Source organism: Mycobacterium szulgai, assembly GCF_002116635.1.
In the GTDB taxonomy this organism is placed as follows: domain Bacteria; phylum Actinomycetota; class Actinomycetes; order Mycobacteriales; family Mycobacteriaceae; genus Mycobacterium; species Mycobacterium szulgai.
In genome coordinates, this window is record NZ_LQPW01000013.1 from 55,681 (window position 1) to 113,351 (window position 57,671).

General features: G+C 66.1%; 50 protein-coding genes, 1 pseudogene and 1 riboswitch (2 of these 52 only partly in view). Of the genes and pseudogenes, 31 read left to right on the forward strand and 20 right to left on the reverse strand.

Features of this window, described 5'->3' with window-relative positions:
* Positions 1-58: the 3' portion of an alpha-amylase family glycosyl hydrolase gene (locus tag AWC27_RS03290; protein WP_085669175.1), read on the forward strand. Its footprint begins 1,190 nt before the window's first position; 58 of the gene's 1,248 nt are visible here — the last part of the coding sequence; the start codon falls outside the window, past its left edge; it ends in the stop codon at positions 56-58.
* On the opposite strand, the gene AWC27_RS03295 is transcribed toward AWC27_RS03290, so the two are convergent.
* Positions 51-488, reverse strand: a complete 438-nt coding sequence (locus tag AWC27_RS03295; protein WP_085669176.1) for a DUF1810 domain-containing protein — start codon at positions 486-488, stop codon at positions 51-53. The genes AWC27_RS03290 and AWC27_RS03295 overlap by 8 nt on opposite strands.
* Positions 489-521: 33 nt before the next feature.
* Between AWC27_RS03295 and AWC27_RS03300 the strand changes: the two genes are divergently transcribed.
* Positions 522-1,763: an alpha-hydroxy acid oxidase gene (locus tag AWC27_RS03300; protein ID WP_085669177.1), complete on the forward strand. Its 1,242-nt coding sequence runs from the start codon at positions 522-524 to the stop codon at positions 1,761-1,763.
* Here AWC27_RS03300 and AWC27_RS03305 read toward each other — a convergent pair.
* Positions 1,741-2,469 (reverse strand): hypothetical protein, encoded by a 729-nt coding sequence (locus tag AWC27_RS03305; protein WP_085669178.1) that lies wholly within the window; start codon positions 2,467-2,469, stop codon positions 1,741-1,743. The genes AWC27_RS03300 and AWC27_RS03305 overlap by 23 nt on opposite strands.
* Before the next feature lie 219 nt (positions 2,470-2,688).
* Here AWC27_RS03305 and lon point away from each other — a divergent pair, with 219 nt between their 5' ends.
* The 7 genes and pseudogenes from lon (at position 2,689) to AWC27_RS03340 (ending at position 8,927) form a co-directional block, all read left to right on the forward strand.
* Positions 2,689-5,022 carry an endopeptidase La gene (gene lon / locus AWC27_RS03310; protein ID WP_085669179.1) on the forward strand — a complete coding sequence of 778 codons (2,334 nt, stop codon included), beginning with the start codon at positions 2,689-2,691 and terminating at the stop codon, positions 5,020-5,022.
* Positions 5,023-5,079: 57 nt separating this feature from the next.
* A pseudogene (locus AWC27_RS32580) lies at positions 5,080-5,238 on the forward strand (hypothetical protein); the annotation flags it as partial.
* A gap of 292 nt (positions 5,239-5,530) precedes the next feature.
* Positions 5,531-5,920 (forward strand): nitroreductase family deazaflavin-dependent oxidoreductase, encoded by a 390-nt coding sequence (locus tag AWC27_RS03320; protein ID WP_085669180.1) that lies wholly within the window; start codon positions 5,531-5,533, stop codon positions 5,918-5,920.
* A 6-nt stretch (positions 5,921-5,926) separates the two neighbouring features.
* Complete coding sequence (locus AWC27_RS03325) at positions 5,927-6,271, forward strand: TfoX/Sxy family protein (protein ID WP_085669181.1); 345 nt, start codon at positions 5,927-5,929, stop codon at positions 6,269-6,271.
* A gap of 42 nt (positions 6,272-6,313) precedes the next feature.
* A complete protein-coding gene (locus tag AWC27_RS03330; RefSeq protein ID WP_085669182.1) occupies positions 6,314-6,949 on the forward strand; it encodes an HhH-GDP family DNA glycosylase in 636 nt (211 codons plus the stop codon).
* A gap of 6 nt (positions 6,950-6,955) precedes the next feature.
* On the forward strand, positions 6,956-7,681 hold the full coding sequence (locus tag AWC27_RS03335) for a DUF72 domain-containing protein (protein ID WP_085669183.1): 726 nt from the start codon (positions 6,956-6,958) through the stop codon (positions 7,679-7,681).
* Between the two features lie 13 nt (positions 7,682-7,694).
* A complete protein-coding gene (locus tag AWC27_RS03340) occupies positions 7,695-8,927 on the forward strand; it encodes an NAD(P)/FAD-dependent oxidoreductase (RefSeq protein ID WP_085669184.1) in 1,233 nt (410 codons plus the stop codon).
* 3 nt (positions 8,928-8,930) lie between these two features.
* Here the strand turns inward: AWC27_RS03340 and AWC27_RS03345 are convergent, their stop codons facing one another.
* From AWC27_RS03345 to AWC27_RS03355, 3 genes are all read right to left on the reverse strand, one after another.
* Entirely contained in the window at positions 8,931-11,030 is a 2,100-nt protein-coding gene (locus AWC27_RS03345; RefSeq protein WP_085669237.1) for an NAD-dependent epimerase/dehydratase family protein, read from the reverse strand.
* A gap of 121 nt (positions 11,031-11,151) precedes the next feature.
* On the reverse strand, positions 11,152-12,642 hold the full coding sequence (locus AWC27_RS03350; RefSeq protein WP_085669185.1) for an acetyl-CoA acetyltransferase: 1,491 nt from the start codon (positions 12,640-12,642) through the stop codon (positions 11,152-11,154).
* Positions 12,643-12,723: 81 nt separating this feature from the next.
* Positions 12,724-15,132, reverse strand: coding sequence for a CaiB/BaiF CoA transferase family protein (locus tag AWC27_RS03355; RefSeq protein WP_085669186.1), 2,409 nt, complete (start codon positions 15,130-15,132; stop codon positions 12,724-12,726).
* Between the two features lie 54 nt (positions 15,133-15,186).
* On the opposite strand from AWC27_RS03355, the gene AWC27_RS03360 reads away from it, so the two are divergent.
* Positions 15,187-15,594, forward strand: coding sequence for a VOC family protein (locus tag AWC27_RS03360; protein WP_245846812.1), 408 nt, complete (start codon positions 15,187-15,189; stop codon positions 15,592-15,594).
* On the opposite strand, the gene AWC27_RS03365 is transcribed toward AWC27_RS03360, so the two are convergent.
* Positions 15,591-16,097 carry a GNAT family N-acetyltransferase gene (locus AWC27_RS03365; RefSeq protein WP_085669187.1) on the reverse strand — a complete coding sequence of 169 codons (507 nt, stop codon included), beginning with the start codon at positions 16,095-16,097 and terminating at the stop codon, positions 15,591-15,593. The two genes, AWC27_RS03360 and AWC27_RS03365, sit on opposite strands and share 4 nt — an antisense overlap.
* 58 nt (positions 16,098-16,155) lie before the next feature.
* Here AWC27_RS03365 and AWC27_RS03370 point away from each other — a divergent pair, with 58 nt between their 5' ends.
* The 4 genes from AWC27_RS03370 to AWC27_RS03385 all read left to right on the forward strand — a co-directional run bounded on the left by AWC27_RS03370 (position 16,156) and on the right by AWC27_RS03385 (position 21,058).
* A complete protein-coding gene (locus tag AWC27_RS03370) occupies positions 16,156-17,007 on the forward strand; it encodes an SDR family oxidoreductase (protein ID WP_085669188.1) in 852 nt (283 codons plus the stop codon).
* A gap of 12 nt (positions 17,008-17,019) precedes the next feature.
* Complete coding sequence (locus tag AWC27_RS03375; protein WP_085669189.1) at positions 17,020-19,428, forward strand: phosphoketolase family protein; 2,409 nt, start codon at positions 17,020-17,022, stop codon at positions 19,426-19,428.
* A 147-nt stretch (positions 19,429-19,575) separates the two neighbouring features.
* Positions 19,576-20,238, forward strand: a complete 663-nt coding sequence (locus tag AWC27_RS03380; protein WP_085669190.1) for an MOSC domain-containing protein — start codon at positions 19,576-19,578, stop codon at positions 20,236-20,238.
* A 58-nt stretch (positions 20,239-20,296) separates the two neighbouring features.
* Positions 20,297-21,058: a CPBP family intramembrane glutamic endopeptidase gene (locus AWC27_RS03385; RefSeq protein WP_211281546.1), complete on the forward strand. Its 762-nt coding sequence runs from the start codon at positions 20,297-20,299 to the stop codon at positions 21,056-21,058.
* 6 nt (positions 21,059-21,064) lie between these two features.
* On the opposite strand, the gene AWC27_RS03390 is transcribed toward AWC27_RS03385, so the two are convergent.
* The 6 genes from AWC27_RS03390 to modA all read right to left on the reverse strand — a co-directional run bounded on the left by AWC27_RS03390 (position 21,065) and on the right by modA (position 26,293).
* Positions 21,065-22,093: a zinc-binding alcohol dehydrogenase family protein gene (locus AWC27_RS03390; protein ID WP_085669239.1), complete on the reverse strand. Its 1,029-nt coding sequence runs from the start codon at positions 22,091-22,093 to the stop codon at positions 21,065-21,067.
* A gap of 51 nt (positions 22,094-22,144) precedes the next feature.
* Positions 22,145-22,444 (reverse strand): GlsB/YeaQ/YmgE family stress response membrane protein, encoded by a 300-nt coding sequence (locus tag AWC27_RS03395; protein ID WP_085669191.1) that lies wholly within the window; start codon positions 22,442-22,444, stop codon positions 22,145-22,147.
* A gap of 114 nt (positions 22,445-22,558) precedes the next feature.
* Positions 22,559-23,569 carry an alanine and proline-rich secreted protein Apa gene (locus tag AWC27_RS03400; RefSeq protein WP_085669192.1) on the reverse strand — a complete coding sequence of 337 codons (1,011 nt, stop codon included), beginning with the start codon at positions 23,567-23,569 and terminating at the stop codon, positions 22,559-22,561.
* Between the two features lie 48 nt (positions 23,570-23,617).
* The gene (locus tag AWC27_RS03405; protein ID WP_085669193.1) at positions 23,618-24,736 is read right to left on the reverse strand and encodes a sulfate/molybdate ABC transporter ATP-binding protein; all 1,119 of its coding nucleotides are present in this window, start codon (positions 24,734-24,736) and stop codon (positions 23,618-23,620) included.
* A gap of 7 nt (positions 24,737-24,743) precedes the next feature.
* Positions 24,744-25,532 carry an ABC transporter permease gene (locus AWC27_RS03410; RefSeq protein WP_085669194.1) on the reverse strand — a complete coding sequence of 263 codons (789 nt, stop codon included), beginning with the start codon at positions 25,530-25,532 and terminating at the stop codon, positions 24,744-24,746.
* A gap of 5 nt (positions 25,533-25,537) precedes the next feature.
* A complete protein-coding gene (gene modA, locus AWC27_RS03415) occupies positions 25,538-26,293 on the reverse strand; it encodes a molybdate ABC transporter substrate-binding protein (RefSeq protein WP_085669195.1) in 756 nt (251 codons plus the stop codon).
* Between the two features lie 254 nt (positions 26,294-26,547).
* Here modA and AWC27_RS03420 point away from each other — a divergent pair, with 254 nt between their 5' ends.
* From AWC27_RS03420 to AWC27_RS03430, 3 genes are all read left to right on the forward strand, one after another.
* On the forward strand, positions 26,548-27,225 hold the full coding sequence (locus AWC27_RS03420) for an SDR family oxidoreductase (RefSeq protein WP_085669196.1): 678 nt from the start codon (positions 26,548-26,550) through the stop codon (positions 27,223-27,225).
* Between the two features lie 40 nt (positions 27,226-27,265).
* Positions 27,266-28,189: an LLM class F420-dependent oxidoreductase gene (locus tag AWC27_RS03425; RefSeq protein WP_085669241.1), complete on the forward strand. Its 924-nt coding sequence runs from the start codon at positions 27,266-27,268 to the stop codon at positions 28,187-28,189.
* A 163-nt stretch (positions 28,190-28,352) separates the two neighbouring features.
* Complete coding sequence (locus AWC27_RS03430; protein WP_085669197.1) at positions 28,353-29,744, forward strand: NAD(P)/FAD-dependent oxidoreductase; 1,392 nt, start codon at positions 28,353-28,355, stop codon at positions 29,742-29,744.
* Here the strand turns inward: AWC27_RS03430 and AWC27_RS03435 are convergent.
* Genes AWC27_RS03435 through AWC27_RS03460 form a run of 6 tightly spaced genes read right to left on the reverse strand, consistent with a single transcriptional unit; the run spans position 29,741 to position 34,027 of the window.
* Entirely contained in the window at positions 29,741-30,385 is a 645-nt protein-coding gene (locus tag AWC27_RS03435) for an urease accessory protein UreD (protein ID WP_085669198.1), read from the reverse strand. The genes AWC27_RS03430 and AWC27_RS03435 overlap by 4 nt on opposite strands.
* Positions 30,385-31,050, reverse strand: coding sequence for an urease accessory protein UreG (gene ureG / locus AWC27_RS03440; RefSeq protein WP_085669199.1), 666 nt, complete (start codon positions 31,048-31,050; stop codon positions 30,385-30,387). Before ureG ends, AWC27_RS03435 begins: the two co-directional genes overlap by 1 nt.
* A gap of 10 nt (positions 31,051-31,060) precedes the next feature.
* Entirely contained in the window at positions 31,061-31,696 is a 636-nt protein-coding gene (locus AWC27_RS03445) for an urease accessory protein UreF (protein WP_085669200.1), read from the reverse strand.
* Positions 31,696-33,417 carry an urease subunit alpha gene (locus tag AWC27_RS03450; protein ID WP_085669201.1) on the reverse strand — a complete coding sequence of 574 codons (1,722 nt, stop codon included), beginning with the start codon at positions 33,415-33,417 and terminating at the stop codon, positions 31,696-31,698. Before AWC27_RS03450 ends, AWC27_RS03445 begins: the two co-directional genes overlap by 1 nt.
* A complete protein-coding gene (locus AWC27_RS03455; protein WP_085669202.1) occupies positions 33,417-33,728 on the reverse strand; it encodes an urease subunit beta in 312 nt (103 codons plus the stop codon). The genes AWC27_RS03450 and AWC27_RS03455 overlap by 1 nt, the downstream gene beginning before the upstream one ends.
* A complete protein-coding gene (locus tag AWC27_RS03460) occupies positions 33,725-34,027 on the reverse strand; it encodes an urease subunit gamma (protein ID WP_085669242.1) in 303 nt (100 codons plus the stop codon). Before AWC27_RS03460 ends, AWC27_RS03455 begins: the two co-directional genes overlap by 4 nt.
* A 161-nt stretch (positions 34,028-34,188) precedes the next feature.
* Positions 34,189-34,250: riboswitch (guanidine-III (ykkC-III) riboswitch) on the forward strand.
* A gap of 116 nt (positions 34,251-34,366) precedes the next feature.
* Between AWC27_RS03460 and AWC27_RS03465 the strand changes: the two genes are divergently transcribed.
* From AWC27_RS03465 to AWC27_RS03480, 4 genes are all read left to right on the forward strand, one after another.
* The gene (locus AWC27_RS03465; protein ID WP_085669203.1) at positions 34,367-35,530 is read left to right on the forward strand and encodes an agmatinase family protein; all 1,164 of its coding nucleotides are present in this window, start codon (positions 34,367-34,369) and stop codon (positions 35,528-35,530) included.
* A gap of 749 nt (positions 35,531-36,279) precedes the next feature.
* Positions 36,280-37,632 (forward strand): PPE family protein, encoded by a 1,353-nt coding sequence (locus AWC27_RS32585; protein WP_085669204.1) that lies wholly within the window; start codon positions 36,280-36,282, stop codon positions 37,630-37,632.
* 2 nt (positions 37,633-37,634) lie between these two features.
* The gene (locus AWC27_RS03475; RefSeq protein WP_085669243.1) at positions 37,635-38,996 is read left to right on the forward strand and encodes a PPE family protein; all 1,362 of its coding nucleotides are present in this window, start codon (positions 37,635-37,637) and stop codon (positions 38,994-38,996) included.
* 88 nt (positions 38,997-39,084) lie between these two features.
* Entirely contained in the window at positions 39,085-40,665 is a 1,581-nt protein-coding gene (locus AWC27_RS03480) for an APC family permease (protein WP_245846817.1), read from the forward strand.
* A 13-nt stretch (positions 40,666-40,678) separates the two neighbouring features.
* Here the strand turns inward: AWC27_RS03480 and AWC27_RS03485 are convergent, their stop codons facing one another.
* Positions 40,679-41,113, reverse strand: coding sequence for a PaaI family thioesterase (locus tag AWC27_RS03485; RefSeq protein ID WP_085669205.1), 435 nt, complete (start codon positions 41,111-41,113; stop codon positions 40,679-40,681).
* A gap of 294 nt (positions 41,114-41,407) precedes the next feature.
* Between AWC27_RS03485 and AWC27_RS03490 the strand changes: the two genes are divergently transcribed.
* The 10 genes from AWC27_RS03490 (at position 41,408) to AWC27_RS03535 (ending at position 55,822) form a co-directional block, all read left to right on the forward strand.
* Positions 41,408-41,824, forward strand: a complete 417-nt coding sequence (locus AWC27_RS03490; protein ID WP_085669206.1) for a BlaI/MecI/CopY family transcriptional regulator — start codon at positions 41,408-41,410, stop codon at positions 41,822-41,824.
* 14 nt (positions 41,825-41,838) lie between these two features.
* Complete coding sequence (locus AWC27_RS03495) at positions 41,839-42,789, forward strand: M56 family metallopeptidase (RefSeq protein WP_085669207.1); 951 nt, start codon at positions 41,839-41,841, stop codon at positions 42,787-42,789.
* A 106-nt stretch (positions 42,790-42,895) separates the two neighbouring features.
* Positions 42,896-44,362: an NADP-dependent phosphogluconate dehydrogenase gene (gene gndA, locus AWC27_RS03500; protein WP_085669208.1), complete on the forward strand. Its 1,467-nt coding sequence runs from the start codon at positions 42,896-42,898 to the stop codon at positions 44,360-44,362.
* A gap of 8 nt (positions 44,363-44,370) precedes the next feature.
* The gene (locus AWC27_RS03505) at positions 44,371-45,807 is read left to right on the forward strand and encodes a GuaB1 family IMP dehydrogenase-related protein (RefSeq protein ID WP_085669209.1); all 1,437 of its coding nucleotides are present in this window, start codon (positions 44,371-44,373) and stop codon (positions 45,805-45,807) included.
* A gap of 196 nt (positions 45,808-46,003) precedes the next feature.
* Complete coding sequence (locus tag AWC27_RS03510) at positions 46,004-47,368, forward strand: hemolysin family protein (RefSeq protein ID WP_085669210.1); 1,365 nt, start codon at positions 46,004-46,006, stop codon at positions 47,366-47,368.
* Positions 47,365-48,426 (forward strand): hemolysin family protein, encoded by a 1,062-nt coding sequence (locus tag AWC27_RS03515; RefSeq protein ID WP_085669211.1) that lies wholly within the window; start codon positions 47,365-47,367, stop codon positions 48,424-48,426. Before AWC27_RS03510 ends, AWC27_RS03515 begins: the two co-directional genes overlap by 4 nt.
* Before the next feature lie 221 nt (positions 48,427-48,647).
* Positions 48,648-50,843: a malate synthase G gene (locus tag AWC27_RS03520; protein ID WP_085669212.1), complete on the forward strand. Its 2,196-nt coding sequence runs from the start codon at positions 48,648-48,650 to the stop codon at positions 50,841-50,843.
* 59 nt (positions 50,844-50,902) lie between these two features.
* Entirely contained in the window at positions 50,903-53,053 is a 2,151-nt protein-coding gene (locus AWC27_RS03525) for a substrate-binding domain-containing protein (RefSeq protein ID WP_085669213.1), read from the forward strand.
* A gap of 16 nt (positions 53,054-53,069) precedes the next feature.
* The gene (locus tag AWC27_RS03530) at positions 53,070-54,947 is read left to right on the forward strand and encodes a CocE/NonD family hydrolase (RefSeq protein ID WP_085669214.1); all 1,878 of its coding nucleotides are present in this window, start codon (positions 53,070-53,072) and stop codon (positions 54,945-54,947) included.
* A 2-nt stretch (positions 54,948-54,949) separates the two neighbouring features.
* On the forward strand, positions 54,950-55,822 hold the full coding sequence (locus AWC27_RS03535) for a haloalkane dehalogenase (protein WP_085669215.1): 873 nt from the start codon (positions 54,950-54,952) through the stop codon (positions 55,820-55,822).
* Between the two features lie 13 nt (positions 55,823-55,835).
* Here AWC27_RS03535 and gcvP read toward each other — a convergent pair whose 3' ends face one another.
* Positions 55,836-57,671, reverse strand: the 3' portion of a protein-coding gene (gene gcvP / locus AWC27_RS03540; protein ID WP_085669216.1) for an aminomethyl-transferring glycine dehydrogenase. The gene runs 1,005 nt beyond the window's last position; the window shows 1,836 of its 2,841 coding nt (coding positions 1,006-2,841); its start codon lies beyond the right edge, outside the window; its stop codon occupies positions 55,836-55,838.

A 57,671-nucleotide genomic window follows, 5' to 3' on the forward strand; every position in this document is an offset into this window, starting at 1 on the left:
GGTCGTCGACGCGGTGGTCGTCGAACCACACGGCTGGCGGATTCTGCGACCTATTTGATGGCCAGCCGGGCCACGGTCCGGCGGTCCTCGCCGCCCCCGTAGTACTTGTCCAGCAGCGCCACAAAATCTTCGTTGTCGTCGGTGGCCCGGGCGAACAGTGTCATCGACGAGCACAGCTTCAGATCGTCGGGCGCGCCGAAGATCTCGTCGATCGAACGGCCCTGCACCTGGTTGACCAGCTGGGCGCACTCGTGCAGTCGCGGCCCCAGCACCTGATGGGCAAGGTAGGCGCGGGCCTCCTCCAGGGAGGAGATGCCGTATCGGGCCGCCATCGGGCTGCTGCCCAGCCCGCGCAGTTGGGGGAAAACGAACCACATCCAGTGACTGCGTTTCCGTCCCGCGCGCAACTCGTCGACCACGGTGCGGTAGACCGGTGCCTGCGCGTCGACGAAGCGGCGCAGTCCGAAGGGGTCGGTTGCCGAGGTCATGGAACCACATTCGCACACTGGTTAGATGAATTGGTGACTATTGAACGGCGCGTGCCCAGAATCGGTGACCTCGCGCCGCTGATCCGGTTCAAGCGGCCAGAGTTCGACCGCGTCAAACGCCGCCTGGACGCCGCGCTGACCATCGAGGATCTGCGGCGCATCGCCAAACGGCGCACCCCCAGGGCGGCCTTCGACTACACCGACGGCGCCGCCGAGTACGAATTGTCCCTCGAGCGGGCCCGACAAGCCTTCCGCGACATCGAGTTTCACCCGACGATCCTGCGTGATGTCACAAATGTGTGCGCGGGATGGAATGTGCTCGGCCAGCCGGTGGTGTTGCCGTTCGGTATCGCGCCGACGGGATTCACCCGCTTGATGCATACCGAGGGAGAGATCGCCGGTGCCCGCGCGGCCGCCGCGGCCGGCATTCCGTTCTCGCTATCCACCCTGGGCACCTGCGCGATCGAAGACGTCGCCACGGCTGTTCCACAGGGACGCAAATGGTTTCAGCTCTACATGTGGCGTGACCGCGACCGCTCGATGGCATTGGTTCAGCGCGCCGCCGACGCCGGATTCGACACCATGCTGGTAACCGTGGACGTCCCGGTTGCCGGGTCGCGGTTGCGCGATGTCCGCAACGGGATGTCGATCCCGCCGGCGCTCACCCTGCGGACTGTGCTCGACGTGTTGCCGCACCCGCAGTGGTGGTTCGATCTGCTGACCACTGAGCCGCTGTCGTTCGCTTCGCTGGATCGCTGGTCGGGCACCGTCGGTGAGTACTTGGACACCATGTTCGACCCCAGCGTCACCTTCGACGATCTGGCCTGGATCAAGTCGCGCTGGCCGGGCAAGCTCGTCGTCAAGGGCATCCAGACACTCGACGACGCGCGCGCCGTGGTGGACCGCGGTGTCGATGGGATCGTGTTGTCCAATCATGGTGGCCGCCAATTGGATCGGGCTCCGGTGCCTTTCCATCTGCTGCCGGCCGTTGCGCGGCAACTGGGCCGCGACACTGAAATTCTGCTCGACACCGGCATCATGTCGGGCGCCGACATCGTCGCGGCGATCGCGCTGGGCGCACGCTGCACGCTGATCGGGCGGGCCTACCTCTACGGGCTGATGGCCGGCGGAGAACTGGGTGTCAAGCGTGCCATTGAGATCTTGGAGAGCGGCGTCGTCCGGACCATGGCCCTGCTCGGGGTGACCTGTCTGGAGGAGCTTTCACCCAAGCATGTGACGCAGTTGCACCGGCTCACGCCGCTACAGCAGCAGTGAGCGCGCGGTCTTGAGGCGCGGGGTCCCCGTCCTTCAGGCCGGCCAGCGCACGCCACGCACCGATGGCGTGACCACTGACCTCCACTATCCGGCGGATCGGGGCGTTCTCGGCAGCTATCGCGTGGGCGTTCAGGGCGTGGCCGATCACCTCATCCAGCCGCAGCATCAGGTCGGCGCCCACCACCGCAGCCGAATCGTAGGCGGTCCGGATTGCGTACAGTCCGGCGCAATTGCGGGCCGGATTCATCGCGTCAACGGCGCGTGCGGCAGCGTCCCAGGCTGGGGCCGCGGGCACCGCGCCGAACGCGGTGGCGCGGTGCAACTCGGCGATGTCGATGACGGCCTTGATCGCCGTGAGTGGGGCATAGCCCAGCACTCCCCACGCCGGGCTGGTCAGCAGCTCGGCTATCCACGCATGCACGACCGCGTCGGGAACGTCGGCGGTTCCCACCGTCTGCCACGCGAGTTCCAGTGCAAGCAGACTGCTTTCGGGCGAGAGGTAACCGTCGCAACCGGCCAATAGGTCGTTGCAGGTCTGCACCAACAGGCTCAGCGGGCGGGCCGAACAAGCCGGAAAATCGGTGACCTGAGCATCGCCGTTGATGAAGGAGATCACGTTCATCGCGCACCCCCGGCCTGATCCCGGTTGGTGAGATCCCTTGGCCAACCTCAGCGGGTGGGTGATGCGGTAGACCTCCATCTCCATCCGTGTTGGCTCCTTTCGCTTTTCCGTCGTTCAGTAAGACGTTCGCGATGCGGGTCGGGTTCACCGTTCAGCAAGTCCCGCGACAGTGACGGCTGCGTCACGTTCGGCGCCGAGTGTGACGACAGCGTCACGTTCGCCGAGGGCATAGCGGCATCGGAAGCGGGAACAAACCGGCCCTGCGCTGGGTTGAGCGCAACAGACTTAACTTTGGGAGGATTGATGGCTCAAGCCATGTCATTGCCGGTGTTGTTCGCGACCGACACGATCGTGCTGCCTGAAATGGTGGTGCCCATCGAGCTAGACGACGCCGCGCGCGCTGCGGTCGACGCCGCTCAGGCCAGCGAGTCACGCCAATTGCTCATCGCCCCGCGGCTCGCGGACCGCTACCCCACCCACGGGGTGGTGGCGAAAATTCTGCAGGTCGGCCGGATCGCCGGCGGCGGTAGCGCCGCCGTCGTTCGCGGTGAGCGCCGGGTGCAGATCGGCGCGGACGCGACGGGCCCGGGTCCGGCGCTGTGGGTCGAAGTGACCGAAATTCCTACGGCCGAGGTGACCGATGAAATCAAAGCACTGGCAGCCGAATACAAGAAGTTGCTGCTGGCGATGCTGCAACGGCGTGAGGCCTGGCAGATCATCGACTACGTCAATCAGCTGACCGACCCGTCGGCGCTGGCAGACACATCGGGGTATGCCTCTTACCTGTCCGATATGCAGAAGCGGCAGCTGCTGGAGACCGATGACGTTGCCGAGCGGCTGCGCGTGCTGATCGACTGGACCGGCGAGCATCTGGCCGAAGTCGAGGTCAATGACAAGATCGCCGAGGATGTGCGCGAAGGCATGGAAAAGACGCAGAAGGAATTCCTGCTGCGTCAACAACTGGCCGCCATCCGTAAGGAACTGGGCGAGGGTGAGCCCGACGGTTCTGACGATTACCGGGCACGCGTCGAGGCCGCCGAGTTGCCCGAGAAAGTCCGTGAGGCCGCGCTGCGCGAGGTCGGCAAGCTGGAACGGGCCAGCGACCAGAGCCCGGAAAGCGGCTGGATTCGTACCTGGCTGGATACCGTGCTCGACCTGCCCTGGAACGAGCGGACCGAGGATTCGACGGACCTGACGGCTGCGCGGGCGATCCTGGATGCCGACCACCACGGGCTGGACGACGTCAAGGACCGCATCGTCGAATACCTGGCGGTACGCACCCGGCGCGCTCAGCGCGGGCTGCAGGTCGTCGGCGGCCGCGGCTCCGGCGCCGTAATGGTGCTGGCCGGTCCGCCCGGCGTCGGCAAGACGTCACTGGGTGAGAGCGTGGCCAGGGCGCTGGGCCGCAAGTTCGTGCGCGTCGCGCTGGGCGGTGTGCGTGACGAGGCTGAGATCCGTGGGCACCGGCGCACCTATGTCGGTGCGCTGCCGGGCCGCATCGTGCGCGCGATCGGTGAAGCGGGATCGATGAATCCCGTTGTGCTGCTCGATGAGATCGACAAGGTTGGTTCGGACTATCGGGGCGACCCGAGCGCTGCGCTGCTCGAGGTGCTTGACCCCGCGCAGAACCACACCTTCCGCGATCACTATCTGGATCTGGACCTGGATCTGTCCGATGTGGTGTTTCTGGCCACGGCCAACGTGATCGAGAACATCCCGTCGGCGTTGCTGGATCGCATGGAGCTGGTCCAGATCGACGGCTACACCGAGGACGACAAGGTCGCCATCGCCCGTGACTACCTGCTGCCGCGGCAGCGAGAACGGGCGGCGCTGACCGAAGCGGAGGTCACGGTCACCGACGCGGCGCTGCGCAAGATCGCCGCCGACTACACCCGCGAACCGGGCGTGCGACAGTTCGAGCGGTTGCTGGCCAAGGCGATGCGCAAGGTGACCACCAAGCTGGCCCCCGAATCGGACGGGGCCGCGGGTCCCCTCGTTATCGACGAGCCCGATCTGGTTGGCTATCTGGGCCGTCCGCGGTTTACCCCGGAGTCCGCCGAACGAACTGCGGTGCCCGGTGTGGCAACGGGCCTGGCAGTTACCGGCTTGGGCGGCGACGTGCTCTACATCGAAGCCGGGGGCACCGACGGCGAGCCCGGTTTGCAGCTGACCGGTCAGTTGGGCGACGTGATGAAGGAGTCCGCGCAGATCGCGCTTTCCTACGTGCGTTCCCACGCCGCGGAGCTGGGTGTGGCCCCGGCGGTGCTGGACCGGCGGATCCACGTGCACGTGCCGGCAGGAGCCGTTCCCAAGGACGGCCCGTCGGCCGGTGTCACGATGGTGACCGCGCTGGTCTCGATGGCCACTGGACGCCAGGTTCGCTCCGACGTCGGCATGACCGGCGAGGTCACGCTGAACGGCCGGGTATTGCCGATCGGTGGCGTGAAGCAGAAGCTGCTGGCCGCTCAGCGTGCTGGATTGTCAACGGTTTTCATTCCGGCCCGCAATGAGCCGGATCTGGATGACGTACCCGCCGAAGTGCTGGACACGCTCACGGTGAAGCCGATGACCGACGTCGCCGAGATCGTCGCGCAGGCGCTCGAACCTGTGGCTGCCACGGCAACCGCAGCTGCCTGACAGGGCGGCAGTGCAGCGCCATAACGCCGTGGAACGTCGCTCCAAACGCGCTACGCTGTGCGCCCACAGATCCGTTCGGCTGACCGCGCCACGGCTTTGTCGCGCCGGCGGATCGTAAGGGTTGCACATGTCGGTTGTCCGTGCGGTGCCCCCATATCTGGCCGAGCCGCTTCCGATTTGGCCGGTTTCGGTTCGGCGGTTAATGCCGCAAACGCAGCGGCTGCGCTGCCGACGGCGGGAGTGATCGCGGCGGCCGAGGATGAGGGGCGCGGCGCTCCCCCGCCGGGGCATTGCAACGACCCCCGTCGGCTATGGGCTGCCGGCTACCTGGATGCCACCCAATTCGGTAGTGGCCTACCCGGTCGTCTGGAACCCACAGGCATCAGCCTGGGGTGTCTTCGTGCCCGGCGGTCCGTTCGTCCCGTACGCGACCTAGCAGGTAGCCGGATAGGCGCCGTCACCCGTGGCGGCGCCTATCTTTGTCGGGTTCGAGAGGCAGAATCGGGATATGACCGATCTTCAAGACCTGAAACGAGCATTCGTCCATCGCGTCCAACGGCTGGTGGTCAATCCGCTCGGACGGCAATTGCCGGGGACCCTGCTGGAAACCACTGGGCGCAAGTCAGGTCAACCGCGGCGCACCACGGTCGGCGGCAAGGTCATCGACAACCAGTTCTGGATGGTTTCCGAACACGGCGATCATTCGGATTACGTCTACAACATCAAGGCCAACCCGGCGGTACGCGTGCGCATCGGCGGCACCTGGCGCAGCGGAACCGCCCACTTGTTACCCGACGACGACCCATGGCAGCGGTTGCGCAGCCTGCCCCGTCTCAACGGCGTCGGAGTTCGGACCATGGGTACCGACCTGCTCACCATCCGCGTCGATCTGGACTGACGCCGGATGGCCTACGACACCGATCTGGTCGAGCGGATCCGCGAGCTGCTGGCGTCGCAGTCCGGCTCTGGGTCCCGGGTTGACGAAAAGCGGATGTTCGGCGGGCTCGCGTTCCTGATCGGCGGGCACCTGGCCGTGGCTGCCAGCGGCCAGGGCGGACTTCTGGTGCGGGTGCCGCCCGAGGACACCGACAGGCTGCTGGGCAGGGCCCATGTCAGCCCGATGGTGATGGCCGGCAGGGAAACGCGCGGATGGTTGCGCATCGCCGCCGACGGGGTGAGAACCAAACGCCAGCTTCAGGGTTGGGTGACGTGCGCCGCGAACTATGTCGCCAGCCTGCCGGCCAAATGAGTCATCCGGTTTGTGTCCGGGCGTTGCGGGTACGCCGCGCTCATGGACACGCCCGAGCAACGAGTGGGACGACTGCTCGATATCGCCGGCACTACGTACTCCGCTGAGGCGGGGATCCGGCTAAAGGACACGCCCATGCCGTTGTTCCAGCTGTTGGTGCTGTGCATGCTGGCCAGCAAACCCATCGACGCCGCGATCGCCACCCGCGCGGCACGAGAACTGTTCCAGGCGGGCCTGCGCACACCCAAAGCCGTGCTGGAATCCGACCGGCGCACCACGATCGATGCATTCGGCCGCGCTCACTACGTGCGCTACGACGAAAGCTCGGCCACCCGGCTCACCGACATCGCCGCTTCGGTGCGCGACGAGTTCGGTGCAGACCTGCGCGAAGTCGCTCGGCGCAGCGACGGGGACTCTGCGCAGGCGGCTCGAATCCTCAAAAAATTTAAGGGAATTGGCGATACCGGTGCCGATATATTTCTGCGCGAAGTGCAGGACGTGTGGCCCTGGGTGCGGCCGCATTTCGACGACCGGGCCCTCGCTGCGGCGAAGAAGTTGGGCCTGCCGACCGACCCGGTCAAGCTTTCTGCCCTGGCGCCGCGAACCAATGCACGCCTGGCCGCTGCGCTGGTGCGCGCGTCGCTGGACGGCGACGTGCGCCACCAGCTGACCGGTTGAGCGACGATGGCAGTTCGGATCGGTACGTCGGGGTGGTCATATAACCACTGGGCCGGCGTTCTGTACCCGCAGGGGCTGCCGGCCGCACGCCGACTGCTTCGCTACACCGAGGTGTTCGACACCGTCGAGTTGAATGCGAGCTTCTATCGCTGGCCCCGGGATTCGACCTTCGTCGGCTGGCGTAACCAGTTGCCAGACGGGTTCACCATGTCGGTCAAGGCGCATCGCGGACTCACCCATTACCGGCGGTTGGCGTCGCCGGAACCGTGGATCGAACGCTTCGCGCACTGCTGGCAACTGTTGGGTGATCGGCACGGCATGTTGCTGGTGCAGCTACATCCCGAACAGCAGCGCGATGATGCCCGGCTGGATTCTTTCCTGCAAGGCGTACCGGCTGACATCCGGGTGGCCGTTGAACTTCGGCACCCGTCCTGGAATGACCCCGCGGTATACACGCTGCTGGAAAGTCGCCGGGCCGCATACGTCGTGATGAGCGGCACAGGTCTGGTGTGTGTGCCGCGCGCCACCACCGACCAGGTGTATGTGCGCATGCACGGTCCCGAGCCGGCGACGATGTACACCGGTTCGTACACGTCCGATGACCTGCGCTGGTGGGCCGAACGCATCACCGAATGGGACAGCGAAAGCCGCGATGTATGGGTGTACTTCAACAACGACCTCGGCGGCCATGCTGTCCGTAATGCGTTGTCATTGCGGGAACTTCTGAGCTAAGTAGGGTGGGATTATGAGTAGCTCCACAACATTCGTCATCGTCGGCGGCGGACTGGCCGGTGCTAAAGCCGTAGAAGCGCTGCAGGACAACAACTTCGACGGTCAGGTGATTCTGATCGCCGACGAGGAGCAGCTGCCTTACGAGCGCCCGCCGCTGTCCAAGGAATATCTGGCCGGCAAGAAGACCCTGGCCGATTTCACCGTGCACGACTCCGGCTGGTATCGCGACCACGATGTCGACCTGAGGTTGAGTATGGGCGCGACGACTGTGGATCCCGCGGCCCACACCGTCGGACTGGCCGACGACAGCACGGTGCGCTACGACAAGCTTCTGCTGGCCACCGGGTCGGCCTCGCGGCGCCCCTCGATCCTCGGATCCGACGCGGCGGGTGTTCATTACCTGCGCAACTATGACGACGCGGCGGCACTGAATTCCGTTTTGGCCGAAGGTTCTTCGCTGGCAGTGGTGGGCGCCGGCTGGATCGGTCTAGAGGTGGCCGCCGGTGCCCGTCAGCGGGGCGTCAATGTGACCGTCGTGGAGGCCGCGCCACAACCGCTTCAGGCTGCGCTCGGTGAGCAGGTCGGCGAAATCTTCGCCACGCTGCATCGCGAGCACGGTGTGGACCTGCGGCTGGGGGCCCAGGTGGAGAAAATCTCTACGCAGAGCGGCAAGGCAACCGGGCTGCGGCTAGCCGACGGCTCGGAGGTCGGTGCTGATGCGGTGCTGGTGGCCGTCGGCGCCAAGCCGAATGTCGAACTCGCCGAACGCGCCGGCCTGTCGTTGGGGGACGGCGGTGTCCTTGTCGATGCGTCGTTGCGTACCAGCGACCCGGATATCTACGCGGTCGGCGACATCGCAGCCGCCCAGCATCCGCTGTTCGGCACCCGGATCCGTACCGAACACTGGGCCAATGCGCTCAAGCAACCGGCGGTGGCGGTGGCCGGGATGCTCGGCAGGCCAGGCGAATACGCCGAACTTCCCTACTTCTTCACCGACCAGTACGACCTCGGGATGGAATATGTGGGGTATGCGCCCAGCTTCGACCGGGTGGTATTCCGCGGTGACGTTGCCAAGCGCGAGTTCGTCGCCTTCTGGCTCGATGGCGATAGCCGGGTATTGGCTGGGATGAACGTGAACATCTGGGACGTTCTCGACGACGTCAAAGCCCTGATCCGGTCGAGGGCTTCCGTCGACGTCGAGCGGTTGGCGGACCCGCAGTCGCCACTCTCGGAATTGGTGGACTGACCGCTAGGCGGTGGGATCCCAGGTGTGGTCGATTATGTCGGGCGGGTGTTGAGCCTGCAGGCGCTCCCGCTCGGTGCGACGGCGCTTGATCCGCAGCCGCGCGTCGGCCGGTACCGTGACGAGTTCATCGCAGGTCAGATAGTACACATCGTCGACCGCGTCGATCAGGTCTGCCGCAACATGTCGAGAACCTAACTCGCGCAACGTCATTCGGAGCTCATGGGTGAACCGGATGGTGGTGTCGTGGGCCAGCTCCCGGGAATTTCGGGCGTTGGTGGCCAGTCGCTGAGACAACTTGACCGGCGGCACCGGCGCCGCCGGTGCGGCTGCGGCTTCGGCGGCCGTCATCAGTAGCAGCGCCGGGTCGTCGCCGAAAGTCGGATTCGCCAGCTCGGCTTCACCGCGGCCACGGTGTCCAAGCTGGGCAACGGCGGCATCGAGTGCCGCCGCGGCGGCCGGTGACAACGCCCGGATGCTGGCGACGTTGCCCTCTCTGCCCAAGGTGCACAACAGCGGGTCGGCGCGCAACGCCGCTGCCAGCGCCGCGGTCTGGGCCGCGATGCGGCCGCTTTCCATGATCACACCGACTCCGGATACACCGGCTGCGGCGCGGGTGTGCTCCAGCGTCGCGGCCGTGACGCCGGTGTCGATTACCCACAGCGCCGTCAGGATCCAGCCCTGGTGAATCCGGTCGCGCAGCAGTCGTATTCGCACTTCGAGGCTGGCGTTGGGTAGTGCGGTCAGCTGTTCGGCGTCGAGATGCTCGGCCGTGGCCGCGGCAACGTAATCCTGGGTATCAGAGCGCAGATGGCGCAGCAGCGCCAGCGACCGGGCTGTCACGACGACCTTGGCGACCGATCCGAGGGCCCCGTCCGCCAAATGCGGTCGACCCAGCGGCAACAGATCCGTGGTTTGTGGTTGCGTGCCCAGGGAGCGCTGCGTGACGGCCTGCTCGTCCCAGCCGGGCAGCTGGGCCGCCGCGACGATATTGGCCGACACCCCGACGTAAGGGCGGTGACCGAACACCGCGATGGCTCGGCTGGCCCACTCTTCGGCAACCACGTCGCCAAGGGCAAGCACCTGACCCATGGCCCGGCCGGCCGCACGCAGTCCGCCCAATTGGACGTCCAGTGTGATGGGGGTCAGTGGTCCCGGTAGCGCTTCGGCCAGGCTGGCCGCACTGAAGACCGGGAACCGCGGATCGATCCGGTCGTCGAATTCGCCCTCGAGTCCGTCGGGTGCCGCACTGCTCAGTGGCGCCCCGTCGGACGGCTCGAAGCGCGGAACAGCTTCCACTGGAAGCGCCAGCTGACCTGACCCGGCGATCGCACCCGCCGGTTCGAGCTTGCGACCGACCAGTCCCCGCCCGGTGTCGATAATGGCGTCCAACGCCTGCCAGCCGTACTCAAAGCCCCAAACCTCTTGTGCGGCAGTGATATCCAGCTGAGGAATCAACTTCGTCCAGCCGCGCGCGCCGTGCAGCCGCAGGCGCGGGTCCACCGATCGGAGCAGCCGCCACGCGGTTACCACATTCGTGGTGTCCGGGGTCGCCAGATCCACTACCCCGGTGCGGTCGGTGCTCACCGCCAAAACCAGGAAGCGGACCAGGTCATCGAGGTGCAACACGCGCATGGGCTGTGCTGAGACTTTGTTGCGCATCAGCGTGGCCACCGTACGGCACACCATCCAATCGAGTTGGCGGCCGACCGGCGGCGCGATGCGCACGATCAATCCGGGCGCCCAACCGGTGGACACCAGCGTTTCGGCCTGCCGATACAGATCCGGCCGCCCCGCGGCCTGCGATACGAACAGCAGACGGGCGCCGGCCCGGGCAGCAGCGTTGGCCACATGGGCTACGCCATTGATGCCGGCGCCGCCCGGTGCGTTGCCGTCGAGCGGCGCCAGATGGATTACCGCATCGGCTTCGGCGGCTAACTCAAGCAGCACCGGGTCGCGCAGCGACGCGCAAACAAAATCGACCCCTGCGTCTAGGTTGTCATGCCTGCGCTGGGCTATCCCGCTGACCGTATGTCCGGCCGCGATCAATTGGCGTGTGACCAACCGCCCGACGGTGCCCGTGGCGTCGGTAACCAGGACCTGCAGTTGGCTCACCTCCCCCAACGTCCTATTACGACAATAGGCACGTCGGTGTTGCTCCGCGACTGTTGACGCTTGAACGTGACCTTAACCGTGATCTTGCCGCAGGGTTTCCCCGCGGCCGTGGTTACTGCAGCACCGCAGTGCCGTCGGCGGCGACGGCAACCTTCGTACCTGCGATGTCGTCGGTGACGGTGGCCGCGGCCGAGGCAGGGTCGGTGATCACCGCCAGCGCGCGGGAACCGTCCGGCGTGCGGACGGCCAGGAACGCCTTCTCCGGCTGGCCGTCCCGGTTGAACGGTGTCGTCCAGGCTTCGACAGTGCCCACGCCCTCCCAATCGAGGACGCCCTGCGTTGTGGGCTCACGGTCGACCGCCGGTTGGACGTCTTCCCAGCGGAATTCGCAGTCCTTGGCCGGTTCGGTGCCGTAGACGCCGAAGCTGTGTTTGGTCAGGTAGCCGCCGTTAGCGGTGATCAGCCCCCGCCGCCCGGGGTTGGCAGCCAGCAACTCGGCCATGGTGGCGATGGAATGCGTGACGTAGTTGCTCCACGGGCCGCCGGCGAAAGTCAGCCCGCCGGTGACCGTCAATGGCCGGTGGGGATCGTCGGTGGCCAGGCCGAGCTCGGCGGCGGCAACCTGCACCGCCGACGGGAAGCACGAGTACAGATCGACGTAGTCGACGTCGTCGATGCCCAGGCCGACCAATGCCAGCGCGCGGGCACCGCCGATGCGAATTGCCGCGGAACGATGCAGCTCGGCCCGCTCCGCGATGGCAGGGGTGTCGCGCGCGTCGGCACCGGCCAGCGGATACACCCATCGCTGCGCGGGGACCTTCAAACGCGTGGCCTGCTCGACGGAAGTCAGGATCAGCGCGGCGCCCTGGTCAACCATGTTGTTGGAGTTCATCAGCTTGGTGTACGGCCAGCTGATCATCCGGTTCTGCGGGCCCGGCTGCCAGATCTCCGCGGCCGTCAGCGGCTTGCGGATCCACGCGTTCGGGTTGTTGACTGCCACGGCGTTGAAGCGCGCCCACAGCTCGCCCACGCGCTTGCCGTGGTCCTCGATCGCCTCGCCACTGGCGATCCGCAGCGCCTGCTCGAACAGCGGATACACGTAGGCCGGGCGGTCCAGTTTTATCTTCATTTCGGCGTCACCGGCCATCGGCACGTCGTCACCGGCAACCTCGGGCAGCGGCACGGAATCGTCTTGCTCGGTCCAGACCAGCCGGGCGCCCATCTTCTTCAGCCCGGTCCGGGTGCGCCAGGTTTCAGCACCCGAGATCAGCACCACACCGGCTCGCCCCTGCTGGATGTCCAGGCAGGCCTGGTTGAGCAGCGACTGTGGCGTGTTGCCGCCGACACTGCTGTAGCTGGCGACAAAACTCTTGACGTTGAGGCGCTGGCCGAGCAGGTGTCCGGGGTTCCGGTAATGCGCCGAGAGCATGTGCACCACGCGGATGGAGTCCACCGCCTCGAGCACCTCGGGCCCGGCGGCTTGCTGAGCTGCGGCGACCATGAGGTCGACCGGTTCGATGGACGCGGTTCCCGGGTCGATCTCGTCGCGATGGTTGACCTGGCCGTAGCCGATCAGTACCGGTGTCCTGGGGTCTACGGGCATGGCTTTAACATAGCGTGCCTATGGATTGGGCCGGGTGCTGCCCGCCGAGGGTCACGCTAGCGTGACCGTCCGCGCCGAGTGTCACCCCAGGTTGACGTTCGGTGACGGTGAGCTGAACAGCACCCGGCTGCTGATCAGCCGCTCGATTTCCTCGGCGCTCATCCCCAGTAGCGCTCGGCAGATCTCGCGGGTGTCCTGACCGGGTAGCGGCGCCGGGCGCACGGGTGCCGGCGGGATATGGCGAAACGGGGCCGGCCCCGTCTCGGCCGGCAGCGCGTGGTCTATCAGCGGATGCGCCATGTCGCGCAACACTTTTCGTGTGGTCAGCTGTGGGTCGGCGAGGATGTCTGGTGGACGGTTCATTGGTCCGGCAGGTACGCCGGACGCCTGCATTGCCTCGGAGACCTGGACCGGGGTGCGGGTGCGGCTCCACGCCGACAGTAGCGCTACCAACTGTCCACGGTTGGCCACCCGCGATTCACCGCTGCTGAAACGCGGGTCGTCGGCCAGCTCGGAGCGATTGAGAACCGCTGTCGCGCAACGCCAGTCGTCGTCGGACCGGATGGAGATGACGCACCATTCATCGTCGCCGGCGCACGGGTAAACGGCGTGCAGGCTGGTGTCGTCGCGAACTTCGGCGACGCCGGCCGCCACCGCGGCCTCGGTGACGAACAGGGTGTCCAGCTGATTGACGACGACCTCGGCCTGTGACACGTGCACGTTGGCCCCGGCGCCGGTTCGGTGGCGGTGGATCAGTGCGGCCAGTGCGCCGATAGAGGTGATCCGGCCGACGACGTGATCGGGAAAGATCGTGGTGGCGTCGTAGAAGGCGTGCCTGGCGTGCTCCGGCGGCGCTTGCTCGGAGGTCCAGCGCCGGGTGACGCCGGTGGTGGCGCGGACCAACGGACCGTAGCCCAATCGGTTGGTCCACGGACCGCGGTGTCCGAACGCGCTGCTGCCCGCCAGTACGATCCGCGGATTGAGGGTATGCAGCGCGTCGTAGGAAAACCCAAGTTTGGCAAGGGTTCCCGGCTTGAAATTGATCAATACTGCGTCGGCCTCGGCGACCAGCCGGCCGAAGATCTCCTTGCCCTGATCGCTGCGCAGATCCAAACCCAACCCGAGGTGATTGCGGTGGGTACGGGCGAATGAGTCGCTCATCGCGTCGCCGATGCGGGCCTGGCGTAATCCGTCGGGGTAGTCGGCGCTTTCGATCTTGATGATCTCGGCGCCCATGTCGCCGAACAGCCGGCCCACCTCCCCTCCGGCGATGATGATGCCCAGGTCCAGGATTCGCAGCCCGGCAAACGGATAGCCGCCGACGCTGCCCGTGGGTGCAGGCACCGGCGCCGGACCGGCACGCCAGCGCGGGTCGTCGTGCCCGGCCGCGGGGGCTGGTGTGCGGAAGCCCGAGTGCCGTCCGTCGACGACGAAATACCCTGTCGGCACCGTGGTGTGTACGCCCGGCGCCAGTTCGGCGTCGGTGATGGCGCCCACCGCCTGGAAGTGCTCGGAAGCCAGAATCCGCGCGGGTGTCAGCACCGCGGCGATCGGGACTCCGTGGGCCTGCCCGGCGGCCACCAACTCCTTCATCGTCTGGTCGGCGAACAACGCCTCGACCAGCACACTGATCCGCGGCCACCCGGCCAGCCGTGCGCCGATCAAATCGTATTCAGGGTCTTGGAATTGTTCTGGCTCCCCCAGCCAGCGACGCAGGCCGCGCCACTGGCGCGGTGCCATCACGCATAACCGGACGTAGCCGTCCCGGCAGGCGTATATGGGGTACGCGTCCTGATTCTGCGGACGTCCACGCCACGGCGTGGTGGTGGTGACGCCGGCCGCGACCTGCCCGTGCGACCCGAACGGCGGGTCCAGCGCCATCACCACCGCGTCGAAACGCGCAAAATCAATGTAATCGCCAGTGCCGCAACGCAGTCTGTTGTAGTAGGCGACCAGCGCCGCCCAGGTGGCCTGGGTGGCCGCGGTTGCCGAGGCGATTCCGTCGGGCGGCAGCACCGGGGTGCCGCTGGTGGGACCCGAGCGCGCCAGTGAGCCAGACATCGCGTACAGGACGGAGTCGGTGGCGCGCCACGAGGATCGCGGACCGGTTGTGCCGAAATCGGTGACCGACAGCGCCACGAGATGGTCATAGCGATCGGCCAACGCGGCACACGATGTTCCATATGCCGCAGCTTGTCCCGGAAGTCCGCTGTCGACAACGATATCCGCAGTTTGAGCCAGGCTGAGGAACCGGCGGCGGTCTTCTTCGTCGCGCGGGTCGAGCACCGCGCTGCGCTTATTAGCGTTGTGCACGGCGAACGAGACGCTCGCTCCGGCCAGCGTCGGCGCCGCCGCACGTGCCGCACTGCCCCCGGGGGGTTCTACCTTGAGAACGTCAGCGCCCAGGTCGGCAAGCAGGCGCGTTGTCGCTGCGGCATCGCCGTCAGCCAAGTCCAGCACGCGCACCCCGTCGAGCAACCTGTCGGTCACCTTGCATACCGTAGGCTGCGACGAGCAGGTCTTGGCAGTCACCCGGGGGTCCTATTGGCAACGCTGCAGAAAATCACGACCTTTTTGATGTTCGAGGGCAAAGCCGAAGCGGCAATGCGGTTTTACACATCGCTGTTCGCCGACTCCGGGATTCAGACGATGACGAGATACGGCCCGGGTGAGGCGGGGCGGGAGGGGACCGTCCAGCACGCTACGTTCGTACTGGCGGGCCAGCAGTTCATGTGCATCGACAGCCCTGCCTCGCACGCCTTCACCTTCACTCCGTCGATGTCGCTATACGTGCAATGCGATTCAGACGATGAGATCGACCGGCTGTATCAGGCTCTGGGTGAGGGCGGCCAGGTCTTGATGCCATTGAGTGCCTATGACTTCAGTCCCAAATTCGGTTGGGTCAACGACACCTTCGGCGTCTCTTGGCAGTTGACCTTGGCCAAAAGTTAGACAGGCGTCACCCGATAACGCACCTCGCCCACCGCGACATTGCCGTACGTCGCCGTGCGGTACGTCCCGTCGAACGCCCAGCCGTCGCGTTCATAGAACTGCCGAGCGCGCACGTTTCCCTCCAGCACCCACAGTGACGCGTCCGTGACGACGCGGCGCAGCCGATCGCGAGCCGCCGTCATGAGCAGCCGGCCAACTCCGGTGCCCGCATATGTGGGATCGACGTAAAAGGCAAGCAGCTCACCGAAATTCGTCAAGTCGTCGTCTCGGCACAGGCCGGTGGTCGCCAAGCCGCAGATCGCCGGCCCGTCGACGGCGACAAGGGTGGACGGCACGCCAATTCCAATGCGGCCGAACGTGTATCGGCTTGTCCAGTGTTCGGGCGTCAGGCCGTCGAGGTAGTTCTGATCGATGAGCCCACGGTAGGCCGCCTGCCACGATCGGACCTGCACCCGGGCCACGTCAAGCGCATCCTGTTCGACGGCCCTACGCACCTGCACCACCCATGCAGTATCCCCGGTCGTTGTTGCGCGGGCTCGAGGTGAATGGTGTGCTTGCGCAATGGCAGACACGGCATCCATTGGCGTCAAAGTTCGGGGCAAAGTAATCGTCATCACCGGCGGTGCACGGGGTATCGGATTGGCCACTGCGACCGCATTGCACAACCTGGGCGCCAACGTGGCCATCGGCGACATCGACGAGGCCAAGGTAAAGGAGTCCGGCGCCGCTCTCGGTCTGGATGTGTACGGCAAACTCGACGTCACCGACAAGGATTCGTTCTCCGATTTCCTCGATCAAGTCGAGCGCCAACTCGGACCGATCGACGTCCTGGTCAACAACGCGGGCATCATGCCGGTCGGCCGGATCATCGACGAACCTGACAGCGTCACGCGGCGAATCCTGGACATCAATGTCTACGGCGTGATCCTGGGCAGCAAGCTGGCCGTAGCGCGCATGGTTCCCCGGGGCGAGGGCCAGGTCATCAATGTCGCCTCGCTCGCCGGTGAACTCCACCTCGTCGGCCTGGCGACTTACTGTGCGAGCAAACATGCGGTGATCGCGTTCACGGATTCGGCCAGGCTTGAATATCGCGGGGCCGGTGTGAAGTTCTCGATGGTGTTGCCTACGTTCGTCAACACCGAACTGACCTCGGGCACCGTAGGAGCCAAGGGATTCAAGAACGCCGAACCCGCCGACATTGCAGACGCGATCGTCGGGCTGGTGGCTCATCCCAAGCCGCGGGTGCGGGTGACCAAGGCGGCCGGTGCCATGGTGGTTTCCCAGAAGTTCATGCCGCGCCCGTTTGCCGAGGGCCTGAACCGGATACTCGGCGGCGAGCATGTTTTCACCGATGACGTCGATGTGGCCAAGCGCAGTGCGTATGAGGCGCGGGCGCGCGGCGAAGAGGAGTAGGCGTCATATCTGATGAGCACAGAAATCACGACATCGACTGTGAATCAAGCTGTTTCGAACACCTTGTCCGACGAGGAACTGGCCCTCGTCGACGCCTACTGGCGCGCGGCCAACTACCTCTCGGTCGGCCAGATCTACCTGCTGGATAACCCGCTGCTGGCCCAGCCGCTGGCGGCCGAACACGTCAAGCCCCGGCTGTTAGGGCACTGGGGTACCACGCCAGGTCTCAACCTCATCTACGTCCACCTCAACCGCATCATTCGGCACCGCGACGCCAACGTCATCTACGTCACCGGGCCCGGGCATGGCGGCCCCGGCCTGGTCGCAAACGCCTACCTCGAGGGCACCTACAGCGAGGTGTACACCGGCATCGAGGAGAACACCGAAGGGCTGCGCAAGCTGTTCCGGCAGTTCTCTTTCCCGGGCGGCATTCCAAGCCACGTCGCCGCTCAGACGCCCGGCTCGATCCATGAGGGCGGCGAACTCGGCTACGCGCTGGTGCACGCCTTCGGCGCCGCTTTCGACAACCCGGATCTCGTGGTGGCCTGCGTCATCGGCGACGGCGAAGCCGAGACTGGACCCCTGGCGGCCAGCTGGCACTCCAACAAGTTCCTCAACCCGGCGATCGACGGAGCGGTATTGCCGATCCTGCACCTCAACGGATACAAGATCGCCAACCCAACCGTGCTGGCGCGCATCCCCGACACCGAACTCGAATCGCTGTTGCGCGGCTATGGGTACCGGCCGATCGTCGTGAGCGGTGACGAGCCGCCCGACGTACACCAACAGCTGGCGGCGGCCCTTGACGACGCATTCGACGACATTGCGTCAATTCAGCGGGCCGCACGCAGCGGCGAGCAAACCGAGCGGCCGGTGTGGCCGATGATCGTGCTGCGTACACCCAAGGGCTGGACCGGGCCGAAGGTGGTGGACGGCAACCGCGTGGAAGGTACCTGGCGCTCGCATCAGGTGCCGTTGGCCGCGACACACGAGAACCCGGAGCATCGCGCGCAGCTGGAGAAGTGGCTACGCAGCTATCGGCCTGAGGAGTTGTTCGACCAGCAGGGCGGGCTGCGCTCGGAGTTGAAGGGGGCCGCGCCGAGCGGTGATCGGCGAATGAGCGCCAATCCACACGCCAACGGCGGAACGCTGCTGCATGACCTCGACCTTCCAGATTTCCGCGACTACGCGGTGCCGGTCGAACTACCGGCCGCCGAGACGCACGAGGCCACTCGGGTGCTGGGCACTTTCTTGCGGGATGTGATCGCGCGCAATCCTGATCGCTTCCGGCTTATGGGACCCGACGAGACCGCGTCCAACCGGTTGAGCCCCGTTTTCGAGTCGACGGACAAGGTGTGGTTGTCGCGGACTGAACCCGACGACGACCACCTGGCCCCGGACGGGCGGGTGATGGAAGTGCTGTCCGAACACCTGTGCCAGGGCTGGCTGGAGGGGTACTTACTGACCGGGCGCCACGGCCTGTTCAACTGCTACGAGGCCTTCGTCCACATTGTCGACTCAATGCTCAACCAGCACGCCAAATGGCTGGCTACCAGCCGCGAGTTGCCCTGGCGGCGGCCGATTGCGTCGTTGACCTACCTGCTGAGCTCACATGTGTGGCGCCAGGACCATAACGGCGCATCGCATCAGGATCCGGGGTTCATTGATCTGGTCGCCAACAAGCGCGCCGAGATCGTGCGGGTCTATCTGCCGCCCGACGGGAACACGCTGCTGTCGGTGGCCGATCACTGCCTGCGCAGCCGCGACTGCATCAACGTCATCGTCGCGGGGAAACAGCCCGCGCTGGCCTATCTCGGCATCGAGGACGCGATCGCGCACTGCACTCGGGGGCTGGGGATTTGGCCCTGGGCGAGCACCGCTACCGGTGAGCCGGACGTGGTGCTCGCATGCGCCGGAGACATCCCCACCCAGGAGACATTGGCCGCCGCCGACATCCTGCGCCGCGAATTGCCGGATTTGGCTGTTCGGGTGATCAATGTGGTGGACCTGATGCGTCTGCAGCCTCCCTCTGAGCATCCACATGGCTTGCCGGACAACGAGTTTGACGCCTTGTTCACCCGTGACAAGCCGGTCATCTTCGCCTACCACGGGTACCCGTGGCTGATCCACCGGCTCAGCTATCGCCGTACCTGTCATGCGGGAATGCATGTGCGCGGGTTCAAGGAGCGCGGCACCACCACGACGCCGTTCGACATGGTGATGCTCAATGACCTCGACCGGTTCCATCTGGTGATGGACGTGATCGACCGAGTTGAGGGGCTGGCGTCTCGGGCCGCCGTGCTACGTCAGCGGATGGCCGACGCTCGCCTCGAGGCGCGTCGCTACACGCGTGAGTATGGCGAGGACGACCCGAATATCAGCGGGTGGACCTGGGCGGCGAATGAGCGGAGCGAGCGTTAGCGAGTGACGGGAGTGAGCCGACCGATACGGCCTGGGCGGCGAATGAGCGGAGCGAGCGTTAGCGAGTGACGGGAGTGAGCCGACCGAGACGGCCTGGGCGGCGAATGAGCGGAGCGCGCATCGGTAATTCACCGCTAACCTGTGCGGATGGCGAAAGTCTTGTCGGTTAACTTGGCCCGCCCTCGGACCAATCCCGATCCGCGCGCGATGTCGTCGGTAACGGGTATCGACAAGATCGCTGCGGCCGGCCCGGTTGCGGTGCGCGCACCCGGCCCGATGCATGGCGGCCTGGGCAGTGGACTCGTCGGCGACACCATCGGTAATACGAAGTTCCACGGCGGTGACGATCAGGCTGTCTACGCATATGTACGAGAAGACCTCGATGAATGGGAAGCCGAACTGCAGCGACCCCTGTCCAATGGAATGTTCGGCGAAAACCTGACCACCGTTGGTGTCGAGGTGAGCCGAGCCCGCATCGGCGAACGCTGGCGCGTCGGCACCGATGGCCTGTTGCTGGAAATCTCGGCGCCCAGAACACCGTGCCGGACCTTTGTGGCATTCCTGAACGTGCAGCACTGGATCAAAACCTTCACCCAGGCGGGTAAACCCGGCGCCTACTTCCGGGTGATCACACCCGGAAAAGTCACCGCCGGCGATGCGATTACCGTCGAGCACCGCCCCGATCATGATGTGACGATCGAGCTGGTCTTTCGCGCCAGGATGTCCGAACCCGAGTTGCTTCCGCGGCTGCTCGCGGCCGACGCACTGTCGGACGAACTCAAGGATTACGCACGCCGCCGGCTCGCGTAGCGCACTGGTTGAGCGTCGAATTCAGGGGCCATCGCGTCTGCGCGGGTAAACTTGCCGGGTGCCCGACGTGACCGCTGTCGCTCACACCCCCCTGCGGGTGTCGCCGCTTTCCGTGCTGGATCGTTTCCGGCTCCACATCGACATTGCCGTGGTTGTCGTGGTGTTGGTAGCGACAAACCTGATAGCGCATTTCACCACCCCCTGGGCGAGCGTCGCGACCGTCCCCGCCGCCGCCGTCGGGCTGGTGATCCTGCTCCGATACCGGGGCTTGGGCTGGGCGGAATTAGGTCTGGGCCGGCAGCATTGGCGATCCGGATTGGGCTACGCGCTGGCCGCCGTCGCCGTTGTGGTTTCGGTGATCGGCATCGGCGTGCTACTGCCGATGACCAGGCCGATGTTCCTGAACAATCATTACGCCACAATCTCGGGCGCACTTATCGCGTCGATGATCATCATTCCGCTGCAAACCGTCATCCCGGAGGAACTGGCGTTTCGCGGAGTACTGCACGGTGCGCTGGACCGGGCCTGGGGCTTCCGCGGTGTGGCACTGGCCGGCTCGCTGTTGTTCGGGCTTTGGCATGTGTCTACGTCGTTGGGTCTGACCAGCGGAAACGTCGGTTTCACCCGGATGTTCGGCGGTGGGTTCCTCGGCATGCTGGCAGGGGTGACGCTAGCCGTGCTGGCCACCGGGGTGGCCGGATTCGTGTTCAGCTGGCTGCGCCGTCGTAGCGGCAGTCTGATTGCGCCGATCGCGCTGCATTGGTCTCTCAACGGCGTGGGTGCCCTGGCCGCAGCTCTGGTGTGGCACCTGTCGACCTGAGGGCGGCTATACCAGCAGCACAGCGGCGCCGGCGATCCGGCCGGCGCTGAGGTCGCTGAGCGCGCGATCGGCATGTCCAAGCGGATACTCCGGCGTAGTGACCTCGATGTGGTGCTGGGCAGCGAAATCCAGAAATGCACGCGCATCAGCACGGGTGTTCGAGGTGACCGAGCGAATCTGGCGTTCCTGGAACAAGTGTCGTTGGTAGTTCAGCGCCGGTATATCGGTCAGGTGAATTCCTGCCACCGCCAGGGTGCCACCCCGGTCGAGCGCTTCCAATGCCGGCAGCACCAAATCACCTACCGGGGCGAACAGTATCGCGGCGTCCAGTGGCACCGGCGGCGGTTCGGCGGCGCCCTGTGCTGACGCGGCACCCAAATCCAGCGCGAGCTCGCGTGCGCGGTCTCCGCGAGTCATCACATGCAGCTCGGCGCCCTGGGCCAAGGCAACCTGAGCGGTGATGTGGGCGCTGCCGCCGAAACCGTACAGACCCAGCCGACCACCCGGCGGCAGCTCGGCCCGTAGCAAAGAGCGGTATCCGATGATGCCGGCGCACAGCAACGGCGCAAGTTCGCTGTCGCTGTAACCGCTCGGCAGGTGGTGGGCGAACGCTGCGGGGACCGTTGCGAATTCAGCGTATCCCCCGTCGGCGTCCCATCCGGTGTAACGCGATTGGCGGCACAGGTTTTCGTCACCGCGGACGCAATACGTGCAAAGCCCGCAGGTATGCCGCAGCCAGGCGATGCCTACCCGGTCCCCCACCTTGAAATCGTCGCCGGCATCGGCACCCACTTCGACCACCTCGCCAACCACCTCGTGACCGGGCGTCACCCGGTCGCGGTGCACGGGGAGGTCGCCCTCGGTGACATGAAGGTCGGTGCGGCATACCCCGCACGCCCGCACCGCAACCAACAGCTCAGCCGGCTCTGGCGTGGGCACCGCAGTGGTAACCCGTTGCAGCGGGCCGCTTTCCATCGGGCCAGGCTCAACGACCTGCCAAGCGGTCATTGTTGTGGTGGTCGACACCGAGGCCATCACTCCATCATGCCGCTCGCCCTGCCTCCCAGGGCGCACCGGTCGCCAGAGTCAGGTCCGTCGCACCATACCGACGATCCACAGCAGGATCACCGACCCGAGCACCGCGGTGAACAACGTGAACCACCATCCGCCCGCGGCGGTGTTGACGAAGAAGCTCAATAAGAAGCCACCGATTAACGCGCCGACGACGCCGATAACGATGTTCATCAGGATGCCGGCTCCGCCACCTCTGACGATCTTGCCGGCGATCCAGCCGGCGATAGCGCCGATGATGATGTAGCCGATCCAGCCGACGCTGGTCAGTGTGGTCGAGCGGGCTAGATATTCGGTAGCTGCCAAGACGTCCATGGGGTCTCCTTGCAATCACTAGCAAAGCCCGGGTCACATACTGGCCCGTGACTTCGGTATACCCCGTTTACGTAACGAATTGGGTGCTGATTTCGCGCGCCTGGGCGCGCAGAGTCAGGCGGGTACGGTCCGCTGCGGTGTCGGGGCCGGGCTCGGTGCGACCTCTGCGGCCGGGGCCTGGCCCGGTGCCGGAGCCGGTGCGACTGGCGCGGGAGCCGGAGCACCCGGAGCACCTTCGGGAGCCGGTGCCGGTGGCGGCGCCCAGGGCCGGATCGACTCGGCCAGAATCTTGGCCGCGTTCTTGTCCACCGGGTCGTTCGAGGTCCCAAGCCACACCACGAACCAGCGCTGTGGAGGGCCTGCGTTAGGCGTGGTCGCAGCGGGTGTGCCGACTACGCCCGTCCAGATCTGGCCGTTCGGCTTGGACGGATCGCTGAACTTGACTTCGTAGTACGACGCGCTGCCGGAAATCCCGTTGGCGTTGAGCGGAACGGTTTCCTGGTTGATCCGGGTGCCGGGGTAGGGCATGAAGAATTCACCCATGTCCGAGCCCAACCGGACCGCGGCCTTCGGGTTGGTGGTTTCGGCGCTGGCGTAGAGCTTTGCGTCCAGCCGGCCCAGCACGACACGAGTGTCATTGGCAACCGCTGGCGGCTGGCCCGGCATCGGCGGATCGCCGGCCACCTTGCTCAGCAGTGCCGATCCGTAGTCGAGGTGGGACGCGTCCGATTCCACCCAACCGGGCGGCACCACGAAGCTGAATCCGCCGACGGCGTTGGTAACGCGGCCGGGTTCGGGTGCGTTCGGGTCAGGCGGGGGCGCGTTCGGGTCGACGGGCGGCGGCGGCGGTGCCGCGTTGGGGTCGCCCGGCTGGGCCGCCGGTGTGCTCGGCGGCGGGGTGGCTGCGGTAGGCGGCGGGGTCGCCGGTGCCGGTGCCGCCGTTGTGGTGGCCGGAGCAGGCGCTGGGGCCGCCGTCGTGCTCGGCGGAGGGGGCTCGGGCTCGGGATCGGCGCTGGCGATTGCCGGCAGCGCGATGGTGACGACGCTGGCACTGGTCACCGCGGCGGTCGCCAGTGCGGCCCACAGCCCTTTGCGGCGTGTCGAATTCGGGTCCACCTGATGCATGGCGACGAACCTACCGTGTTACTGCCGTGAAGCAAGGATGGCCTGCCCTCATGTCTCGGCTCGAGTGTGCGGCTGTTGGTGCGGTGCAGGGTGCAGCGCGACTTCCTGAGCCTTGACGCTGAACCACACACGCTCACCCGGCATCAACCGCAACTCCGCGGCGGCATCGACGGTGATGCTTGCGGCCGGCCCCGCTGCGCCGCCCGGGTGGTCGTCAGCGCGGACCAGGACGACGGGCCCGCGGGTTTCCAGTTCGGTCACAGTCACCTCGACCGTGTTGCGCGGGCTGCCGTGCGGTGGCACTTGGTAAACGGCGACGGCCGACGGTGCGAACACCGCGACCGCCGCGAGCCCTTCGGTGAGCTGTTCGGCCGCAGTGCCATACCAATGTTGCCCAGACGCCGTGACCAAGGAGCCGTCGGCAGCGATGGTCCCGCTGATCAGGTTGATCCCCGCGATGCGGGCTCCGAACGCACTCCGGGGTGCGGTGAGGACATCGCTCACCGGGCCGCTCTCGGAGATCCTGCCGTCCTCGAGCACGAGCACCCGATCTGCCAGGGTGAATACGTCCAGCAGGTCATGTGTGATCAGGATGACCGCAGGGCCGGTGCTACTCACGACGCTGCGCAGCACGGCGCGAACGGCCGCGGCCGCGTTGACATCCAGCCCGGTCAGCGGCTCGTCCAGGAGTAATACATCTGGTTCGGCGGCCAGCGCTCGCGCGATTGCCACGCGCTGGGCCTGGCCGCCCGAGAGCTGGCGCGGCTTGCGGCTGGCGAGCTGTTCGGCGTCCACCTCGCGCAGCCAGCGCAGTGCCGTGTCCCTGGCGGGCCCGGACCGCAATATCGCGCCACGGCGGCTGCGCGGCCCGAACGCGACGTTGGCGGCCACGCTCAGGTGCGGAAACAGCAATGGGTTCTGTAGCAGTAGCCCGACCCGGCGTTCGTGCGTCGGCACATGCAGCCCGGTCGCCGTGTCGGTCAGCACCCGCTGCCCCAACCGCACCTGGCCTTCGTCGGGGCGGACCAACCCCGCGATCACGTGCAGTGCGGTGGACTTACCAGCACCGTTGGGTCCTAGCACCGCCAGTACCTCGCCGGATGGCACTGTGAATTCCACGTCCAGTCGGCGTGATCCAACGACCGCACGCACCAGCAACTCGCTCATCGGCCGGCTACCTCGTGCCCGCCAGCCGGCGCGCGCCCAGCCCGAGCACCACCGCCGCGGCCACCGCCACGAGTAACAGCGACAGTGCGATCGCCGCGTCGGGATCGTCTACCCGCTGCACATAGATCTCCAGCGGCAGGGTGCGGGTGACTCCCTGCCGGGAACCGGCAAACGTCAGGGTCGCGCCGAACTCGCCCAGCGAACGGGCGAAGGCCAGCACTGCCCCGGAGGCGGTGCCGGGCAGCAGCAGCCGCATCGTGACGCGCCACCAGATTGTGCTCGGGCGTGCTCCCAGTGTTGCGGCAACCAGCTCGTAGTCGGCTCCGGCGGTTCGGGCGGCACCTTCCAGGGAGATCACCAGAAAAGGCAACGAGACGAATGTCTGCGCCAGCACCACCGCGGTTGTGCTGAAGGCAATGTGTAGACCTGCGGCCTCCAGGTATCGGCCGATCAACCCGAACCGGCCGAATGCATACAGCAGCGCGATACCGCCGACGACAGGCGGCAGTACCAATGGCAGCAGGATCAACGGCCGCAGCACCCGCACTATCCGCGCCCGGCTGCGGGCCAGCACCAGCGCCATCGGTACACCCAGCAGGATGCACAGTGCGGTGCTCGCGGATGCGGTTTGCAGGCTCAGCCACAGGGCCGTTCGCGAGTCGCGACCGGCGATCAGCGACCAGAAATGCCGCCAGTCAACCTTGATCGCGATCGCAAGCAGCGGCACTGCGACGAAAAGCACCCCCGCCGCGGCGGGGAGATAGACCCAGCGGGGCACATCGGTCGGCCGGTGCACGGGGGTCAGGGCTTTGCGAAGCCGGACCGGGCCAAAATCTGCTGGCCAGTCTCGCTAGTCACCGTCGCGACGAACCGCTGCGCCAGCGACACGTGGCTCGAATTCTTCAGCGTCCCAATGGGATACACGTTGGCCGCACCCGCGGCCTGAGGGAACTTGATTGTCGTCACCTTGTTCCCGGCGCTGAGTGCGTCGGTGACGTAGACCAACCCCGCGTCTGCTTGACCGGTGGTGACCTTATTGAGCACATCGGTCACGCTGAGCTCCTCGCTGACCGGTTTGAGGTGTACCCCGGTGGCGTCCACGATGCGCGCGGTCGCAGACCCACAGGGCACCGGTTGCTGACAGGTGACCACGCTTAGCCCGGGCCTGGTGAGGTCGGCAAACGAATTGATATTTTTCGGGTTGCCCGGTGCTGCGACAATGACCAGTGTGTTGGACGCGAAGTTCGTCGGGCTTTGCGCTAGCAAACCAGCTTTGGCGACCGTTTCCATTTGCGCGGTATCCGCCGAGGCGAAGACGTCAGCGGCGGCGCCCTGAGTCAGCTGCGTCGCCAATTCCGACGAACCGGCGAAATCGAAGGTGACGTCGACACCGGGGTTATCCGTCTTGAACCGGTCACCGATTTGGGTGAACGCGGGTTTGAGCGATGCGGCCGCGAACACCACCAGCTGACTGTGCTGCGATGACGTCTGTGTGCTGCAGCTGAGCAGGCCCGCTATCAGGACGCTTGATACCAAACCGGCCAGGACCCGAGGCATTGAACAAACCTAGCGGCGACGCCGTGGGCTGTCGCTCGCGGAGTTAAGCAAGTGCGGCTGGCGCGACGAAATAGTTACAGAAATCGTCTGTGCTTTGTGTCGCTACGACGGTTTCGCCAAATAGCTACTGTCCAGTAACATAGATCGCGATTGACGCCATAACGCGCTGAGATCCCAGGCAACAGCCCTGTGGTGTGCGACCATCGAAGCGATATTTGCCAGGGTCTGGGTTCAACGTTGAACACGAGGAGGTCATGGCAGTGGAGGTGCTGGTTACCGGCGGCGATACCGATCTGGGTCGCACAGTCGCAGAAGGTTTTCGCGACGACGGTCACAAGGTGACCCTGGTGGGTGCCCGTCGCGGTGACCTCGAGGTCGTCGCCAAGGAACTCGACGTCGATGCGATCGTCTGCGACACCACCGACCCAGCCGGCCTCGCCGAAGTCCGCGGGCTGTTCCCCCACCACCTGGACACCATTGTCAACGTGCCGGCGCCTACCTGGGATGCCGGCGACCCCCGCACCTATTCGCTGTCCGACACCGCCGATGCATGGCGTAAGTCGCTGGACGCGACGGTGCTTTCGGCGGTGCTCACCGTGCAGTGCGTCGGCGATCATCTGCGGTCCGGTGGCTCGATCATCAGTGTCGTGGCGGAAAACCCGGCTCCGGGCAGCGTCGACGCCGGCATCAAGGCCGCCCTGTCCAATTGGGTCGCCGGCCAGGCCGAGTTCTACGGCACCCGCGGCATTACCGTCAATGCCGTTGCCTGCGGCCGCAGTGTTCAGGCCGGTTACGAAGGCCTCAGCCGCACGCCCGCACCCGTCGCGGCGGAGATCGCACGCCTGGCGCTGTTCCTGACCACGCCCGCGGCCCGTCACATCACCGGCCAGACGCTGCACGTCAGCCATGGGGCGCTGGCTCACTTCGCCTGAGCCTCTTTCGCTTTCACAGCCGGTCGCTACGGTGGAGACCGTGGCAATCAGGCTGGGATTCCAGATCCCCAAGTTTTCTTACGACACCGGCGTTGAGCAGCTTTTCCCGTCAGTAATCGCCCAGGCACGCGAGGCCGAAGCGGCGGGTTATGACTCCCTGTTCGTGATGGACCACTTCTATCAATTGCCCGCGCTGGGTCCGCCCGAAGATCCGATGCTCGAGGCCTACACAACGCTGGGCGCGCTGGCTACCGCGACTGAGCGGCTGCAGCTGGGCACGCTGGTAACCGGCAACACCTATCGCAACCCCACCCTGCTAGCCAAGATCATCACCACCCTTGACGTGGTCAGCGCGGGCCGGGCGATCCTGGGCATCGGCGCCGGCTGGTACGAGCTCGAACACCGCCAGCTCGGCTTCGAGTTCGGTACCTTCACCGACCGCTTCCGGCGGCTCAGGGAGGCACTGCAGATTCTCGACCCGATGATCAAGGGCGAGCGTTCGACATTCGCCGGCGACTGGTACAGAACCGAATCCGCGCTGGCCGAGCCGCGTTATCGGGACCGCATTCCGATCCTGATCGGCGGCGGCGGTGAGAAGAAGACGTTCGCGCTGGCCGCCCGCTACGCCGACCACCTGAACATCATTAGCTCGTTCGACGAGCTACCCCGCAAAGTGAAGGCACTAGAGGCGCGGTGTGACGAGGCCGGGCGCGATCCGTCGACGCTACAGACCAGCCTGATGCTGACCGTGATAATCGACGAGAACCTCACGCCGGATCAGATTCCGGAGCAGGTGAGTGGCCATTCGGTGGTGGGCAGTCCGGCACAGATCGCCGACCAGGTCCAAGCCAAAGTGCTCGACGCCGGCGTCGACGGGGTGATCATCAATCTGTCCCCGCACCGCTACATCCCCGGTCTCATCACCACCGCAGCCGAGGCGCTGCGTCCGCTGTTCGGCGTCTGATCGGGGTCCTGCCACCAGCGTGGATTCTTGAGTGTGGCTAATTACACATGTTCGCACCTGGGCTTGTCGGCGCTCGGTTGGATAACCTCAAATGGAGTCTGCAGCTAACTGCAGCCGCCCGTCTCACCCATCCGCAAGGAGACCCCGTCAGGAGCAGCGGAACATGAGCCCCCAGCCAGAACCCACAGTTGAACCACGCCGTCGGCATCGAGTCGTCATCATCGGATCGGGGTTCGGTGGGCTCAATGCGGCAAAGAAGCTCAAGCGGGCCGACGTCGACATCAAGCTCATCGCCCGCACCACCCATCACCTGTTTCAGCCGCTGCTCTACCAGGTGGCCACCGGAATCATTTCTGAAGGCGAGATCGCACCCGCCACCCGTGTCATCCTGCGCAAGCAGCGCAACGTTCAGGTGCTGCTGGGCAATGTCACCCACATCGACCTGGCCAAGCAGACTGTCGTTTCGCAATTGCTCGGCCACACCTACGAAACCCCCTACGACAGCCTGATCGTCGCCGCGGGCGCCGGCCAGTCCTACTTCGGCAATGACCATTTCGCCGAGTTTGCGCCGGGCATGAAGTCCATCGACGACGCGCTGGAATTGCGTGGACGCATCCTGAGCGCCTTCGAACAGGCCGAGCGGTCCAGCGATCCGGAACGCCGGGCCAAACTGCTGACGTTCACCGTTGTCGGGGCCGGTCCCACCGGCGTCGAAATGGCCGGACAGATTGCCGAATTGGCCGAGCACACGCTAAAGGGCGCCTTCAGGCATATCGACTCGACTAAGGCGCGGGTGATCCTGCTCGACGCCGCCCCAGCGGTGCTTCCGCCGATGGGCGAAAAGCTCGGCGAGCGTGCGGCCGCCCGGCTGAAAAAGCTGGGTGTGGAGATTCAGCTGGGCGCGATGGTCACCGACGTCGACCGCAACGGGATCACGGTCAGGGACGCTGACGGCACCGAGCGGCGCATCGAATCGGCGTGCAAGGTCTGGTCCGCCGGGGTGCAGGCCAGCCGCCTGGGTCGCGACCTGGCCGAGCAGTCCGACGTCGAACTCGACCGCGCCGGCCGAGTTCAAGTATTGCCGGACCTGTCCATCCCCGGGCACCCGAACGTCTTCGTGGTCGGCGATATGGCGGCCGTTGAGGGCGTGCCCGGCGTGGCTCAGGGCGCCATCCAGGGCGCCAAGTACGTAGCCGGCACCATCAAGGCCGAACTGGCCGGGGCCGACCCCACCGAACGAGAGCCGTTCCAGTACTTCGACAAGGGGTCGATGGCGACAGTGTCGCGTTTCTCCGCCGTTGCCAAGATCGGCCCGCTGGAATTCAGCGGCTTCATTGCTTGGCTGATGTGGCTGGTGCTGCACCTGGTATACCTGGTCGGTTTCAAGACGAAGATCAGCACGCTGCTGTCCTGGACGGTGACGTTCTTGAGCACCCGGCGCGGTCAGCTGGCCATCACCGATCAGCAGGCGTTCGCGCGAACACGGCTCGAACAGTTGGCCGAACTCGCCGCCGAAGCGCAGGGCATAACGGTAAACACCAAGGTAGCCAGTTAACCGGTCAAGCGGTCGGCCTGCCAGGTGCTCAGCGTTCCCCCGTCGGCCAACGTCAACACCGTCGAACCCGCATCGATGGCTGCGTCGAATGCCGTTGCAGGATAACGTAACTCGTTGATTGTCGCGCGTGGCGCCGATATCACGTCGTCGGCAAGCGACCCCGCTCCCAGCTCGACCCGATGGCGCAACATCGGGCGATCGCAACGGTCGGCTCGCAGCGCACCCGACCAGAAACCGTCCCGCTCGTCGTACCTGCCGATCTGCACCCGCTCCCGGAACCGGACCTGCCCGTTGCGATGCAGCTGCAGAACCACCCGGGACAGGTGCCGGGCGGTGGCAGCGACGACGGTGGGCTCGAGATCGACATCCAGGGTGCCCCCCACCTCGACCTGCCACTGGGAGTGCGACGTCAGGGTCTGTGCGCCCGGCAAGGCCACCGTGGCCGCGGCGCTGCGCAGCTTCAGCCGGGCGCCCTCCTCGACGATCACCCGGATGTCGATGGTGTCGCCGCCCAATGGCGTGGCCGCCGCCGACACCAGGTGCACCGTATCCGGCGCGGTGCGCCGCGCCTGGACTCCGCCACGGCAGTCGATGCGCGGCAGACGGTTTCGTGATGCCACCAACAGCACGCTGGAGTCCATCAGGCGGCCAACTGGGTGCGAACCCAGGCCAGCACCTCGCTGGCTGCCGGGTCCTGGGTCAACGATTGCAGTACCGTCGGGCGGCCGTCGCGCACGGCGGTGGCGTCACGGGCCATGACCTCGAGGTCGGCGCCCACCAGCGGTGCCAGGTCAGTCTTGTTGACTACCAACAGATCCGAGTAGGTTACGCCCGGTCCGCCTTTGCGCGGCACCTTGTCGCCGCCGGCCACATCGACGACGAAGATCTGCACATCCACCAGGCCGGAGGAGAAGGTGGCCGTGAGGTTGTCGCCGCCGGACTCAACCAATATCAGGTCCAACCGATCGTGGGCGGCGATCAAGTCGTCGATCGCGTCCAGGTTCGCGGTGATGTCGTCCCGGATCGCGGTATGCGGGCAACCGCCGGTCTGCACCGCCGCGATCCGATCGTCGGGCAGCACAGCATGCTTGCGCAAAAAGTCAGCGTCTTCGGTGGTGTAGATGTCATTGGTGAGCACCGCCAGCGACAGCTCGTCGCGCAACTCCCGGCACAGCGCGGCGACCAGCGCCGTCTTGCCCGAGCCGACCGGACCCCCGACGCCGATGCGCAGCGGCTCCCCCGGCCGGCGGACCCGCCTGGGTCGCTTGGTGTGGTCATGCGTGTGCGGGTGGGAATGCGTTGGCATTTCATACCTTTCAGGAGGCGAACAGGGGTCGTTCGCGTTCGGCGTGCCGCTGTGCCAGCGTATCGAGCAGCGGGTCGGACAGGTCAGCGAGATCCTTGGCGGCTTCGGCGGCGGTGGTTTCGCAGAGTTCGGACAGCCGGAAGGTCACCGCCGCCACCTCTGCTGGGTCCAGCGCCAGCAGCCGCTGCGCGGCGGTAGCCGAGCCGGTCATCGTCGTGTACACGACATGCAGCGCGGTGTGTTCTGGTGCCAGGCCGCTCAGCGTACCGACACGACCGGCGACGACCGGCAGGTGCGGCCGCCGGCCCAGCACATCCCATTCGGCCGCGGGCCAGATCAGTCGCGCCAGGCGCACCAACCCCCGTCCCTGGCTGCGCGATGCGTATCGGGCCGCCGGTGCCGGGGTTCGCGCGTCGGTTTCGCGGTCGGCATCGGCGACGCCGAGATCGCCGCGATGCACTGCGGCGGCGACCGACGCGGCCACCAGCCCCTGGGTGCAGATGCGCCGTTTCAGAAACGCTTCCAGGCCGGCCAGGTTGGTCACGATCCCGCTGCTGACGGCTTCTTCGATGCCACCGGAATGCACGTGCGCGCCGGTGGGCAACCGCGAGTCGGCCAGCGCGAGAAGCGTTGCAAGAGAGTGCATTAGAACAAGAAATACCGCTGCGCCAGCGGAAGTTCGGTGGCCGGCTGCTGTTCCCACACCTGCCCGTCGATGCGCACGGTGAAGGTGTCGGGGTCGACTTCGATGCGCGGCAACGCGTCGTTGAGGGGCAGATCGGCCTTGCTGACGGCACGCACGTCGTTCACCGGAATCAGTGGCCGGTTGACCGCGAGCCGCTCGGCCAGCCGGTCCTCGATCGCTTGCGGTGCCACGAAATGCATCGAAGTGGCCGCCGCGGTGGCCGGCGCGGCGCCGAACATCGGGCGCGGCAACACCGGTTGCGGGGTTGGGATGGAAGCGTTCGCGTCGCCCATCGCGGCCCACGCGATCGCACCACCCTTGACCACGACATGCGGACGCACCCCGAAAAACGCCGGCTCCCATACCACCAGGTCGGCCAACTTACCTACTTCGACCGAACCGACCTGATGGTCCAGACCGTGCGCGATGGCCGGGCAGATCGTGTATTTCGCGATGTAGCGACGGACCCGGTTGTTGTCGGCGGTTCCGTCGCCCTCCAATGCGCCCCGACGTGCCTTCATGACATGCGCCGTCTGCCAGGTGCGCAGCACCACCTCTCCGACACGGCCCATGGCCTGCGAATCGCTGCCGATCATCGAGATTGCGCCCATGTCGTGCAGCAGGTCCTCGGCTGCGATGGTCGAGGGCCGAATCCGGCTCTCGGCGAACGCCAGATCCTCCGGTATCCGGGGGTTGAGGTGATGACACACCATCAACATGTCGAGGTGCTCGTCGAGGGTGTTGACCGTGTGTGGACGCGTCGGATTGGTGGAGCTGGGCAGCACATTCTGCTGCGCCGCGACGGTGATGATGTCCGGGGCATGGCCGCCACCGGCACCCTCGGTGTGGTAGGCGTGAATCGAGCGCCCGGCGATCGCGCGCAGGGTGTCCTCGACGAATCCCATCTCGTTGAGCGTGTCGGAGTGCAGCGCCACCTGCACCCCGGCGGCCTCGGCCACGGTGAGGCAACTGTTGATGGCAGCCGGTGTCGAGCCCCAATCCTCGTGCAGTTTGAAACCTGCTGCGCCAGCACGCAATTGCTCCCATAGCGCGTCGGCGTTCACGGTGTTGCCCTTGCCGAGCAACGCGAAGTTCACCGGCCAGCTGTCCAGCGACTCCAGCATCCTGGCCAGGTGCCACTCGCCCGGGCTGACGGTGGTGGCCTTGGTTCCCTCGGCGGGCCCGGTGCCGCCGCCGACAATTGTGGTGGTTCCCGCGCCGAGGGCTTCGGTGATGATCTGCGGACAGATCAGGTGCACGTGACAGTCGATGGTGCCCGCGGTGACGATTCGCCCGTTGCCGCTGATGATTTCGGTGGACGGTCCGACCACCAGGTCCCGATGCACCCCCGGCATGATGTCGGGGTTGCCGGCCTTCCCGATGCCCACGATGCGCCCATCGCGAATCCCGATGTCGGCCTTGATGATTCCCCAGTAGTCGATGATCACCGCGCCGGTGATAACGGTGTCGGGGGCCCCCTCGGCCCGAGTTGCCCTCCCCTGGCCCATCGATTCGCGCAGCACCTTGCCGCCGCCGAACACTGCCTCGTTGCCGGCCAATCCCGGTCCCCCGCTGCGGTCTTCGGTGACTTCCACCAGCAGGTTGGTGTCGGCCAGCCTGATCCGGTCCCCGGTGGTGGGCCCGAACAGTTGCGCGTAACGCTCTCTGGACAGGCCGGCCATCAGGGCCCCACCGGCCCGGGCGGATCGAGGGTCAATCCGTGTACCTCGCGGCGTCCGCCCAGTGGTACCAGCGCGACGGTCTGGGCAACTCCGGGCTCGAACCGAACCGCCGTGGCAGCGGGAATGTCGAGTCGGTAACCGCGCGCTGCCGCGCGGTCGAACGACAGTGCCGCGTTCGCCTGCGGCAGGTGCACATGACTGCCGACCTGCACCGGACGGTCTCCGGTGTTCACGATGCGCACCTGCAGTCGGCGCGCACCCGCGTTGATTTCGATATCGCCACTGCCGTAGAGGATTTCACCGGGGATCATGGCACCGGATGATGGACGGTCACCAGCTTGGTGCCGTCCGGAAACGTCGCCTCCGCCTGCACCTCGGTGAGCATTTCCGGCACTCCCTCCATCACGTCGTCGCGGCCGAGCACTTCGCAACCGCTGACCATCAGCTCGGCGACACTGCGTCCGTCGCGCGCGCCTTCCAGGATGTGGTCGGTGATGATCGCGACAGCCTCTGGATAGTTGAGCCGCAGGCCGCGGGCCCGGCGCCGGCGGGCCAGCTCGGCGGCATACGACAGCAGCAATCGCTCCTGTTCGTGCGGCGTCAGACGCATGGTTTGGGATCCTGCCACGCCCACTGCGGTGTCGGCACGCCGGACGGGCCGATGTCACTGCGCAGCATGACGGACGTCCTAAGGATATTCACAGCTGTCTTTAACCTTCCGAGAGGCCGAACCAGGGTTGCTGAGCCAGCACGACAGGTACGTTGAGCGTTGGCGAGCCACGGGGCCGCCCGGACGAGTTCGCCGTACCCGGCCAGCGACAAGACGGCGAGTGTGGATGTCTGGCGCGCCGGTTCACCCGGGAACGGGTCCTCAAACCTCTTTCTGCTTCGATCCCGGCCGCCGGGGCATCCTCCGCCGTGAATTGGTACTCGACGAGAGGAAGCATCGATGACAAACCCCTTCGCTGGGCAGGCTGACATTCCGAACCGGGAAGGTAGCTGGGCCCAGCAGGCCGAAGCGGAGCTGCCAACCCGCCGTCACCGTGAGGAAATCGAGCGTTGCATCTCCCACGGGCTCGAAGCCGCACCCACGATCAATGACCGCACGCTGTCGACCTTTTCCCGGGGTGAGCTACCGCACTTCGCCGGGGAACGCGGCACGTTTCTGAAATGCCCGTTCCTGGAAGACGTGAACGAGGTCGGCGACGCCGAGGTGGCGGTGTTCGGTGCGCCACTGGACGCAGGCACCACCTACCGGCCCGGTACCAGATTCGGCCCGATGGGGATCCGCCGCTCGACCAACCTGTTCGGCACCTACTGCTACGAACTCGGAGTCGACCTGCGCGAACAGCTCAACATCGTCGACATCGGCGACGTGGTGACCATTCCCGCGAACATTGAGAAGTCTTTCGACCAGATCAGCCAAGCCATGTCGCACGTGGTCTCGCAGGGCGTATTCCCGGTGATCCTCGGCGGCGACCACTCGATCGGATTCCCCACCGTCCGCGGCCTGGCTCCGCACATGGACGGCAACGTGGGCATCATCCACTTCGACCGGCACGTGGACACCCAGGAGACCGATCTCGACGAGCGGATGCACACGACCCCGTGGTTTCACGCGACCAACATCAAGAACGCGCCGGCCACCAACCTCGTGCAGATCGGCATCGGTGGCTGGCAAGCCCCCCGCGCGGGGGTGCAAGTCGGCCGACAGCGCGGTAGCACCGTCATCACCGTGGGGGACGTCGAACGGGTCGGCATAGAGAAGGTTGCCGAGATCGCGCTCGAAACGGCGTGGAAAGACGCCAAGGCGGTCTATCTGTCGTTCGACATCGATGTGATCGACGCCGGATTCGTGCCCGGCACCGGCTGGCCCGAGCCCGGCGGACTGTTGCCCCGCGAGGCACTCAACCTCATCAGGCTGATCTCTGAGCCCGGCTTGAACGGTATCGAGGTGGTGGAATGCTCGCCGCCCTACGACTGGGCAGAGCAGACAGCGCTGATGAGCAGCCGGGTCATCCTGGATAGTCTGGCGGTAATGGTGCGGGCCGGGAAACTCGGGAAGAAACCAGCCTCGCTCAAGCGGCATGCATGGGGCCCCTTCAACGACTGATCAATGCATCAGCCCTGGATCAACGGTGTACAGGCGATGAAGTTTCCATTCGGTGGCGTCGACCCGCTCAGACCGCTCAGACCGCGGGTGAGCTGGGTTGGCACCAAAACCCGTGCACCGCCGGGTTCTTTAGCGTCGATCACTTTGAATATGACTCGTTCCTCGTTCTATTGAAGAGCGTGGTTTAAGCTTGCTTGTAGTAATACTGGCAAATTAATCATCAATGCGAGGGCTTACCCAATTTTGCGGTTGGCCGGACGTGGCGCGGTTGCGCTGCGTGGGTCCCGTTGACCGCCGCCTCCGACGCAGGCCGGCGTTGCCGGATGGGGCGCCGGGCGTCATAATCATGTGTCACGCGCGCGAATTGCGCTGTACACAAACTTTTCTCGGTGAATCAGTTGCCAACGCGTTGGCGTACGGAGGGGCGTCAAATTGCGAGGGTGTCCCCGGCCGGCACTTTCGCATGCCTGGGGCGCAACGATGGCCCCGCAGCAGTCGTCCGGCAACCTCGGCGATTCATTGCCAGCAAATTCTCAGCAGTTAACCAGCGCTGTTACAGCCGCGCAGTTGACTATTAGCACGGTCCGGCGATTCGTACGTCGGTTGGGCGATCGGGACGCCCGCAGGGCCATGATGCGCGCGAAGCGCGATGATGCTCGGGGACAGAGCACATCGCGACACGCATCAAACCTGTTGGCGCCGTGGAGCGTTCGCGGAGGCGCCGGGCCGCCTGTTAGGGGGCTGCAGCGGTGGATTTTGCGGTATTGCCGCCGGAGATCAACTCCGGCCGGATGTATATGGGCCCGGGATCGGGGCCATTGGTGGCGGCTGCTGCTGCCTGGGAGGCGTTGGCGGCGGAGCTCAGCTCCACCGCGAGTTCCTATCGCGGGGTGATCGCCGAGCTGACCGGCGGACCGTGGGTGGGTCCGTCGTCGACGTCGATGACGGCCGCGGCGATTCCATATATGTCGTGGATAGATTCCACCGCGGCGCAGGCTGAGCAGACCGCCGGTCAGCTCGGGTCGGCCGCGGCGGCCTACGAAGCGGCGTTTGCGGCGACCGTGCCCCCCAGCGAGATCGAGGTCAATCGGGCACTGCTGGCAGCGTTGGTGGCCACCAACATCTTCGGCCAGAACACCCCGGCCATCACGGCCACCGAGGCCCAGTACGCCGAGATGTGGGCCCAGGATGCCGCGGCGATGTACGGCTACGCCGGTGCCTCAGCCGCCGCGACGACGTTGACGCCGTTCACCTCCCCCCCGCAGAGCACCAACCAGAATGGAACCGCCACTCAAGCCGCCGCGGTCGGCCAGGCCGCTGCCGCCCAAGGCGGCACCTCGCAGTCCACTCTGGCCCAGCTGGCCGCGGTGCCCAATCTGCTGCAAGGTCTGGCGTCCGGCGGGTCGTTCGACCCCATTACCTGGCTGCACAACTTTGCGACCAGCCCATTGGGCATGGCCATCAACAAATTCGGCTCTGATGCGGGCAACGTCGCCACCGAATTCAGTGGATTCGCCTTCGTGGCCTCGGGCATCACCCCCTTCTTCGTTTCGCTCTACCCACTGGCGCTGCCGCCGTCGGCCGCGGCCGTGGTGTCCGACGTCACGGGAGACGGGCTGGGCTCCGCCCTCGTCGGCTATGGCTCGGACAGCAGCGCCGGAGTCGCTGCCGGTGTGGGTGAGGCGGCGACGGTCGGTAAGTTGTCGGTGCCGCAGTCTTGGGTGTCGTCTCCGGCGATCCGGCTTGCCGCCACCGCATTGCCGGCCGGCGGCGGCGAGGCACTGCCGCAAACGGGAGCGGCTGGACCCGGCGGCCTTTACGGCATACCGCCGATGGGCAGCCTGGTCAACGCGCCACGAGGCGGCGAAACCCCGGCCCGGTCGCGCCCGCGCAGCAAGGTGCTGCCGCCATGGGCCGCCGGGGCGGAAGCCGACGAGCCGGCCCAGGTCCGGTTGCCGCAGCCGCAACGGGCGACCCAACATGTCGCCAGCGCGCTGAGCGAACGCGAACGCGATGAGTTGGCGGCGCTGCGCAAGGAGATCGCCGAGCTGGCCACGGAGCGCGACGCGGCAGCCCGCTTGATCAAGGAAGCGATGCTGTGAGCCTGGTCCTGGATTTTGCCGCACTGCCACCGGAGATCAACTCCGGCCGGATGTATATGGGTGCGGGGCCCGAGTCGATGGTCACCGCTGCTGCAGCGTGGGCCGGGTTGGCGGCGGAGTTGAAGTCGAGGGCGGCTTCGTTTTCCGCGGTGGTGGACGAGCTGACCGGCGGACCGTGGTTCGGCCCGTCGTCGATGTCGATGGCCGCAGCGGCGGTTCCCTATGTGTCGTGGATGAACACCACCGCAGCTCAGGCTGAGCAGACCGCTGGCCAGCTAGGTGCCGCGGTGGCGGCATACGAAGCGGCGTTCGCAGCGACCGTGTCGCCCGCCGAGATCGAGGTGAACCGGGCGCTGCTGGCATCCTTGGTGTCCACCAACCTGGTGGGGCAGAACACGCCCGCGATCGCGTCCACCGAGGCGCAGTACGCCCAGATGTGGGCCCAGGATGCCGTGGCGATGTATGCCTACGCGGGCGCCTCGTCAGCGGCAACCACACTGCAGGCCTTCACCTCTCCGCCGCAAACCACCGACCCCGCGGGGCCGGCCACGCAAGCCGCCGCCGTCAGTCAAGCCGCCTCAACCGGCACGACGCAGTCGACGTTGTCTCAACTGGCAGCGGTCCCGAACTTGCTGAGCCAACTTTCCACGGGCACGTTTCCGGGATCGGATGCGCTGCTTGCTTTCTTCAATAGCTACCCGGTCCAAGCGTTTGAACAGGTCAGCGAGGACACACTCGGTATCGGGATTTTTTCGTATGGAGTCAACTTCGCCATTTCCGGCGTATTGCTGACGGCCGCGCCGGCGATAGCGGTGGCGTTCAATCCGCTGGCCGATGCGCTCAGCGCGCCCGCGGCCGCGGCGGTCTCCGACGTGTCCGGTGACGGTCTGGGGAGCACCTTGGCGGGTAGCCCCGGGGGCGTGTCGGCGGGGCTGGGATCGGCGGCGACGGTGGGCAAGCTGTCGGTACCGCCGTCGTGGGGCACCTCCGGTAATGCACCGGCTATCCGGCTTGCCGCGACGGCGTTGCCGACTCCCGGCCTGGACGGCTCGCCCCAGGTGGGGCCGGCCGGCATAGCCGGTTACTACGGCGGTGTGCCGCCGCTGGGTGGTCCGTTGGCAAGTGTCGTCAACGCCCCACGGGGCGACCAGACGCGATCGCGCACCGGCTGGCGTCAACGGGTGATCCCCGCGATCGCGCGCGAGCCCGAGACTCAGCAGGACGACTGGGTGGACGGCGACGGCGCGGTCAGCGAACGCGATGAGCTCAATCAATTGCGCAAAGCGGCCGCCGACATAGCCCGTCAGCGCGATGTGCTCAAACGCACCGCGGCGACCCTGATTCAGGAGGCGGCCCATAAATAACAGCTTCCGTTGCCAATCGCTCTCCCCTATCGGCGGACGAGAAGCAGCGCAACAGCTTTCGAATTTTCGTTGATTGGAGGTCCATTCCGTGGTGTTTGCTGGGTCCAACAAGAGCTGGGATAGTGATGTGGCCGTCGACTCGATACCGATCGCGCCGGACATCCTTGATAACTATTCCCACCCGCCGCCGGATTCGAGCAGCGACCTAGCTGCCGACGACGATCAGGCCCAGCTCAAGGCGTTGGGATTCCAGTCCGAGTTCAGGCGGGACATGAGCCCGTGGGCCAATTTCTCGCTGGGGTTCACCTACCTCTCGCCGGTGGTTGGCATCTACACGGTTTTTGCGTTCGCGCTGGCCGCGGCCGGTCCGCCGATGATCTGGAGTCTGTTGATCGCGGGAGCGGGGCAGATGCTGGTTGCGCTGGTATTCAGCGAAGTGGTGGCGCAATTCCCGGTGGCCGGCGGCGTCTATCCCTGGGCGCGGCGACTGTGGGGCCGCAAATGGGCATGGATGACGGGGTGGGTCTACATGTTCTGCCTGTTAGCCCTGATCGCGGACGCGGCTTTCGGTGCCGGGCCGTACATGGCCGCCATGTTCGGCTTCGCGCCGTCGGTGCAGGCGAAAATCTATTGCGGTCTCGCGGTGTTGGCGTTGGCAACCGTGATCAATCTGACCGGTACCAAGATGCTGGGCTACTTCGCCATCTTCGGCTTTACCGCCGAACTCGTCGGCGCCCTGGTCGTAGGCACGTGGCTGCTGCTCACGCAGCGGCATCACGGGCTCGGTGTGCTCTTCAACAGCTTCGGCGCCCAAGGCGAACACAGCTTCCTGTATGCATTCTTGGCCGCAAGCCTGATCGCGCTTTACCAATTCTTCGGGTTCGAGGCCTGCGGCGACGTCGCCGAGGAAGTACCCAACCCGGGCAAGCAGATACCAAAAGCCATGCGCCGCACCATCTACATCGGCGGAGCCGCAGCGACGTTCGTCTGCCTCAGCCTGATCCTGTCGGTCGCCGACTTCGGCGCGGTGATCCGCGGCGAGGACACCAATCCCATCTCGACCGTTTTGACGAGAACGTTCGGCGACGTCGGATCCCGGATCGTGCTCGCCATCGTGCTGATTTCGTTCGTGTCGTGCGCCCTGAGCCTGCAAGCCGCCGCCAGCCGGCTCATCTACTCCTACGGCCGCGACGACATGATCGTCGGCTCGCGGCTACTGGCGAAATTCGACCACAAACGACATGTGCCGCCCTACGCCCTGCTGGCAGCGGTGATCGTGCCGGCGGCCTTGATCATCGGATCAATCATTTCCACCCACCCGCTGACCAAACTAATCAGCTTCGGCACGGTCGGGGTGTATATCGGGTTCCAGATGGTCGTGCTGGCCGCGCTGCGGGCCAGGGTGAAGGGCTGGGCACCGTCGGGTAAGTATCGGCTGGGCCGTTGGGGCATGCTCGTCAACATCGGCGCGCTGATCTATGGCGTCGCTGCGATCGTCAACATTTGCTGGCCGCGGACACCCGAGGCGCCCTGGTATGACAACTACGTCGTCTTGCTGATGTCGGGTCTCGTGGTGGGTCTGGGCCTGGTCTACCTGGTTACGACCCGCGCCCACACCAAAAGCAATGCGCCGCACGCTGACGCGATCCCGGTGGCCGATGCGGCTTAGCGCCTTATCGCCCCTAGAGATTCTGTAGCCGCACCTGACCGCGGGCCACCACCCGGTCGTCGTCGTCGGTGATCGTGACCAACCAGAGTTGCTGACGACGACCGCGGTGCACCGGTTCGGCCCGGCCGTACACCATTCCGGAGCTGATGGACCGCAGGAAGTCCGTGTTGTTGTTGACGCCGACCACTTCCCCGCCGCCGTTGGCGGCAAGCCAGGTGAAAGCGGCCACGCTGGCCATGCTCTCGATCATCGAGCAGTAGACGCCGCCATGCACGAGGCCCATCGGCTGCAACAGGTTCGGCTTGACCTCGAGCTGTGCGCGGGCACCGTCGGGGCTGAGTTCGGTGAACTGCAGGCCGAGCTGGGTATCGAACGGCGCGGTGAAATCCGGCGGGATGGGCGGCGTAAGCGCATCTGTTGAGTCCGGCGCGTCCGGCGTGGAGGCCACGTTCTCGTGTCTACACCATCGACGAATGTCCACAAACGGGCGAGCCCCGTGACGTGTCACGGGGCTCGCCGATCGAGTAGACCGGGGGTCGCTGCAGCCCTCAGGACTCTGCCGCGGTCATTGTTTCGCTCGACCGGATTCAGCATAGGCAAGGCTGCCCTAATTTCGCAAGCTTTGAGCGCGTAGCGTTGCGTTCGTGTCGTGCCGCGCGTTTCGTTTCGGCCGGCTGGGGATACGACGGTCGGTAGTAAGCCGGAGTACGCTTGTTTCAACCTTGATGGAGATGAACGAACTATGGCCAAGCTGACGCGGCTGGGGGATCTGGAACGCGCCGTGATGGATCACCTGTGGTCTACGGCGGAACCGCAAACCGTTCGCCAGGTCCACGAAGCCTTGTCGGCTCGGCGCGACCTCGCCTATACGACGGTGATGACCGTGTTGCAACGGCTGGCCAAGAAGAATCTGGTCTCCCAGCTTCGCGACGATAGGGCCCACCGCTATGCGCCCGTGCACGGCCGCGACGAGCTAGTTGCCGGGCTCATGGTCGATGCGTTGGACCAGGCCGAGGACTCCGGCGGCCGGCAGGCTGCGCTGGTGCATTTCGTCGAGCGGGTCGGGGCCGATGAGGCGGATGCTCTTCGCCGGGCCCTCGCCGAATTGGAAATCAGCCATCGCGATCCGCCATCTGCTGGCGCTCCAGCGGAGGGCTGAGGGAGACTGGCAGCGTGTCCGCGCTGGCCTTCACCATCCTCGCGGTGCTGCTGGCTGGTCCGACACCGGCCTTGTTGGCACGAGCGACGTGGCCGTTGCGCGCCCCGCGCGCCGCGATGGTGCTCTGGCAGGCCATAGCTCTGGCCGCCGCGCTCTCGGCTTTCAGCGCGGGCATCGCCATCGCCAGCCGGCTGCTCATGCCCGGGCCCGACGGGCGACCCACCGCCAGCATTATGGGTGCCGAAGGCCGGCTCGGTTGGCCGCTGTGGACGGCTTACCTCGCGGTGTTCGCGCTCACCGTGCTGGTCGGAGTGCGGCTGGTGGCCGCCGTGGTGCGGGGCGCCGTCGCCACGCGTCGGCGACGGGCTCACCACCGCATGGTGGTTGATCTGGTCGACGTCGGATGTGACGGTGCGCTCGCCCAGCCCTGTACGCGGACTCGTGATTTGCGCGTTCTGGACGTCCCGCAGCCACTCGCCTACTGCCTGCCGGGAGTGCGCAGCCGGGTCGTCGTCAGCGAAGGCGCGCTGAACACGCTCGACGACGCGGAGGTCGCCGCGATCCTTACCCACGAGCGTGCTCATCTGCGGGCCCGGCACGATCTGGTGCTCGAAGCATTCACCGCGGTGCATGCGGCGTTTCCCCGGGTGGTGCGCAGCGCCAACGCACTGGGCGCGGTACAGCTGCTCGTCGAGCTGTTGGCCGATGACGCCGCGGTTCGCGCGGCGGGTCGCACTCCCCTGGCTCGTGCATTGGTGGCCTGCGCATCGGGACGGGCGCCCAGGGGCGCGCTGGCCGCCAGTGGTTCCAGCACGGTACTGCGGGTGCGACGGCTATCCGGGCGCGGCAACAGCCTGCGGCTGTCGGTCGCTGCCTATCTGGCCGCGGCGGCCGTGCTGGTGGTGCCGACGATTGCGCTGGCCGTACCGTGGCTCACAGAACTGCACCGGCTGATCGCCCTATAGCGCCTGGCGAAACACCTTGGAGGGCCACAGGTCCGGTGTGCCACAGTGTGTCCGAAGCGTTTGTCGCAGATTCCCGACCTGACAGGCCCAACGGAGAGGCGAAGACATGAGTGCCCCGGCTGCACAGGAATCGAACACCGCCACCGCGCAGATCGGCGTGACCGGCCTGGCGGTGATGGGTTCGAACATCGCCCGCAACTTCGCCCGGCACGGCTACACCGTCGCGCTGCACAACCGGTCCATCGCCAAGACCGATGCGCTTCTCAAAGAGCACGGTGACGAGGGCAAGTTCGTCCGGTCGGAGACCATCGCGGAGTTTCTGGGTGCGCTGGAAAAGCCGCGGCGCGTTCTGATCATGGTCAAGGCCGGCGATCCCACCGACGCGGTCATCAATGAGCTCGCCGACGCCATGGAAGAAGGCGACATCATCATCGACGGCGGCAACGCGCTCTACACCGACACCATTCGCCGGGAGAAGGCGATGCGTGAGCGGGGGCTGCACTTCGTGGGCGCCGGTATTTCCGGCGGCGAGGAGGGCGCGCTGAACGGACCGTCGATCATGCCCGGCGGTCCCGCTGCGTCATACGAGTCACTGGGTCCGCTACTCGAGGAGATCTCCGCGCATGTCGACGGGGTGCCGTGCTGCACCCACATCGGACCCGACGGCGCCGGCCATTTCGTCAAGATGGTGCACAACGGCATCGAGTACTCCGACATGCAACTCATCGGCGAGGCATACCAGTTGTTGCGCGACGCCCTGGGTAAGACCGCTGACCAGATTGCCGACGTGTTCGAGGAGTGGAACAAGGGCGACCTGGACAGCTTCCTGGTCGAGATCACCGCACAGGTGCTGCGCCAAACCGACGCCAGAACCGGTAAGCCGCTCGTCGACGTCATTCTCGATGAGGCCGAGCAGAAGGGCACCGGCCGCTGGACGGTGAAGTCCGCGCTGGACCTTGGCGTGCCGGTCACCGGGATCGCCGAGGCGGTGTTCGCCCGGGCCTTGTCGGGCTCGGTGGCCCAGCGCAAGGCCACCACCGGGCTGGCTTCCGGCGAGTTGGGCGAAAACCCCAGTGACGCAAATCAATTCGTCGAGGACGTCCGTCAGGCCCTGTACGCGTCGAAGATCATCGCCTACGCCCAGGGCTTCAACCAGATTCAGGCCGGCAGCGCTGAATACGACTGGAGCATCACGCCGGGCGACTTGGCGACGATCTGGCGCGGCGGGTGCATCATCCGGGCGAAGTTCCTCAACCGAATCAAGGACGCGTTCGACGAGGACCCCGACTTGCCGACCCTGATCGTCGCACCCTATTTCCGCAGCGCGATCGAGGCCGCGATCGACGGCTGGCGTCGCGTGGTGGTGACCGCCACGCAATTGGGTATCCCGATTCCGGGGTTCTCTTCGGCCCTGTCCTACTACGACGCGTTGCGCACCGAGCGGCTGCCCGCCGCGCTGACGCAGGGGTTGCGTGACCTGTTCGGCGCGCACACCTACGGGCGCATCGACGACGAGCCGGACAAGCGCTTCCACACGCTGTGGAGCGGCGACCGCAGCGAAGTGCCGATCTAAGGATTGCGATGAGGTTTCTGGATGGGCACCGCCCCGGGTACGACCTGACCTACAGCGACGTGTTCATCGTGCCGAACCGCTCGGATGTGGCATCGCGCTTTGACGTCGACTTGTCCACCGGCGACGGCTCGGGCACCACTATTCCGGTGGTGGTGGCCAACATGACCGCGGTAGCCGGGCGGCGGATGGCCGAAACGATCGCGCGCCGCGGCGGCATCGTCATCCTGCCCCAGGACCTTCCCATTCCTGCGGTGCAGCAGACGGTCGAGTTCGTCAAGAGCCGGGACCTCGTGCTCGATACGCCGGTCACGCTGGCGCCCGACGATTCGGTGTCCGACGCGATGGCTCTGATCCACAAGCGCGCGCACGGGGCTGCCGTAGTGGTCTTCGAGGGACGTCCGATCGGTTTGGTGCGGGAATCGTCGTACGTGGGAGTCGACCGCTTCACCCGGGTCCGCGACATCGCGGTGACCGACTTCGTGACCGCCCCGATGGGCACCGATCCGCGCAAGATCTTCGATCTGCTCGAGCACACCCCGATTGACGTCGCGGTGCTGACCACCGCGGATGGAACCCTGGCCGGAGTGCTGACCCGCACAGGTGCCGTTCGGGCCGGCATTTACACCCCGGCCACCGACAGCGCCGGCCGGCTGCGGGTAGGCGCTGCCGTCGGCATCAATGGCGACGTGGGCGCCAAGGCACGCGGCCTCGTCGAAGCCGGCGTCGACCTCCTGGTTATCGACACCGCACACGGGCATCAGGTCAAGACGCTCGATGCGATCAGCGCGGTCGCGGCCCTGGACCTGGGTGTGCCGCTGGTGGCCGGAAATGTGGTGTCGGCGGAGGGAACTCGGGATCTGCTGGACGCCGGTGCGAGCATCGTCAAGGTCGGTGTCGGGCCCGGCGCGATGTGCACCACCCGGATGATGACCGGTGTCGGCCGCCCACAATTCTCCGCTGTGCTGGAATGCGCGGCCGCAGCACGAGAACTCGGTGGTCATGTGTGGGCCGACGGCGGCATCCGGCATCCGCGCGACGTGGCGCTGGCGCTCACCGCGGGCGCGTCGAACGTGATGATCGGATCATGGTTCGCCGGCACCTACGAGTCGCCCGGTGACCTCATGCGCGACCGTGACGATCAGCCGTTCAAGGAGAGCTACGGTATGGCCTCCAAGCGCGCGGTGGTCGCCCGAAGCGGCGCCGACAGCCCCTTCGACCGGGCGCGCAAGGCATTGTTCGAGGAAGGTATCTCGACATCGAGGATGGGCCTTGACCCCGATCGGGGCGGGGTGGAAGACCTGCTCGACCACATCACCTCCGGCGTACGCAGCACCTGCACCTATGTCGGTGCCTCGAACCTGGAAGAGCTGCATGAGCGTGCCGTGATCGGTGTGCAGTCGGCGGCCGGCTTCGCCGAGGGGCATCCCCTGCCCACCGGCTGGTGACTCCGTCCCGGCCCGCATGGCCAGAGGTTGGCTACCATGTGAACTTCAAACCCGCAGCAACTAGCTGCGCGGCAGTGAGGGAAAGGGATGACGTGCCGCAGGCACCCGTCGAGGCCCCTGGCCGGGCGGGCCTCCGGGATGAGCGGGCCGCACCGACCAGACTGCACGCCGCGGCACCACGACAGCCGGCTCACCGATGAACTCCCTCGTCAGCGTTCTGGCCATTCTCGTGCTCACCGCCGGCACCGCGGTGTTCGTCGCGGCCGAATTCTCGCTGACCGCGCTGGACCGCAGCACGGTTGAGGCCAATGCGCGCAGCGGCTCGGGCCGCGACCGGTTCATCCGTCGGGCGCATCACAGGTTGTCGTTTCACCTCTCCGGTGCGCAGTTGGGTATCTCGATCACGACTCTGGCAATCGGCTATCTGACCGAACCGCTGGTGGCCAACCTGCCGCATCCCTGGTTGGACGCCATGGGGATATCAGACAAGATGGCCGACACCATTACGGCCTTTTTGGCGCTGCTCGTCGTGACGTCGGTGTCGATGGTGTTCGGTGAACTCGTTCCCAAGTACCTGGCGGTGGCGCGTCCGCTGCCGACGGCGCGCGCGGTCGTGCTCCCGCAGTGGTTGTTTTCGGTGCTGTTGACCCCGGCCATCCGACTGACCAACGGGGCGGCGAACTGGATCGTGCGCCAATTCGGCATCGAGCCGGCAGAGGAGCTGCGGTCGGCCCGGACGCCGCAGGAACTGGTTTCCCTGGTGCGCAGCTCGGCGCGCAGCGGGTCGCTAGACGACGCCACCGCGTCGCTGATGCACCGCTCACTGCAGTTCGGCACGCTGACGGCCGAGGAACTGATGACCCCGCGGTCCAAGATCGTGGCGCTGCAGACCGACGACACCATCGCCGACCTCGTTGCCGCCGTCGCCGCAACCGGATTCTCCCGGTTCCCACTGGTCCAGGGTGACCTCGACGAAACCGTCGGCATCGTGCACGTCAAGCAGGTATTCGAAGTCCCGCCCGCGGCTCGTGCGCATACCTTGTTGACCACCGTGGCCAAGCCCGTCGCGGTGGTGCCGTCGACCCTGGACGGCGACGCGGTGCTGGCACAACTGCGCTCCAATGCGCTGCACACCGCGATGGTGGTCGACGAGTACGGGGGAACGGCGGGCATGGTTACCGTCGAGGACCTGATCGAGGAAATCGTGGGCGACGTCCGCGACGAACACGACGATGCCACACCGGACGTGGTCGCCGGAGAAACCGGGTGGCGGGTATCGGGCCTGCTGCGCATCGACGAGGTGGCTTCGGCCACCGGCTACCGAGCCCCGGAGGGACCCTACGAGACGATCGGCGGCCTGGTGCTGCGTGAACTCGGTCACATCCCGGTGGCCGGCGAAACGGTCCACGTGACGGCGTTGGATCAGGACGGCCTGCCGGATGACTCGCTGCGCTGGCTGGCCACGGTGGTTCAAATGGACGGCCGCCGGATAGACCTGCTGGAGCTGACCGACCTCACCGGTCAACCAAGACGTGCGGGCGCAGAACGGGACACCGAATGAATCCCATGTTGGCAATCGCGCTGGCGATCCTGCTGATCGCCATCAACGCGTTCTTCGTCGGAGCCGAATTCGCGCTGATCTCGGCCCGGCGGGACCGCCTGGAAGCGCTGGCCGAGCAGGGCCGCGCCAGCGCGGTCACGGTGATCCGGGCCGGTGAGCAGCTCCCGGCGATGCTGGCGGGCGCTCAGCTGGGCGTCACGGTGTCGTCGCTGTTGCTCGGGCGCATCGGCGAACCCGCCGTCGCCGAGCTGCTGCATTCATCGCTGGGGTTCACCGGCATCCATCCGGCGTTGCTGCATACGCTGTCGTTCGTCATCGCGCTGGCCATTGTGGTGACGCTGCACGTGCTGCTGGGCGAGATGGTGCCCAAGAACATCGCACTGGCCGGCCCGGAGCGCACCGCGATGCTGCTGGTGCCCCCCTACCTGCTCTACGTGCGCGCCGCGCGCCCCTTCATCGTCCTGTACAACAAGTGTGCCAACGCGATTCTGCGAGGGCTGGGCGTCGAACCCAAAGACGAACTCGACATCACCGTCTCCACCGTGGAGCTCAGCGAGATGATCGCGGAATCGCTGTCCGAGGGTCTGCTGGATCGCGAGGAGCACACCCGGCTCACCCGCGCTTTGCGGGTCCGCACCCGGGTGGTCGGCGATGTTGCCGTGCCGCTGTCCAATATTCGCGCGATCCCGGTTGCCGCGGCGGGCTCCGGTCCCACCGTCGGTGCGGTCGAAGAGGCCCTGGCTCAGACGGGTTACTCCCGCTTTCCGGTGCTTGACCGCAATGGCAACTACATCGGATACCTGCACATCAAAGACATGCTGACGCTGGCCGACGATCCCAAGACCGTCATCGATCTGGCTCTGGTGCGTCCGCTTCCGCTGGTGCCGAGATCGCTGGGGCTGCCCGAGGCGATGTCGCATCTGCGCCGCAGCAACAGCCATCTGGCCTTGGTGACGGCCGACACTGCCGAAGGCGGTGCCGTGGTTGCCATGGTTGCGCTCGAGGATCTGGTGGAAGACTTGGTGGGAACCATGCGGGACGCGCCACCGCACGATTGACCGGCGCGGTGCCCGGCGTCGGTGTACGGAACCCGTATGATCTGAGCGCGACCCGCGTTGCCAGGAAGCAATTCGCGGGACCATCAGGAAGCCACGGACCAAGCTGTCAGCGCGGCGTGACCTGCTGTTGCGGTCGGCCGGGATACGCTCGTGCGGCTGCAGGTCGGTAGGCTGACGCAGTAGCCAGTGCAGGGCCGGTGTGGCCATTACGGAGGAGAACCATGACTGATCGCGTGTCGGCGGGCAACTTGCGCGTCGCTCGGGTGCTCTACGATTTCGTGACCAACGAGGCCCTTCCTGGCACTGACATCGACCCGGACAGCTTCTGGGCGGGTGTTGACAAGGTCGTCACCGACCTCACACCGCAAAACCAGGCCCTGCTGAACACCCGTGACGAACTGCAGGCGCAGATCGACAAATGGCACCGGCACCGGGTCCTCGAGCCGCTCGACATCGACGCGTACCGTCAGTTCCTCACCGAGATCGGCTACCTTCAGCCCGAACCCGACGACTTCACCATCACCACGTCCGGGGTCGACGACGAGATCACCACCACCGCCGGCCCGCAGCTGGTGGTGCCCGTCCTCAACGCCCGGTTCGCACTCAACGCCGCCAACGCCCGCTGGGGCTCCCTTTACGACGCCCTCTACGGGACCGACGTCATCCCCGAAGACGACGGTGCGGAAAAAGGCAGCGGCTACAACAAGGTTCGCGGTGACAAGGTCATCGCCTACGCGCGCAAGTTCCTAGACGACAGCGCGCCGCTGGCGTCGGGCTCCTACACCAATGCCACCGGGTTCCAGGTGGCCGACGGCCACCTGCTGGTCACCCTGGCAGAGGGATCCACCGGCCTGGCTGACGCGGGCCAGTTCGCCGGCTACACCGGCGAGGCCGAGTCGCCGGCATCGGTATTGCTGGTCAACCACGGTTTGCACATCGAGATCCTGATCGACCCGGAATCACCGATCGGCAAGACCGACGCCGCTGGTGTCAAGGACGTGATCCTGGAATCGGCGATCACCACGATCATGGACTTCGAGGACTCCGTCACCGCGGTCGATGCATACGACAAGGTGCTCGGCTACCGCAACTGGCTCGGCCTGAACAAAGGTGACCTGGCCGAGGAAGTCCTCAAGGATGGCAAGACGTTCACCCGGGTGCTCAACCAGGACCGCACTTACACGAAGCCGGATGGCGGCGAACTTACCCTGCCCGGCCGCAGCCTGCTGTTCGTGCGCAACGTCGGGCACCTGATGACCAACGACGCGATCTTGGTAGCCGGGGACCAAGGAGAAGAAAGAGAAGTGTTCGAGGGCATCATGGACGCCCTGTTCACCGGCGTGACAGCCATCCACGGACTCAAGACCGGCGAAACCAACGGGCCCCTGACCAACAGCCGCACCGGTTCCATCTACATCGTCAAGCCCAAAATGCACGGCCCGGCCGAGGTCGCCTTCACCTGCGAGCTGTTCAGCCGCGTCGAAGACGTACTCGGCTTGCCGCAGGGCACACTCAAAGTCGGCATCATGGACGAGGAGCGGCGTACGACGGTCAATTTGAAGGCGTGCATCAAGGCGGCCGCCGACCGGGTGGTGTTCATCAACACCGGCTTCCTGGACCGCACCGGCGACGAGATCCACACCTCGATGGAAGCCGGCCCGATGATCCGCAAGGGCGCGATGAAAAACACCACCTGGATCAAGGCCTACGAGGACGCCAATGTCGACACCGGCCTGGCCGCTGGCTTCAGAGGCAAGGCGCAGATCGGCAAGGGCATGTGGGCGATGACCGAGCTGATGGCCGACATGGTCGAGCAGAAGATCGGCCAGCCCAAGGCCGGCGCCACCACCGCATGGGTGCCCTCGCCGACGGCGGCCACCCTGCACGCGATGCATTACCACCAGGTTGATGTGGGCACTGTGCAGGAGGAGCTGGCCGGCAAGAAGCGCACCACCATCGAGGAGCTGCTGACCATTCCGCTGGCCAAGGAGCTGGCCTGGGCGCCCGAGGAGATCCGCGAGGAGGTCGACAACAACTGTCAGTCCATCCTCGGCTACGTGGTGCGCTGGGTGGAGCAGGGCGTCGGCTGCTCGAAGGTGCCCGACATCCACAACACCGCGCTCATGGAGGACCGCGCCACCCTGCGCATCTCGAGTCAGTTGCTGGCCAACTGGTTGCGCCACGGTGTGATCACCAGCGAGGACGTCCGAGCCAGCCTGGAGCGGATGGCGCCGTTCGTGGACAAGCAGAACGCCGGGGATGCGGCCTATCGCCCGATGGCGCCCAACTTCGACGACAGCATCGCGTTCCTGGCCGCCCAGGAGCTGATCCTGTCCGGCGGCCAGCAGCCCAACGGTTACACCGAGCCGATCCTGCATCGCCGCCGGCGCGAATTCAAGGCTCGCGCCGGTGACTGATTTCTGCTCGACATGCGCCAACCTGCAGCGGATGTCTAAGAGAGGACGCATACGCCGGTATGGGTAGGCACAGCAAGCCCGACCCCGAAGATTCAGGCCCCGATTCAGGCCCAGAGTCGTCTGACGCGCACTCGGCCGAACATCAGGACCCGGGCGACGAGATAGCTGGCCATCCCGGCGGTGGCGATCCGGACGGTTTCGACTATCCCGAGAGCTTCGATGAGCCGTCGGCCGCCGATTTTCCGGGCAGCTTCGCTTACTCGGCGGGCGAAGAAGGTCGGTTCCCGGACGAGGAGCATGACGAGGGTCATTACGCCGACGAGCACCGCTACCCCACCGCCGGCGTCTACTCGGTGGCCGGTGACGACGAATATCCCGATTTCGGCCCGCGTCCGGAAGGTGCGGAGCCGGCGGGCCCCGAGCCGTTGGCGGCCACACCGCCGCCGCTGTTCCGCGCCGGCCACCGCGGACTTGGCGAGTGGCAAGGCGGCCACCGAAGCACTGGCAAGCGGCGGGGAGTCAGCATCGGCGTGATCGTGGCGCTCGTCGCGGTCGTCGTGGTGGTGGCCGGGGTGATTCTGTGGGGCTTTTTCAGCGACGCGTTGTCGCACCGCTCACAGACGGCAGCCGCGCGCTGCGTGGGCGGCAAGGACAGCGTCGCGGTCATCGCCGATCCCACCATCGCCGACCAGGTGAAGACTCTCGCCGACGGCTATAACGCCTCAGCCGGGCCGATCGGTGACCGCTGTGTGACGGTCACCGTCAAACCGTCCGGCTCGGATGCCGTCATCGCGGGCTTCATCGGCAAGTGGCCCGCCGAATTGGGTGGTCAACCGGGGCTGTGGATTCCGGGCAGCTCGATCTCGGCGGCGCGGCTGGCCGGGGCGGCCGGTCAGAAGACCATCAGCGATAGCCGTTCGCTGGTGACCTCGCCCGTCCTGGTCGCCATCCGACCCGAATTCCAGCCGGCGCTGTCCAAGCAGAACTGGGCAGCACTGCCCGGACTGCAGACAAACCCCAATTCGCTGGCGGGATTGAACCTGCCCAGCTGGGGATCATTGCGGATGTCGCTGCCGATTGCCGGCAACGGCGATGCCACCTTCCTGGCCGGTGAGGCGATCGCGGCGGCCTCGGCGCCGCCTGGCACGCCGCCCACCGCCGGCAGTGCCGCGGTGCGCACGTTGATGGGCGGGCAACCCAAGCTGACCGACGACTCACTGGCCGAGGCGATGAATGCCCTGGTAAAGCCCGGCGATCCGGCTGCCGCACCCGTGCACGCGGTGGTCACCACCGAACAGCAGCTATTCCAGCGCGGCCAATCGATGCCGGATGCCAAGAGCAAGCTGGCATTTTGGTTGCCGCCCGGACCGGTCGCGCTGGCTGACTATCCGACCGTGCTGCTCAGTGGTTCCTGGCTGTCACAAGAACAGACCACAGCTGCCAGCGCATTCGCTAGGTACATGCACAAGCCCGAGCAATTGACCAAGCTGGCTAAAGCAGGCTTTCGCGTCAACGACGTCAAGCCGCCGAGCAGCCCAGTGACCAGCTTCGCGGCGCTGCCTGCCACCTTGTCCGTCGGTGACGACGCCATGCGCGCCACTCTGGCCGACACCATGGCCACACCGTCGACCGGTCTCGCCGCGACGATCATGCTCGACCAGTCGTTGCCCACGGACGACGGCGGCAAGACCCGGCTGGCCAATGTGGTTGCAGCACTTGATAATCGGATCAAGGCGCTACCGCCAACCGCGGTCATCGGGTTGTGGACGTTCGACGGTCACGAGGGCAGGTCCGAGGTGGCGGCCGGACCGCTGGCCGACCAGGTCAACGGTCAGTCGCGTACCGCGGCGCTGACCGCCGCACTGGACAAGCAGTATTCGTCGGGCGGGGGTGCGGTGTCGTTCACTACGCTGCGCATGATCTACCAGGAGATGCAGGCCAATTATCGTTCCGGCCAAGCGAATTCGATTCTGGTGATCACCGGAGGGCCACACACCGACCAGAGCCTGGACGGCAACGGGCTGCAGGATTTCATTCGCACCAGTGCGGACCCGGCCAAGCCGGTCGCGGTCAACGTGATCGACTTCGGTGACGACCCGGACCGGGCCACCTGGGAAGCCGTTGCACGGCTCAGCGGCGGCGGCTACCAGAACCTGCCGACGTCGGCCACTCCGGACCTGGCGACGGCGGTCAATACCTTCTTGGGCTAATCGGCCTGGTTACCCGATGAGCAGACACACCGGCTCAGATGCGGCCTGGTACACCAGCCAGGACGCACCGCCCGCGTACCAGGGCATGCGGTATTCGTCCTGTTACGTGACGATGCGCGACGGAGTGCGGCTCGCAATCGACCTGTACCTGCCCGCGGGACTGACCAGTGGGGTACGGCTGCCGGCGATTCTGCACCAAACCCGCTACTACCGCTCCATGGAGTTGCGTCGGCCGTTGCGAATGTTGCTGCGGGGCAAGCCGTTTCAGCACATTGGCGCCGATAAACAGCGCCGCAGACGGTTCGTGGCGGCCGGGTACGCCTGGATCGACGTAGACGTGCGCGGCGCGGGCGCGTCGTATGGGTCCCGCGCCTGCGAATGGTCTCCCGACGAGATCCGGGATGGTGCCGAGATTGTCGACTGGATCGTGCGCCAGCCGTGGTGCAACGGAAAGGTCGCGGCCCTGGGAAATTCGTACGACGGCACTTCGGCGGAATTTCTGCTGGTCAACCGCCACCCCGCGGTCCGGGTGATCGCACCGTGCTTCTCGCTCTTCGACATCTACACCGACATCGCGTTTCCGGGTGGCATTCACGCCGCCTGGTTCACCGAAACGTGGGGACGCTACAACGACGCTCTCGACCGCAATGCCCTGTACGAAATGCTTTGGTGGGCAAGGCTTCCGCTGATCGGCCCGCAGCCGGTGCAAGACGACCACGACAGCGCACTGCGCGACGGGGCCATCGCCGCCCATCGCGCCAACTACGACGTCCATCAGTTCGCGGCTTCGCTGACATTCCGTGACGACGTCGCCCCGTCGGACCCATTTCATGGCCAGGCCGGCACCCGCGCCGAGCCGATCGGTACACCCATCGACCCGGTTGGCAGCATCGATCTGATCAGCCCGCACAACTATTGGCATGACGTCGAGGCGTCCGGGGCCGCCATCTACAGCTACAGCGGATGGTTCGACGGAGGCTACGGACATTCGGCGATCAAGCGGTTTCTGACCGTCTCCACCCCGGGCAGCCGCCTGGTCCTGGGACCGTGGAACCACACCGCCGGCTGGCGGGTCGATCCGTGGCACGGGCTGAGCCGGCCAGAGTTCGATCACGACCGCGAGCTGCTGCGGTTCGTCGACCATCACCTCAAAGGCGTCGAGACAGGCATCGACGCCGAGCCGCCGGTACATTACTTCACTATGGGCGAAGACCGCTGGAAGACGGCCGAGACGTGGCCCCCGCCCGCGGACAGGCACAGCTACTACCTCGCCGCCCAGCGACAGCTCAGCCTGCACCCGTCCGACTCCGACAGTGGCGCAGACGAATACGTGGTGGACCCGACGGCCGGAACCGGCGAACACTCCCGTTGGCATGCCCAGGTGGGAATCGGTGGACATGTGCGCTACCCGGACCGCAACGTCCAGGACGCCAAGCTGCTCAGCTACACCTCCGCTGCGCTGGAGCGTCCCCTCGAGGTGACCGGTCATCCGATGGTCACGCTGTTCGTCACCTCCAGCGCCGGCGACGGCACTTTCTTCGTCTATCTGGAGGATGTCGATCCGCAGGGCCGGGTTACCTACCTCACCGAGGGGCAGTTGCGCGCCATCCACCGCCGGCTCAGCGGCTCGCCGTCGCCGTACCGTCAGGCCGTCCCCTACCGCACCTTCAAGCGCGCCGACGCGCAGCCCCTGGTCGCCGGCGAGATCGCTGAGCTGACTTTCGACCTGCTGCCGACGTCGTACCTCTTCCAGCCGGGACACCGCATCCGCCTGGCCATCGCCGGCGCCGACGCGAGCCACTTCGCGATCCTTCCCGGCGGAGCGCCAACCGTGCACGTGCACCGCAGCCGGCTGCATGGGTCCCGCCTCGACCTGCCAGTCGTACAGTCCTAGTAATGACGGTCGATTTCACCCCCGATCCCCAGCTGTATCCGTTCCAGTCGCGCTGGTTCGACAGCACGGCCGGGCGTATCCACTACATCGACGAGGGAGCCGGTCCGCCCATCCTGTTCTGGCACGGCAATCCGACGTGGAGCTTCCTGTACCGCGACATCATCAAGGTGCTGCGCGAGCACTTCCGTTGTATCGCACCGGATTACCTCGGGTTCGGGCTTTCCGATCGTCCCTCTGGCTTCGGTTACACCATCTCCGAACATGCGCGGGTGCTCGGCGAGTTCGTCGACCACTTGAGCGCTGACGAGGGCCTCGACGGATATCTGACGATGGGCCAGGACTGGGGTGGGCCGATCAGCATGGCCGTCGCGGTCGAGCGCGCCGAACAAGTGCGCGGGATTGTGTTGGGCAACACCTGGTTCTGGCCAACGGACACGCTGACCACGAAGATCTTCAGCAGGGTCATGTCCAGTCCGCCGATGCAACACGCGATCCTGCAACGCAACTTCTTCGTCGAGCGACTGATACCCGCCGGCACCGAACGCCGGCCGAGTGACGCCGTGATGGGGCATTACCGCGGCGTGCAGCCCGATCCGGCGGCGCGGGCGGGCGTCGCCCGGATGCCCAAGGAGATATTGGCCGCCCGGCCGTTGCTGGAGAGGCTGGCCGACGAAGTGCCCGCCAAGCTGGGCGCCAAGCCGGCCCTGTTCATCTGGGGCATGAAGGACTTCGCCTTCCGTCCGGGGCCCTCCCTGCCGCGGATGCGGGCCACCTTTCCCGATCACGTCGTTGTCGAGCTGCCCACGGCCAAGCACTTCATCCAGGAGGATGCACCCGACCGGATCGCCGCGGCGATCATGGAACGGTTCGGCTGAGAATCAGGCCGCCTCAGACAAATGCCTCCACCGGCGGGCACGAGCACACCAAATTACGGTCGCCGTAGGCGCCGTCGATGCGCCGCACCGGCGGCCAGACCTTGGGCCGGAAAGCCTTGCCCAGCGGGTAGGCGGCTTCTTCCCGCGTGTACGGGTGATCCCAGTCGGATACCAGCAGGCACTCTGCGGTGTGCGGCGCGCCGGTCAGCGGATTGTCGTCGGCCGGCCACTGCCCGGCACCTACTCGGTCGATCTCGCCGCGGATGCCGATCATGGCTTCGCAGAACGCGTCCACCTCGGCCAGACTCTCACTTTCGGTGGGCTCCACCATGAGCGTGCCGGCCACCGGGAAGCTCATGGTCGGAGCATGAAATCCGTAGTCCGCCAAGCGTTTTGCAACATCGTCGACGGTGACGCCGGTCGCTTTGGTGATGCCACGCAAGTCGAGGATGCACTCGTGGGCCACCATGCCGTTCTCGCCGGTGTACAACACCGGGAAGTACTCGTCGAGGCGGCGGGCGATGTAGTTGGCCGAGGTGATCGCGGTCAGCGATGCCGCACGCAGGCCTTCGGCGCCCATCATCCTGATGTAGGCCCAGGTGATCGGCAGGATCGAGGCGGACCCGTAGGGCGCCGACGACACCGGATGTCCGCCGGGTAATTCCTGGGCGAACGGGTGGCCCGGCAGGAACTGGGCCAGGTGGGAGCGTACCGCTACCGGCCCGACGCCGGGGCCGCCGCCGCCGTGCGGAATGCAGAATGTCTTGTGCAGGTTCAGGTGGCTGACGTCGCCGCCGAACTTGCCCGGCCGCGCCAGGCCGACCAGCGCGTTGAGGTTGGCGCCGTCCACGTAGACCTGGCCGCCGGCGTCGTGCACGGCCGCGCAGATCTCGGCGATGTCGTGCTCGTAGACGCCGTGGGTGGACGGGTAGGTAATCATCAGCGCCGACAGCCGGTCGGCATGGTCGTTGACCTTGGCGCGCAGATCGTCGAGGTCGACGTCGCCGTTGTCGTGGCAGCCGACCACCACCACTCGCATCCCGGCCAGCGCGGCCGATGCGGCGTTGGTGCCGTGCGCACTGGATGGAATCAGGCAGATGTCGCGGTGCGGCTCACCCCGGCTGGCGTGATAGTCGTGAATCGCGAGCAGGCCGGCGTACTCCCCCTGTGAACCCGCGTTGGGCTGCAGCGAAACAGCGTCGTAGCCGGTGATCGCCACCAGCCAGTCCTCCAGATCGGCAATGAGCCGGCGCAGCCCGGGAGTGTCACTTACCGGGGCAAACGGGTGCTGACGGCTGAACTCCGGCCAGGTGATGGACTCCATCTCCGCGGCGGCGTTGAGCTTCATCGTGCACGAACCGAGCGGAATCATGCTGCGGTCCAACGCAATATCCTTGTCCGCCAGCGCACGCAGGTGGCGCATCATCGACGTCTCGGTGCGATATCGGGTGAACGCCGGGTGGGTCAGGAATTCCGAAGTGCGCGTGGCGATCTCGGTGTTGGCCGGCGTCCCGGCGGCCACTACCCCGAAGGCACCCAGGACGGTTGCCACGTGGGCGTCGGTGGTGGCTTCGTCGCAGGCCACCGACACGTGGTCGGCGTCGACGCGCCACAGGTTGATTCCATTGGCTTTGGCGGCAGCCACCACCTCGTCGGCGCGCCCGGGCACCCGGGCCAGCACTGTGTCGAAGTAGGTGTCGTGCACCAGCGCGTCACCCAGTGCTCCCGCGATCGTTTCGGCGTGCGCATGCACCCGCCGGGCGATGCCGGTCAGCCCGTCGGCGCCGTGGTAGCTGGCGTACATGGCGGCCATCACCGCCAACAGCACCTGCGCGGTGCAGATGTTGCT

Coding starts and splice junctions, on each gene's coding strand:
- AWC27_RS03330 (WP_085669182.1), top strand. CDS start 6,314: ATGGACACGCCCGAGCAACGAGTGGGACGACTGCTCGATATCGCCGGC.
- AWC27_RS03420 (WP_085669196.1), top strand. CDS start 26,548: ATGGCAGTGGAGGTGCTGGTTACCGGCGGCGATACCGATCTGGGTCGC.
- AWC27_RS03530 (WP_085669214.1), top strand. CDS start 53,070: ATGAGCAGACACACCGGCTCAGATGCGGCCTGGTACACCAGCCAGGAC.
- AWC27_RS03535 (WP_085669215.1), top strand. CDS start 54,950: ATGACGGTCGATTTCACCCCCGATCCCCAGCTGTATCCGTTCCAGTCG.
- AWC27_RS03305 (WP_085669178.1), bottom strand. CDS start 2,469: ATGGAGATGGAGGTCTACCGCATCACCCACCCGCTGAGGTTGGCCAAG.
- AWC27_RS03320 (WP_085669180.1), top strand. CDS start 5,531: ATGACCGATCTTCAAGACCTGAAACGAGCATTCGTCCATCGCGTCCAA.
- AWC27_RS03405 (WP_085669193.1), bottom strand. CDS start 24,736: ATGAGCGAGTTGCTGGTGCGTGCGGTCGTTGGATCACGCCGACTGGAC.
- AWC27_RS03435 (WP_085669198.1), bottom strand. CDS start 30,385: ATGGACTCCAGCGTGCTGTTGGTGGCATCACGAAACCGTCTGCCGCGC.
- AWC27_RS03525 (WP_085669213.1), top strand. CDS start 50,903: ATGGGTAGGCACAGCAAGCCCGACCCCGAAGATTCAGGCCCCGATTCA.
- AWC27_RS03510 (WP_085669210.1), top strand. CDS start 46,004: ATGAACTCCCTCGTCAGCGTTCTGGCCATTCTCGTGCTCACCGCCGGC.
- AWC27_RS03520 (WP_085669212.1), top strand. CDS start 48,648: ATGACTGATCGCGTGTCGGCGGGCAACTTGCGCGTCGCTCGGGTGCTC.
- AWC27_RS03460 (WP_085669242.1), bottom strand. CDS start 34,027: ATGCGTCTGACGCCGCACGAACAGGAGCGATTGCTGCTGTCGTATGCC.
- gndA (WP_085669208.1), top strand. CDS start 42,896: ATGAGTGCCCCGGCTGCACAGGAATCGAACACCGCCACCGCGCAGATC.
- AWC27_RS03370 (WP_085669188.1), top strand. CDS start 16,156: ATGGCAGACACGGCATCCATTGGCGTCAAAGTTCGGGGCAAAGTAATC.
- AWC27_RS03325 (WP_085669181.1), top strand. CDS start 5,927: ATGGCCTACGACACCGATCTGGTCGAGCGGATCCGCGAGCTGCTGGCG.
- ureG (WP_085669199.1), bottom strand. CDS start 31,050: ATGCCAACGCATTCCCACCCGCACACGCATGACCACACCAAGCGACCC.
- AWC27_RS03375 (WP_085669189.1), top strand. CDS start 17,020: ATGAGCACAGAAATCACGACATCGACTGTGAATCAAGCTGTTTCGAAC.
- AWC27_RS03450 (WP_085669201.1), bottom strand. CDS start 33,417: ATGGCCGGCCTGTCCAGAGAGCGTTACGCGCAACTGTTCGGGCCCACC.
- AWC27_RS03390 (WP_085669239.1), bottom strand. CDS start 22,093: ATGGCCTCGGTGTCGACCACCACAACAATGACCGCTTGGCAGGTCGTT.
- AWC27_RS03455 (WP_085669202.1), bottom strand. CDS start 33,728: ATGATCCCCGGTGAAATCCTCTACGGCAGTGGCGATATCGAAATCAAC.
- AWC27_RS03430 (WP_085669197.1), top strand. CDS start 28,353: ATGAGCCCCCAGCCAGAACCCACAGTTGAACCACGCCGTCGGCATCGA.
- AWC27_RS03295 (WP_085669176.1), bottom strand. CDS start 488: ATGACCTCGGCAACCGACCCCTTCGGACTGCGCCGCTTCGTCGACGCG.
- AWC27_RS03350 (WP_085669185.1), bottom strand. CDS start 12,642: ATGCCCGTAGACCCCAGGACACCGGTACTGATCGGCTACGGCCAGGTC.
- lon (WP_085669179.1), top strand. CDS start 2,689: ATGGCTCAAGCCATGTCATTGCCGGTGTTGTTCGCGACCGACACGATC.
- AWC27_RS03380 (WP_085669190.1), top strand. CDS start 19,576: ATGGCGAAAGTCTTGTCGGTTAACTTGGCCCGCCCTCGGACCAATCCC.
- AWC27_RS03490 (WP_085669206.1), top strand. CDS start 41,408: ATGGCCAAGCTGACGCGGCTGGGGGATCTGGAACGCGCCGTGATGGAT.
- AWC27_RS03340 (WP_085669184.1), top strand. CDS start 7,695: ATGAGTAGCTCCACAACATTCGTCATCGTCGGCGGCGGACTGGCCGGT.
- AWC27_RS03505 (WP_085669209.1), top strand. CDS start 44,371: ATGAGGTTTCTGGATGGGCACCGCCCCGGGTACGACCTGACCTACAGC.
- AWC27_RS03465 (WP_085669203.1), top strand. CDS start 34,367: ATGACAAACCCCTTCGCTGGGCAGGCTGACATTCCGAACCGGGAAGGT.
- AWC27_RS03400 (WP_085669192.1), bottom strand. CDS start 23,569: ATGCATCAGGTGGACCCGAATTCGACACGCCGCAAAGGGCTGTGGGCC.
- modA (WP_085669195.1), bottom strand. CDS start 26,293: ATGCCTCGGGTCCTGGCCGGTTTGGTATCAAGCGTCCTGATAGCGGGC.
- AWC27_RS03335 (WP_085669183.1), top strand. CDS start 6,956: ATGGCAGTTCGGATCGGTACGTCGGGGTGGTCATATAACCACTGGGCC.
- AWC27_RS03445 (WP_085669200.1), bottom strand. CDS start 31,696: ATGCACTCTCTTGCAACGCTTCTCGCGCTGGCCGACTCGCGGTTGCCC.
- AWC27_RS03395 (WP_085669191.1), bottom strand. CDS start 22,444: ATGGACGTCTTGGCAGCTACCGAATATCTAGCCCGCTCGACCACACTG.
- AWC27_RS03515 (WP_085669211.1), top strand. CDS start 47,365: ATGAATCCCATGTTGGCAATCGCGCTGGCGATCCTGCTGATCGCCATC.